Origin of the sequence: Pediococcus acidilactici (assembly GCA_024970065.1) — a bacterium.
In the GTDB taxonomy this organism is placed as follows: Bacteria; Bacillota; Bacilli; order Lactobacillales; family Lactobacillaceae; genus Pediococcus; species Pediococcus acidilactici_A.
In genome coordinates this window covers 922,744-980,414 of record CP103908.1, presented here as the reverse complement: position 1 = coordinate 980,414, position 57,671 = coordinate 922,744, and the positions used below count along the sequence as shown (strand labels likewise).

Genomic DNA, 57,671 nt, shown 5'->3' with positions numbered 1-57,671 from the left:
TTGCAGCAATCCAAGCATCTGTAGACGTACCCATAATCGTCAAGGCGGTGGGTGCTGGAATGTCTAGAGAAGATGCCCTTCGGCTCCAAGCCATCGGGGTCAAATACATTGATATCGGTGGTAAAGGCGGTACTAACTTCGTCCAAATTGAAAATGCTCGCCGTCCCCAAAAAGACTTTGCCTTTTTAACTGATTTTGGGCTTACCACCGTTGAATCGCTTCAAGAAGTGAGCGGCCTAGATTTATCAGTCACCGCAACTGGGGGTATCCGCACCCCTACTGACGTAATTAAAAGTATTGCGTTAGGCGCCGATAACGTGGGCGTGGCTGGCTACTTCCTTCACCAACTGCTGCATCATGATGATCAAGAAATCATCGACCTAATTGAGCGTTGGAAGTACCAACTCCGCTGCCTAATGGTATTGCTCGGAGTTACTAAGTTAGCCGACTTGTCGGAGCGGCAGTTACGATAAATAAAAAAGCTGGATTATGGTAAGAAGCGTCACGCTTCAACCGATAATCCAGCTTTTTATTATATTTTTAGACCATCACATTTTATTTAACCGTAAAATTAATCCGGAGCCCCTTCGGGTAAAAGTTCTTAACCTTACCTTGAACTAGTTTTCCCGGTCCGACAATGGTATCGTCAACCGCTAAAGCAACCCATCCCTTGCCCGCAGCTTCCGTAGCAATTTCTTCGCCATGCACGTATTTCTGCCACTGCTCTGGCGTGATTTCCACTACCTGTTTAATATCGGTTTTTTGTAAGGCCATCAGCAGTCCTAAACTAGGTTCAAAACGTTTCTTCTTGAATTCACCCAGTTCAAGCCCCGGTTTAACAACCCGTAGGCCGGCTAAATCAACGGGAACGGTTTGATAATATAGACGTTGATTGTGCACAATCAAGTGATCCTTTGCAAAAGATTGCGGATTTACGAGGAACTGATTTGCAAACTCTTGCCATAATCGTTGCTGTTCCCGATCTAACGAATTATCACTTACCCGCCCCTTCTTTTTGCGCTTGTTTTTGGGGTGAACCGCCGCAGTTTCCATGTGATTGCTCAACTTAGCAATAAAATGCCCTTCCCCCTTAAAATGATGGGGAAACAACCGAATTGCCTTAGCTAATTCAGGATTTCCGTTGGCCCACTCAGGACGACCGGCGTCCATATTTTCCGTTCGCGCAACGGGTTCCATCTTCAAGCCTGGATAATTTTCCAATAGCCAAGCAATGATTTGTTCGTCTTCTTCCGGAGCAAACGTACACGTTGAATAAACCAACTGCCCATTGGGAGCAAGCAACTGCATGGCACTCTTAAGAATTTCGCGTTGGCGCCGCGCACATTCTTCTGGATATTCCAAAGACCAGTATTCGACCGCTTCAGGGTCCTTTCGAAACATGCCTTCTCCAGAACACGGCGCATCTACTACGATTAAATCAAAATATCCGCTAAATTTTTTTACCAGCCGATCCGGTGATTCGTTTAAAATTACGGCATTTTGAATTCCGAAACGTTCCACGTTTTCAGCTAGAACCTTAGCCCGTCCCCGATTAATTTCATTAGTAACCAAAAGTCCTTCCTGAGCCATGAAACTAGCTAAATAAGTGGTTTTACCGCCAGGGGCCGCACAAAGGTCCAAAACTTTTTGGCCTGGTTGCGGGTGGGCAATTTCGCCAACCAGCATTGCACTAGGTTCTTGGCTGTAAACTAACCCGCTTTGGTGGTCAATCGTTTTACCGTTGACCTTACCATAATATCCCCAGTCAGAATATGAAATTGGCTGGTCGATTGAATGCTCATGTAATTTTACCGAGCCCTTCAACGGATTAACCCGAAACCCTTTTTCAACAGCTTGGTCAAAACTTGCCAAAAAAGGTTGGGCCTCTTTACCCAGTAATTTTTGATATTTTTCTTTGAAACCGTCAGGAAGTCGCATATTCCACTCTCTTCTCAATTTAATTTACAAAATAAACTCGCAGTATATTATAACTAATTTTAGGAAAGTCGACCACCGGACGGCAAGATTTAGTAAGGTGGCTTTCATTTTATAAACACTTGGCTTAAAATAGGCTAATAATACTTTTAAAAAGGAGCGATCAAATGCAACAAAAATTAATCACTCTGGATTTAGACGGAACTACGCTAAACAATCGTAGTCAACTTTCACCCGTAACCATTAAAACCCTAAAAAAAGCTACTCAGGCAGGGCACCTGGTTTCAATCGTCACGGGGCGACCATACCGGATGGCTCGCGACATCTACGATCAGTTGCAACTAACTACACCTATGGCTAATTTTAACGGCGCATTAACACACATTCCCCACCAAAAATGGGATGGCGAATATTCAATGACCATTAACAAGGCCGTAGTTTACGATTTAATGCGCCACAAAGAAGAATACGGCATTAAATTGCTGGCAGTTGAAAACAAACATTCCTTCTTTGCTGACCACGCTGCCCCTTCCACTTTCGATTTCTTTCCGCATGAGATTTCAGACGACCAAGTTTTAACCGAAGAAAGCCTGCGGGGCAACCCGACTTCCATTACCATCCTAGTCGAACCTAACAGCGCTCAGTTTGTTAAAAATCAGTTACTGTATCACTATCGCGATTACATTAACGTGGGCGTCTGGGGCGGTCCACACAGCGTTCTAGAGATTGTTTCCAAAGGAATTCAAAAAGCTAAGGCAGTTGATTATTTAGCAAGGTACTACCACATTGACCGGCAAAATATCATTGCCTTTGGTGATGAGCATAATGATGCTGAGATGCTGGATTACGTAGGTCGGGGAGTGGCGATGCGCAACGCGACCCCTCAAATCAAGTCAATTGCTAACGATATCACTGAATTCGACAACGAACACGACGGCGTTGCCAAGTACTTGACCGACTACCTTGATTTAGCTAATTAAACAAAAAGCTTCTTCGTGAGAAACTCCGGATTCGCCGGTTAGTTTCCTTGAAGAAGCTTTTTTGCTAATTAAACTATTTTTCGTCACTCTTTAAAACTCCCGCTACCGAATAACGGTTCTTTTGCATTTCATTTAAAACGACGTGTACGTGTTCGGCGGGTGCGCCAGTATTCTTAACTACCGCCGCGGTAACGTCCTTTACCAATCCGCGTAGTTGATCTTCACTACGTCCTTCGATTAAATCAATGTGAATTAACGGCATTTTGAATCCCTCCTTTAATTAAATTGCCACAACTATAATCTCATGAATCACTTTAAAAAACAAAGCATTTTTTCTAGTTTAGTCAGCCTATTTTTTTAAAGCAACCGCCTCATCGCCGCCAACTTCTTGTGATACACTAAAGGAAATAACGAAAGAAGGTTTTGACAATTACTCAAAAATATTCAGCTTGTACAAGTTTCTTAGCGGGTAAATTGGCAACTGCCGACGGTTCAACGATGATTGCGCGTAACGAAGACGCTAAATCAGCTTGGCCAAAGCATTTTGTGGTACATCCCCACCACGTTTCCACCGCGGATGAACGCACGTTTAAATCAAACGACAATGGCTTTACTACAAAACTACCGGAAGAACGAGGTAAATATACCGCCACTCCAGAATGGACTGCCGAATTTGGACTCTTTGAAGAAGATGGAATCAACGAATACGGCGTGGCGATGAGTGCTACCGAAAGTGCCTACACTAACGAACGCGTCTTAGGTTTTGATCCGCTTGTCAAAGATGGACTAGGAGAAGAAGCTATGGTAACGGTCACCCTTCCTTACGTGCACAGCGCCCGTGAAGGGGTTCAATACCTAGCTAAACTTATTGAAGAAAACGGCACTAACGAGACCAATGGAATTTTATTCGCCGACGCGGATGAGGTTTGGTACATGGAAACCGCTGGCGGTCACCAGTGGGTTGCGCAACGTATTCCTGACGATTGCTACGCAGTAGTGGCCAACCAGTTGTCGATTCAAGAAATTGATTTTGATGACCCGGATCACTTCATGTTTAAGGCCGACATTCGCGAGTTCGTTGCCCAACACCACCTTAACCCCAACCCAGCAAGTTTCAACTTCCGTGAAATCTTCGGGGTGAACGATTTATCAGATGAGTATTACAACACCCCACGGGTTTGGGAAGGACAACGAATTTTAAATCCGGAAATTAAACAAAGTCCTACTAGCCATGACCTTCCGTTTATACGCCGGGCTAGTCGCTTAATTCAAGTTGAGGACGTCCAACAAATCTTAAGTTCTCATTATGAAGGGACCCCATATAATCCGGTCGGCACGGGTACGGAAACTGAAAAGCATCAATTCCGGCCAATTAGTCTGCCGGCAACCCAAGAATCACACATTTTACAAATTAAGCCAGACCTTCCGATTGAAATTGGTGGAATTCACTGGCTGGCCATGGGCGTAGCTGCGCAAAGCGTCTATGTACCATTCTTTGCTGGGATGAGCAGCACTCCGGAGATGTATCACCACGGCGAAAAAACTTACTCTGCAGATTCCGCGTACTGGGTCTTCAAATTGGCATGCGTGCTTACTGATGCGCATTACCAACAGTTTATTAAAGAACTTAACGACACTCGAAGCAAAGTTAACGTGGCTATGAAAAATAAGCTACATGAGTATGAAGCTCAGGCTACCCAGATTAAGCGTCAGGAATTAGTGCCATTGCTTAACCAAGCTGGTGCGGAGATTAGCGATATTGCAATTAAAGCTTACCAAACGTTGAGCGCGGAGTTAATTACCAAGTCAACTGACTTATCACCGCTTTACTTCGCACACAATCCCGAACTATAAAAAAACAGCGAAAACTAGTCTGCTAGCTTTCGCTGTTTTTGTTTGGCTTTAATTAGGTTTATTTCCCCTTACTTTCCGTATCGGTCTTCAAAACGGTCATGAAGGCTTCTTGAGGCACTTCAACCTTCCCGACGGATTTCATCCGCTTTTTACCCCGTTTTTGTTTCTCTAAAAGCTTAGCACGCCGATCCGGGTCCCCGGTATGAATGCGGGCCGTAACGTCCTTGCGATAAGCACGGATATTAGTTCGAGCAATGATTTTATTTCCAATCGCTGCCTGAACCGGAATTTCAAAGTTTCGTCGTGGAATGATTTCCTTAAGGCTAGCCGTAATTTCATTTCCCCGTTGTTGGGCGAAATCTCGGTGAGCAATGAAACTCAAGGCGTCGACTCGGTCACCATTAAGTAAAATGTCGATTTTAACCAAATTGCTGATCTTGTATTCCCCAAGTTCATAATCTAGTGACGCGTAACCATGGGTGCTTGACTTTAATTTGTCAAAGAAATCAAAGATGATTTCAGACAACGGCAGTTCATACTTAACGTCCACCCGATTTTCGTCAATGTAGTCCATCGTCTTAAAGATTCCCCGCCGGTATTGCGCTAGTTCCATCACGGCCCCCACGTAATCGTTAGGCACCATAATATCCGCGTTAACGTATGGTTCCTTAATATTCTTGATGTTCGATGCATCGGGCATTTCCGAAGGATTTTCAACTGAGATTTCACTGCCGTCGGTTAATTCTACCCGGTAGGTAACTGACGGTGCCGTTGTAATTAGATCGAGGTTAAATTCCCGTTCAAGTCGTTCTTGAACCACATCCATGTGCAACAAACCTAAGAAACCACACCGGAATCCAAAGCCTAATGCTTGAGAAGATTCTGGTTCAAATTCTAAGGCAGCGTCGTTAAGCTGGAGCTTTTCTAACGCTTCCCGGAGATCGTTATACTTGGCATTATCAGTAGGATATAGCCCCGAATAAACCATCGGATTCATTTCCCGATATCCTTCTAATGGTTTTGCAGCCGGGTTATTCAATAACGTAACCGTATCACCAACCCGAGTGTCCTTAATATCCTTAATGCTAGCGGTAATGTAACCAACGTCCCCAGCCATTAAATACTCGCGTTTAAGCGGGTTAGGTGAATTAACCCCGACTTCGTTAACTTCGTAGGTTGCCCCACTGTTCATTAACTTGATTGTATCGCCGGGTTTAACCATTCCTTCAAAAAGGCGAACGCTTAAAACCACCCCGCGGTAATCATCATATTTGGAGTCAAAAATTAGCGCTTGAAGTGGCGCATTCAAATCTCCATTTGGCGCTGGCACTTTTTCAACAATTTGTTCGAGTAATTCTTCAATTCCAATTCCTTGCTTGGCACTCGCCATCACCGCATCACTAGCATCTAATCCAATTACGTTTTCAATTTCGTCTTGCACCCGCTTGGGATCAGCAGCTGGTAAGTCAATTTTGTTAATCACCGGAACAATTTCTAAATCGTCGTCAATTGCCAGATAAACGTTGGCTAGCGTCTGTGCTTCCACGCCCTGGGCGGCGTCAACTACTAGGACTGCGCCTTCACAAGCCGCCAGACTCCGGGAGACTTCGTAAGAAAAGTCTACGTGTCCCGGGGTGTCAATCAAGTGGAAGATGTACTTTTCACCATCTTTAGCGGTGTAATGCAGTTCAACCGCGTTAAGCTTAATGGTAATCCCCCGTTCCCGCTCTAAATCCATGGTATCTAGCAGTTGATTTTGCATATCTCGTTTAGCAACCGTATCGGTCAATTCCAAAATCCGGTCAGCTAAGGTCGATTTACCGTGGTCAATGTGCGCAACAATTGAAAAATTCCGGATGTGCGCTTGCCGGTCTTTTAGATCTTTATATTCGTTCATAGATAGTTTCCTTTTCATAAGTAATCACTAAGCTAAATTATAGCAGACCTCCCGGGAAAATTTAAATGCTCCAGCTAACTAATTCCCGAAGGTTTCGCATTTACAGAAATATGCTAAAATTAAATAAGTAATTTTAAGGCAGTATGTCAATAATCTCAATGAAAGGCTTGTAGATTCTATGGCTGAAAATGAACAAAAGGTAACGCAAACGCAATCAAGCAGTAAGGAAACTACTAGTAGCCCCGCTGCTTCAAGCAACGCGACCCAAAATAATAACCACAACAATAACCAAAATAACCAACAGCACTCACAACCGCACCAATCCCAACCAAGCAGCTCAGCACCTGCGCAAAATCACGAAAGCAGTCGGCAAGCATCGTCAGCGCCATCTTCGTCTGCTAAATCGAGTTCGCGCCCTGCGGAGCGGCATTCCCAGACTAACAATAATAATGGGAGTTGGCGTTGGCAATCCCGTGAATACAATTTTGGCAACCAAAATCAGGGTGCGTCCTCCGCGACCCCAGATGACGAATCTACTGATGAATCTACTAAGAAATCGTCCGAAAAATCGAAATCTGCTAAACACTCTTCGTCTAAAGCACATAAAGCGAAGAAAAGTAAAATCATTACTACGGTTGAATCGGACACTTCTCACAGTTCAGGGATTGAATATAACAACCACCACGGTGGCTTTTGGACGGTGCTAGTCCTATTAATCATCGTGGTGGGCGGTTACCTATTTTGGCGTAAAAAACACCCACGGACCGTCACATCTCAGGGCGGGCATCAAGGAAAACGACGTTTCCGACCTAACTTGAATTTCTTTGTAAAACCAGTCGGTCGTCACGGAAAACGGCGCCGGTAAACTAATCAAAACGACTAGCGTAAGTTAAGTAACTTAGCTAGTCGTTTTATTATGCTTAATAAGGTTGCCGACTTTATTGGGTTTTCTCTAGTAAACATCTCTGATATTATAAAAGTGATAATATACTTTAACGTGTTAAAAGACGCACTTTTCAGATAAATAAAGGTGGAATTTCTCGTGGACTGGCAAACCTTTTTTTCTACAATGATTGGTGGAATTGCGGGCTCTATTTTAACTTTAATTGTGGCTAGAGAACAGTTTAAAAGGGACGACTTATTTAATAAGGAGCAACATCGTAAATCCGCAATTCAAGAATTAGAAAAATTAAACTTCGTATTGGACCAAATTAAATTGACTGAATTACCATTGGCAATGATTAAAGAATCCAAAGCACAAGCAGTTACCACTGCTCAAAACATAATTGACGAATATGAATTAGCTCATTCAGCTTTCTTTAAAGTTTTGATTGTGATTAATGATTCCAACGTAACTGCTGACGACGTGGATGAGCTTTATGCCGCTTCGCAACATCTCCGAGAACAAATCCAAAAATTCAAGCATAGTTTAAGTATGTTCTTAGATGACGACATCAGTAATCCTGAGGCTTTTTACCGGTCAAAATTGAAACTTGATAACTTTTCCCGAGAATTATCGCATGCTGTGGCACACGTACTCCAACACAGTTTTAAGTATGAATCTCACTTTGAAATCAAATAAAATGGGAGCAAGCAGACTAATCTGCTTGCCCCCATTTTATTATCTTACTAGCCTTTCTAAGCTTTCATTGCTAATCAGATTCATCAACTAGCTCTTCTCGAGCAAGGATGGTATCTTGAATTTCTTTCTGGTTAAATCCAGTCATTCGAAATGCTAATTCAAATTCTGCGACTTTTGTACGATATTTTTCTAGTTGCCACTGGCCGCAAGAAAAACTACCAAGGGCGTTTTGTTGATAATCCAAGTTTAAAACTACGTAGTCCCGCTTTTTTAAATCGGTAGTGTGCTTAGCTTCATCAAGATCAGTCTGCTCGTAATATGAGGCACTAAAGTTAATCCCGGCTGAATTACTAAACAACATCCCTTGTCCGCGGTCGTCCGTTAAAGATGCCCACTTAGTATCCAAATGGTTCCCGTTAGCTTGCGGGACTACGTAATTAGTAAATAGTCCGTCCACGTCAGTTGTGTAAACACCAAGCAATCCAGCTTCCCGGGAATCAACATAATTTTCCCGGGGCCCGCGTCCAAAATATCGAACTTGGGCTAAATCTTGGCTCAACTTTAAATCGACTCCTAAACGAGGAAGCATGTCTGGTGCCATGTCAAGCTTGCCGCCGGGCACCCCTTTTAGTCTAAATAGAATGTCTCCACTTGCCAAAATACGATATTCGTACTGGCAATCAAAATGCCAAGCACTATTGGTAGTTCCATGCATCGTTTTCACCCGGACTACTACCGCTTGCTCGCTGGTTTGCCAACTAAAATCACGCACCACTTCATGTTCTAAATGCAAAAACTGGCGTTGCTTCATTTCAGCCACAATTTCCATATCGTTGCTCGTCGGCGCCCGCCAAAAAGTGAATTGTGGTCCCCGTTTTAATAGTGATTGTCCGTCTTTTCGGTAATCGACCAATTGACCACGTACGGTATCAAACGTAACCATAAAATCAGCCCCACTGATTTCCAAAGTAGTGTGCCCTTCAACCACTGTTAAACTTCCCCGAGGGGCTAGTAAAATTCGGTTAGTTTGAATTGGCAAAATAAATTGTGCCGTAGCGAGTTCAAACCCGGCTGGGGCAAAAGATGCTGCTTGCTTAAGTTGGTATGAAATGTTTAGATAATAAGTTGCGCCTGGCTCCGTAGCAGCAGGTAGTTTATCTAGTAATTGAATTTCCCGTTCCTGACGGGCAGGAATATCTGGAAGGGCCATTCGTCCGCTAGTCAAGATTCGGTCATCGGCCATTACCTGGTAGACCAAATCAAAAATTCTCAAATTAGTAAAATCATAACGGTTAATTAACTTTAGCCGCCCTTTTTGGAGGTCAACTGCTTTGGTAGTTATCGGTTCGATCACCTTCTTATACTCATAAAGCCCCGGAGAAGGTGTTCGATCCGGCATTAGCATCCCGTCAATACAGAAATCACCATTAGTCGGGTCGTCACCAAAATCACCACCGTAACGGTAGTATTTTCGGCCATCTTCCGTATGGGATTCAATTCCGTGATCGAACCATTCCCAGATGAAGCCCCCCTGAAGTTTATCATGGGCATAGAACAAATCTTGGTATTCCTTTAAATTTCCTGGACCATTACCCATGGCATGGCCATATTCACAAAGAATATGGGGTTTTTTAGCGTTTTTAATTACGTCTTTCATGAGTAACTTCCGGGTCGGATGTTCTAACCAGGTGTACATCGTAGAATAAACGTCAACTACTTCCGCATCAAAGTCCCCTTCGTAATGAACAAGCCGGGTCGGATCCATTTTTTTAGCCACCTCAGCCATTTTTCGGAAATTGCAGCCAAAAGAAGATTCGTTTCCTAACGACCAAAAAATAATTGACGGGTGGTTACGGTCGCGGGCTATCATGCGGGTCAACCGGCTGACAAATGCCGTCTCCCAGCGAGGGTCGTCGCTAATCCAATCGTATTTTTCGGTCAATTCAAAACCATGGCATTCCAAATCGGTTTCATCGATGACGTACATGCCGTAGCGGTCGCAAAGATCGTAGAAATAATAAGCATCCGGATAATGACTAGTTCGAATGGCATTAATGTTGAATTGCTTCATTAAAATAATGTCTTTTGCAATTTCTTCTTCACTGACTACCCGACCGTTACGCGGATTATAATCGTGCCGGTTAATTCCCTTAAGTTTAATTGCAACTCCGTTAACTAAGAAGGTATCGCCCTTGACCTCAATTGAACGGAACCCAACTTTCTGAGGAATCACTTCAACTACCTTTCCCGCCTGCTTGACCGTAATTAATACGGTGTATAAATGAGGATTCTCTGCACTCCACGGAGCAACGTTTGGAATCTGTGTAGCAAACATTACCTGAGTCCCTTGAGAATGGCTGGTTGTTGTGTAAAGGACTTCTTGGTGATCATCTAGTAGCTCCATTTCTACGGTTTGTCCAGTTGCCTTTCGCAAAGTAGCGGCAATCTGTAAATCACCATCTTGGTAATCGTGAACTAAGTTTGCGGTAATTTGTACATCTTGGAGCCCCTGTTGGGGAACGCCTAGGAGCTCCACATCCCGATAAATACCACTTAGCCACCACATATCTTGATCTTCTAAATAAGTTCCGTCTGACCATTGGTAAACTTGCACAGTCAAATCGTTAGTCTCGTGTAACCGGACTAAGCTAGTAATATCAAACTCGGCTTCGTTGCGGGCGCCTTTACTATAGCCGACCATTTGCCCGTTAACCCAAACTTTGTACGCTGAATCCACCCCACAAAATCGGAGAATGATCATTTGGTCCTCGAATTCAGGACCCACTTCAAAAGTGCGTTTATAAATCCCGGTAGGATTTTCTGTGGGGACGTACGGCGGGTCAATTGGAAAGTTATACCACAAATCCGAATAGTGCATTTTCCCGTATCCTTGCCGTTGCCAATTTCCAGGGACCGTGATTTCATCCATCGCACTGGTGTCAAAATCGTTTGCAAAAAAGTTCTCCGGGCTATATTCCGGTGCGGGCAAGAACATAAACTTCCACACACCGTTTAAATTTTTAAAGGCCTGGGTATAACGATTCTCACCAATTAACGCCTTTTTGCGGGTTGGATAACTATTAAAATGTGTTCGGGGTGCCATTCGGTTGATTCCATCTACTTGATAATTTTCCCATTGTTTCATTTTTGTCACCTTTCTTATAACTAATTAAGTCGTTGTTTGCGTTCGTAACGATACCAACAGATCCACGCAAAGCCCATGAAAACAATTAAGCCCACTACGTTATAAATCAGCATCCCAATTGGGCTAGCAGTCCCCTTTGGTAATGTCCCGTGGATTTCTTGCATGATTAAGTGCGGATCGGGTACGGTAGACATGAAGAATACAAAAATGAAGGTCGCTAATAGAAAAATACCTACCGTAATACCAAAGGAACGGTGCCCCAGTTTGAAGCTTCGCGGCATATCGTCCTTCTTCCAGCGTAGTTGGATATAGGCGATAAGCAAGAATAGTACTGGTAGCAACGACGTCGAAGCGGTCATGTTGATGAGGGTTTCTAAAAAGCTATCCATGCTGCCAATCCCTAACGCCGGTACAATTAACAAGGTGGTAACGATAATTCCCTGAACAATTAAGGCATTGGTGGGGTTTCCTTCTTCATTAGTTCGCACTAACCATTTCCCAAAAACGCCTTCTGGAATTTCAGAAAAGAACACCTTCACCGGGGCAGCCGTCCAGAGGGCTAGCGAACCTAAGCTTCCCAGACATAAAATTACGCCTACTAGACGAACCATTACCCCTCCCGGAATGTTAAAGTAGTTACCGAGAATTTTGAAAATGTCAAAAATTCCGTTTGAAAAGTTACCCTTTAAAACTTCGGTAGGAACTACTAAACCAACTGCAACTGCGCCTAAAATGTACATAATTCCCACAATTACGGTGGCACCAATCATTGTTTTTACGAAAGTCTTATTGCCACCCTTCACATCCTTAATGTAAACTCCGATGCTTTCTCCACCACCCACGGCTTGTAGGATCCAAGCCATCGTCATGAAGAACGTCCAGTTAAACTTAGGAGTTATCGATTTTATCGTAAAATCTTGTGCCGGAGCTTTACCAAACCCAAAAACAACGATGAAAGCTAAAACAACAAACGCCACGCCCATAAAAAGTCGGGCGCTCCCCGCAAAATTGGTTACTTTTGAAATCCATGAAACTCCCTTAATACAAACCCAAGTCATAACCCAAAACAAAATTACTGAAATAATTGCAATTACCTTCGTGCCATGACTACCTTCGAAAACATTTTTACCCACAAAAGAGTACGAAGCATAAATTAAAGTGTTGGGTAATAATGAACAAAAGAAGAATAAGTTAACAAAGAAATATGACCACGCACCTAGAAAAGCCCAGCGTTCTCCAAGAACCGAAGCTAACCAGCTATGAATTCCAGATTCATTTTCTGCGTTGGCTGAAGCAAATTCGGCAATCATTAAAATAAACGGGAAAAAATAGAATACCGAGCCAAATATGTAACCTGGAATGGTTGCTAATCCGATTTGAATGCTATTGTTGACAATACTCGGAAAAGCAAAAACAGCTGAAAAGGTCATTAACATTAAGGCAACTGGCCCTAACCGCTCTCTTGAATTTTTCATGATTATAAAGCCTTCTTTCATCTAAATTAAGCAATTGCTATAATTGAATTATAAAGCGCTTACATATTTGTGGACATAATATTTGTTGCCCAATTATTGTAAATTTGTTGACTTTAATTAATAAGGAGTTAACCCAAATGAATAACCAATTTACAGAAGACGTCAGCATACTTGTTGATAATAATCCTCTTAGCGCAGAATTCCACATTTACGAAGTCGGTTACGAAAAGTGTCAGCCCACAAAACCCTTTGAATACATTCCGATCGACTATTGGGTTCTTCACTACGTTGTGGAAGGGGCGGGTTATTTTTCAGCAGGAAATTCTGATTTGCAACGCCTTTCGGCCGGCGATACGTTTTTATTGCCCGCTAACTGTCCCAATATTTACTATCCTGATAAGGCAGATCCCTGGACATACGTCTGGGTTGGAATTTCCGGAGAGTTAACTGCTAAATATTTAACCCAAATCGGTTTAACTGCCCCTCATTTTGTAATTAACGCTTCAGTTGATAAAACCAAAGAATTACTATTTAACCACGTATACCAAGCATTCCGGGAAAAACAAAATTTTCAATCCTTAAGTGCGGTTTATTCACTATTGGAATACTTAGAACAAGAAAATCACGCAAATAATCCGGTCAACCAGGGAAAACAAATCTTTGATAAAATTTTGCTTTACGTTGATGAAAACTTTTCTACGGGAATTACCATTAGCCAAATTGCCGCCCACAATAACGTCGATCGCTCATACTTATACAAGCTTTTCCAACGTTATCTTGGTAAAAAGCCAAGCCAGTATATTCAACAATTGAAGTTGCAAAAAGCTTGTTCTCTTTTACGAAAAAGTTCACTAAATATTACTCAAATTAGCCAGGAGTGCGGTTTCTCATCTTCAGCATATTTCACCAACGTCTTTGCCAAAGAAATCAATTGTACCCCACTAAAATATCGTAACCGTTTTATTCGTACCCGTACCAATTAGCAACTTCAGCAAAGTAAGTTAAACTTAATCCCCTAGCAAGCATTGACACCCTCTTTGAGAATGTCTTATACTAGACACTTCGAAAACGAGGAGGGAAATTTTGTGAAAATAACGGTATTTTGTGGTTCTCGACCAGGAAACCGCCCCAACTTTAAAGAAGTTGCGTATAAGATTGGCACTGAACTAGCTCAACGTGATGTGGAACTTGTCTATGGAGGATCAACTTCGGGGACCATGGGTGCAATTAGCCAAGGAGTTCTTGATCATGGTGGTAAGGTGACCGGAATTTACCCAGAAGGACTTTTTGAAGATGAACTGCCGCGCAAAAACACCACTTCCTTTATTACCACTAAGACCATGGCAAAACGCAAAAAATTGTTAATCACTAAGGGGGATGCTTACCTAGTTTTACCTGGCGGATTAGGTACTTTAGAAGAAGTTAGTCAACTACTATCCGATATGGCAATTGGACTGGTTCCACTTAAAAAAGTGGGTATTTTAAACATTAACGGTTACTATGACCATTTACTTAGTTTACTAGATAACTTTGTGGATGCGGCATTTATGGATTCGTTATACCAAAAACAACTGGTTGTCGCTGACGACTACCAAGAGTTATTAACTGCAGTCTTAGATAGTCCAGGCAGCAATGAAATTAGCGCCTAAACAAAAAACAACCTGATTATCTGTGAGCTTATCGTGAGCTCCAATAATCAGGTTGTTTTCTATTTTACGTTATTTAAACAAATAAATTCCAAGAGCGAAGCGTCACTTTGCTATCCAGCCACCGTCAACCGGGATAATAACTCCTTGTAAATAGCTGGCTGCTTGACTCGCTAAAAATACGGTCACGCTAGCAACTTCTTCTGGCTTAGCCCAACGCTTTACCGGTACTTCTTGGGCAACTGCCTGGGCAACTTCTCCGCCATCGGCAAAGTCTTTTGCATTCATAGGGGTATCAATACATCCCGGAGCGATGCCATTAACGCGGATTCCCTTAGGAGCGCAATCAATCGCAAGTTGCTTTGTAAATCCAATAATGGCGTGCTTTGAAGCAGTGTAGGCAATCCCACCACCCCCCGCAACCATTCCAGCAATTGAGGCCATGTTAACAATTACTCCCGATTTGTCCATCTTGGGAAGCACCGTTTTAGTAACGTTGAACATACTAGTGACGTTATTGTTGAAGATCCGCTGCCATAAAGTTAGCGACGTATCCTCAATTGGCAGGTAATCATCTAGTACCCCTGCCGTATTCAGTAAAATATCGACCCGCTCTAATGGCGCAATCGTGGTCATTACCGTAGCCGGGTCGGTTAGGTCGAGCTGTTGGAATTTAAATTGTTCGGGGTATTGCTTTTGAAGCCGCACCATTTGTCCAATACTTTGGTCTAAACCAAACACCCGCGCACCTTGCTCCAAAAAGGCCTGTGCCTGCGCTAATCCAATTCCTGAATTGCTTCCGGTAACCACTACCTGATGGTCCGTAAATTCTGTACGTTGCATCATTAATCCACGACCTGCCAATCATCCGCCAACACGTCACAAACCGTTGGCGCAAAACTAGAATATCCTTCGCTAGCAGTCTTAATTAGCATGTACGGCGTTACGGGAATTCCGGCAAACGTTTGATTTTTTACCACAATCACAAATTCTTCGTCGCCATTCCACTGCTGGCGAATCGCTTTGCCGCCTTGTTTCATAATCGGTAAAATTTTTTCAAAAGTCATTTAAATCGCTCCCTTTAATTTCGTAAATTATTCATACAGATTGATCTTTTTGGTAATTAAGTAAACAACCACTGCACCAATTGCCATTGACGCAATTTCCCCTAATGCTAAAACCCAGTACGTAGGAAAGAGTGGTAAATTCATATATAAGTGCATTTCCAAATCCACTAAAAACATCCCTGGCAACTGACAAACCGTGGCAATTAAGAATTTAAGCGGTTTGGCATTAACGTTACGCGCCGTAAAATAAGTTAACGTGGTTCCGATTAATGTCCCGGCCGTACCAAAAATCATATCTACCACTCCCAACGGGCTGAAAATGTTCACAATGAACACACCAAGGGTCACCGCAAATATATAACGCTTGTTAAATGCGGCTAGGTGGTTGAACATTTCTGACAGTCTTAGCTGTACCACTCCGTAGCTAATCGGGGCAAAAATTAACGTGATTGCCACGTAAAGTGCCGCAACTACACTGGTGGCAGCGATGTTGCGATTAATTTTATTCATCAATAAATCACTCCTAGTTTTAATTTGAGGCGGGATTTCGCGAACCGCCTTGGCAGGTCAGCATCAGTCAAACGTAGAACCCGTAAACTGATCAGCAACCACTACGGAATAAATTTTAACTGACTTACTTGATCTGCCATTTTCATCTTACCCGTCTGCTTCACAAAAGTCATCCTTTGTTTTGGCTTAGATTATTTAACCAGTAAAAAAAGCTCTTCGCAGCCACGTTATTACCTACCGCTTAAAGAGCCTTCAGTTATTACTATAAAGTCATTTTCTTAATCCGCTACTTATCCGTTTGACCAAGTTGTTCCTTTCCGTGAATTAGCCCGGTAATCATTTGATTTACTGGAGTAGCAAGTTGGTGTTTACGTCCTAGTTTAACTACGTAACCATTTAAAAAGTCAATTTCTGTAAGCCGATGTTTACTTAAATCTTGGTGCATTGAAGGATAGTGCTTCCCACTAGCTTGCGGGTCAAACTGGGTCTCCAGCATTTGCTTGATGGTGGTTACACTAAAGGGAACCCCTTCAGCATCCGCTACCGTACTGATCTCTTCCAGAATCAAATCGGTTAGTTGCGTGGCGTACTCTAATTTTCCAAATTCTGCTACATTACAATTCAGCAAAGCCGATAACGGATTGATGACGCTGTTAAATCCCGCCTTCCGCCAAATTGACTCGTGAACGTTCAAAGCTAGATTTGCATTCAGACCGGCTTGGTTTAGAAGGTTCAAAACAGCAGTTAACCGGATTTTATCGCAATCGGTCGAAGCAGCCTGGAAATCAATGCGTCCGGTTCCCGTTGCTCTGATTTTGCCTGGGCCTAATAATTCAGAAGACCAGAGGGTCACGCCAATTAAAATTTGTTTGGCAGCAACGAATTGTTTTAAAATATCTTCGTTTCCAAATCCGTTAGATAAACAGAGTAAGGTGGTGTGTTCGTTAATGACGGGTTTGATTTTACGTAACATTTCTTCCATTTGCATTGCTTTGGTGAAGACGATGATTAAGTCAAAGTGACCAGTTACTTGCTCTGGGAAAAAAGTCGGTAAATGATACTGCCGAATTCCGTGTTCCACTTCCATTTGTAAACCCACTTGGTTAATTTTTTTGACGTGTGCATCCCACTGATCGATTAGCGTCACTTGTACTTGTGCTTCACTAAGCATTGCTGCAAAGCGGCAACCCATTGCGCCAGCTCCTGCAATTGCTACTTTCATTGCCAATTCACTCCTTTAGTTTCCATTTTTTGAAGTGCCTTTTTAGCCCAAGCTTTTAAGAGATAAATTGCTAGTACGCCTAAAACTAACAACCCCATCGCGATGATAAAAACGGCGTCAAATGAATGGGTAGATTTAAAGAGAGCCGCCGTTACGTAAGGAGCAATTACCGCTCCAATCGCAAATCCAAAGTAAATAAAGGCGTAATTCAATCCTTGATTCCGTAGTCCAAAGTTTGCGCTGGTAATACTTGGAAAAACGGCTAATACTCCCGCGTAACAAAAGCCAATCCCTAATGCACAAACGTAAAAAAGTCCGGTATTACCTTTACCCCCCAGTAAGAGGGCCATAAAAATTGCCATTAATGCGTAAACTAGTGCTAAAGTATGGTATTCACCTAGCAAATCAGAAACCGTTCCCCAAATTAACCGACCAATGGAATTAGCAATTGAGACACCACTAACCACTATCGCGCCAGCGGTTAATCCGTATGCACCCATTCCGATTTGAGCCGATGAACTACTAATAACCATTCCAGAAAACACACCAAACGCCATGATCCAAAACATTAACCAAAAACGCCGGTCGCCCAACATTTCACGCCAATCTCGGTCCATTTTAGAGGCTTTAAGTTGTTCGCTATCTTTAGCCGGTGCACTTCGGATAAAGAATTGAACCACAAAAATTACTGCTAAATAGACCATTCCTAGCCAAAATAGCGACTGGCTAATATTCATTTTAGTCAGGAAGAATTGGGCTAACGCGGTGCACAGAAGGGTTCCTACCCCTACTCCAGCTAACACGCATCCCGACGCCAGCCCGCGTTTATCAGGGAAGAATTTAATCGCATTATTAAGGTTTCCAGTAAAGGCTAACCCACTGCCAATTCCGGCAATTAATCCGTACGTCAGAAGAAGCATTGGGAGCGTTTTTACAAAACCAGATAGAATGAACCCCACCGAAAATAAGATTCCACCTAGCACAATTGCCAATTTCCCGTGCCCGCGGTCAATTAACGCACCACCCCAAATCATCGGTAACGGAATGATCCCCATGTTAATAGAAAACGCCAGCGACAAAATTGCTGGATCCCAGTGGTACTGAGCCAATAAGGGGGTTTTAAAGAAACTAAACGCATAGACGCCCCCTAATACAAAGTTAATTAGTACGTGTGCTGCCAACATTACCCACCGATTTAAGTCTCTTTTCATTTGTTGCTCTCCTAAAGTTAAATATTTCACAAATCATGACCCAAAAACATGATAAGATTAAAAAGGAAAACAAACAATTCTCAAAAAACTATCGAAGTAATTGTTTTTAGCTATCGAAGGGAGGTATCCTGATGAATTTAAGACAATTAGAGTATTTTTTAGTTTTAAGTGAAGAGCTCAATTACCACCGGGCGGCTGAACGTTTATACATTGCCCAACCTACGTTAAGTATTCAAATGCGTAACCTTCAACGCGAAATCGGACAGCCCTTGTTTTTAAAAGTTGGACGTCACATCATGCTCACCAACGCTGGCTTAATTTTACAATCCCACGCGCGCAAAATTTTACGTCAAGTTCGTTCAACCAAGCGAGCTCTCCGACCCCGGTTAGAACCGCCGGCAATTAAAATTGGCTTATCCGGAACCCACCTTTTAACGCCACTACTGAAATCTTTGCAAACCCTCAGCCCCCACACGATATTTACGTTACGAGAAAACACCTCTACTAGCACCGTGAAACAGCTTTTAAAGGCCGAGATTAATTTTGGGATAGTTTTTTTGCCCGTTCACAATCCCGCCATTGATTACCGCTACTTATTCACTGATGAAATTGTCGCCGTCACTACGGAATCCGGCCCCTATCATACACTTGAAAACATCACCTTAACGCAGCTTGCTAGGCTTCCATTAATTGTTTTAGATCCCCGGTTTGCCGTTCGTCAGACTCTCGACCAGTTATTTTTTGACCAACATTTATCACCCCAATATCTAATTGAAGTAACCTCTTACTCGGCTTGTATGAGCGCGCTCAGCCAATTAAACGGGGTTGCCATCGTGACCCGTTCCTTTTTTGAATCGCAAAAAGCCGGCCATGCCGGCTTAAAAGTAATTTCCATTAAGGAACCTGGTTTAAAACAAGCCCTTGCCTTGGTTTTTTCAGCAGACGTTCCGCTTTCACCTCAAGCAAGAACTCTTATCGACCAAATTCAACAGTACTATTTAGCTACAGAAAAACCTTTCTAATAATGGCGGCGCCGAAAAACTTGGTATCCTAATACGGCGAAAAACAGAGCATAACTAGTAGTTGCCAATCCTAGTTGCAACGTCGAAAGGTGCGACATATCGTGGTAGACGGGATAATTTGCGTATTGTAGAGGTAGTAGCATCATGTTTAGTGGATTCCAACGGAGCCAGTTGAAATATTGCTCTGGTAAGAGTCGGATTCCCGGGGGAATAATTTGGCCCATAAAATAAACGCCTAAACTAATTGCTAAAACAACCGCGTTTTCAGTAACGGAACAAGAGATTAAGAAAAGAATGCTAACTAAAAACATGGTTACTAAAATATCCACCAGGGTCATGCTCAATATGTTAGTTAATAGGCTTTGATGGTACAAGTACGGTTTAAATAAATCTATTCGGAATTTAGGGAGCGCCATATTAAGGATAATTGTCATTATTAACGCAAAAGCATGCATTGCAACGTCACAAAGTCCGACAACAATTAGCTTTGCTAAATACACGTCTTTACGACTAGGCGTTTTTGCTAGCATCGTCAATATTGTCCGCTGCTTAAACTCTGACGAAAAAAAGGTCGCCGCAATTAAGATCATGATTAAGGGTGCGATTTCATCGATTCCAAAACTTGACATTACCAGCCAGGGAGCTGAAATGGGGTCATCAAACGACATAATAAACGGAACCATTAGTAAAGCTATTAAAAATGGTGCAAGCCAAGTCATTTTTTTATGTAATAACTTGTATGCTTCTTGATTAATAACGGATATCAAAATTTTTCCCTCCTACTTGCTACGTGGTTGCCCATAGCTAAAAAACAGGTACGCTAAAGCGGTAAAAATGATGGCGTAGGCCCCCGTCCCCCATGCTAATTGGGTAACGGATAATTTAGTTACGCTTTTTAACGTCGGATTAGTAACTTGTGTGGCGAGGTTCAACATGTTCAAAGGATTCCAATTAATCCATGAGCTATCAATAATTTTGGGAAGCTGTCCGGCTAAGGTAGTTCCCGTAAAAATCAACAGAAAACTAAATCCCATCGCCACGACCTTACTGTGTGTCAAGCAAGTGATCCCCGTTACTAAAGCGATGGTTACTAGCAGCACCGCATAATTTCCGAACTGCGTAACAAGCGTAGCATGCCAAAGGGTTTGCCGATTAATTACTAAATCCCACGTTAAGGTACTTGGTGCTCGGGTGGCTTGTAATATCATTGTGAAGATGGCCCCGGCCAAACTAAGTACCAACACATAACCTAATAAAACCAAGAGTTTGGCCAGAAAAACCTCTACACGACTACGATTTTTGTAAAACAGGGTATCGACGGTCTCGTTTTCGTACTCTCCGCCAAAGTTAACTGCTACCAAAACACTCGTTACTATTGCAGCCCACCTTCCCCAGTCATAACTCTGAGCAACCGAGCTAGCAGTGGTACCTTCCAGCCATGCGGAAAGTGCCATAAGAAGCCAAAGGGTCAAAATTCCTATCCAATACCCCTGGCGATGAATAAATTTATAAACTTCCTGTTGTAAACTATTTTTCATTGACGTGCCTCCTGCCGCCCCCTAAGCGACTTCACCACTTGTTGCTCAAAGGTCAGTTTTTCTGGAGCAACCGTAAGCAAATACTGTTCATTTTCCACCAATAACTTTTCAGCCGTTTGGAGATCGTCAGCTTTAATCTTAATATAGTCATTTTGGAGCTTGCTAGTTAAACCGTGACTTTCTAATAATTCAAAACTAGCAAATAGATTGTCAGTAACCACCCGATAATAATGAGAATTTTCCCGCTGGAAATTTTTTAAAGAGTCAATTAATAGGATTTCGCCCTTGTTAATTAAAACTACGTTGGAAACCACCCGTTCCAACTCGCTCAAAATATGACTGGAAATCAGGAAAGCGGTTCCTTTTTGCGCCATTTTTAAAATCAAGTTACGTACTAAAATAGTTGCCTCCACATCAAGTCCGTTCATGGGCTCGTCCAAAATTACTAAATCAGGGTGATTTAATAAGGCCAAGGCAATTCCTAACTTTTGCTTCATTCCTAACGAATACCCTTTTGCCGTGCATCAAGATACGTTTCCATTTCTAAAGCGTGAGCAAGTTCTTCAATTTCAGCTTCGTCTTGTGCATACAAGGCTAAATTTTGTCTTCCCGTCATGTACGGATACAAGGCGGGATGCTCAATCAAAGCACCAACCTTAAGTAGCGCTTGATGGTGGTTTTGGGTGACCACTTGATGATTCACCAGCACCTGTCCTTTAAACTTAGTCAGTGCCAAAATGGTTTTCATAATGGTCGTTTTGCCCGCACCATTTGGGCCGATTAAACCGACAATCTCCCCGTCTCCAACTTGAAAAGACGCCTTTTTAATAATTTGTTTCCGTCCAATAAAGACGTCGAGCTGTTTAATTTCCAACATTAATAAGTAACCCCCGTTCAGTCATAGTGTTTTAATTACATATAACACTATGACTGAAAACTCGTTAAAATGCAAGTTCTTTTTAAATTAGTTTGCAAATAAAAAACAGGTCGTGTTTGCGACCTGTTTGTTTTTAGTACACTAGTTTGGTTGAAGATTACCCTGCCTATAAATCTCGTCACCATCATAAATAACCCGATTAATTGCAAACGTGTTATCTTGGCCAAATGTAGCCGATTCTCCGAGCCAATAATATTCGGGCGTTAATTGGTTTAACTTTAGCCGATTACCTTGTTTAAATAAATTTAGTTCTTCCTGGTTCATTGCTGATCGCCAGTACCTTACTGCCCCATCAGCAAATTCCACTCGCAAAAATAAGCTTGGCAACAACGCCACCCGAACTACTTTTGGAACACTTGCCATCTGTACCTCCTCCTTTACTAATTCCTTATCCAACTTATAGATAGCGCTTTCATTTATAAAACAAGCTTAACATCAACAACTTTTTTTCTCAACACTGTTTAGTTGCGTAAAGTATAGATTATAAGATTTTGTTAAGCATATTCTTCGCCTAATCATTAGTGAATTTGCTAAGCTTAGGGTGTTCCAAAATAATAGCCTTATGGGAGGAGATTTATTATGAAAGCATTGGATCTTACAGCGTTAATTCTAGTAATTGTCGGCGGTATCAACTGGCTCCTAGTGGGTCTTTTCCAATTTGACCTAGTAGCTGCCTTATTTGGTGGGCAAACAGCAATTATCTCTAAAATTGTCTACATTTTAGTGGGCTTAAGCGCCCTTTACAGCTTAAAATTCTTGGGCGTGCTTAGTCATCGTCCCGAAGACGACGCACGTTACAACAATCGGTAATTTTTTCTAGCCGAGATTTTCAAGGACCGGGAATCTTTCCTGGTCTTTTTATTATGTTGCAAATCTTCTTTAAGCAAATTGTTATGCAGACCATCGTTTCTTTGCTACCCTTAAAGCAACCTAATCCATGAAATCACTTAACTTAAGGGAGGGATGTTTTAATGATTAAAAGAAGACCAAATTGGATTTTATTAATTGCCAGCATCGTCATCGTAGAATTAATTGGAAGCCTATCGGGAATATTGTCAGGAGATATTAAAGCAATTTACCATAACTTGACCTTGCCACCATTAGCACCCCCTGACTTTATTTTTGGCATTGTCTGGCCAATTTTATACCTAATGATTGGAATTGTCGGTTATTTAATTCTTCGTGACCGGACCAACGCACGCCAAAATAACTTGACTTTGTTTGTTAGCCAATTAGTCCTAAATTTTGTTTGGAGCATCGTTTTCTTTGGTGCAAGCAACCGCTGGATCAGCTTTTTAATTATCATCGTACTCGATGCACTAGTGATTTGGTGTGTGAAAAGATTTTGGCAAACTAGTAAATTAGCCGCTAGTCTAATGGTTCCGTACTTGATCTGGATCTTATTTGCTACCTACTTGACTTTAGGAACGGCGATTTTGAATTAAATTTATGCATAAACTAAAAAAGCAATGACAGTAAAGGATATTCCTGAACTTCATTGCTTTTCTATTCTTACAATTACAAATTTTTCCTGCAAAACTAGCTTAGTCTTAGGAGTTAGAAAAAGTTCTAAAAGCTAGGTTTGCTTTACTATTGAAGATCATTACTATGAGTTAATAAATACTTTATTAGCCGCCCGTATTTGTCCAACTTCCATTTCCAATCTTTTTATATTTAAATTTAATTCAGCAAAATAGTAATGATCTAAACTTTGTTTTTGCTCCTTAGTTTTTTTCTCAATTTCTGTAGAATTAGTCAAAGAATTTAATCTAGCATAATATTCTTGAAATTCTCCCCGGACCTCATGCAACTGGACCGTTGCTAATTTAATATGTTCCCTCATTTGCACAATTTGTAATTCAATTTTTGAAGTTAATGTCTTAATACTTTCAATCAGGCAAACCGTCTCATAATCGTTTTTCACGCGATTTGCTATTATAAATTCGTTTGCAGAACGTTTAAGTTTATCCTGCATTATATATAAAGTATTAAAGTCCTTTTCTTTTAAGTCGCTCAGTTTTTCTTCATTTGACATATATAAAAGTATATATCCCGCTACTTTCCCCCAATCCTCTAAGTTTTCTGCAAAGTCGTCGTTAGATTTTGCCGGAAAAATTAGCAAGATCAAAATAGCGACACTCCCTCCAATTATTACATCAACTATCCGAGTTACCCCAGCTATGCTTCCTCCTAATAAAAATACTAGCCAAAAAGTTACGCTAATCATTAAGAAAAATTGACTAAATTTTTTGATGGTCAAAAACAAAATAATCAATATAGTTGAAACTACGGCGTAAAGCAATTTATTATTAATTTGTGATGGAAATAATATGGAAAATAGTAAAACTCCTAAACATGCGCCGAATAATGATCCGAAGGCGCGCGCACTTGATTTCCCTAATGTATCATGGACGCCTGGCATCACCATTAAGCATCCAGATAAGGGAATCCAAAAACTATGTTTTTCTAGTGGCATAATCATAAATTGATCCATAGCTAACGATAAAACGTAACATATTAAACCTGTTAAAGCTAGACGGCTCGCAAATCGAAGTGTTGTGTTTGAGGTGGTTGAAACCATTTTTTTAAGTGTTTTTATTTCGTTTGCAAGAGAAAAGCTTCTTTTTGAAAATGTCCTAGCACGTTCTTGCTTTGTGTTTAAAATACTAATAACTTGCTGTATTTCACTATCAGCTTTCTCCAATTTAGTAGGCTGAGGAACGTTCATACCTTGCAGTAATTGCACTATATAACTTAATGCCTCGGTATTTTTTTTGTTTTTATTCCAGGTTATCCTAGTAAGAATTTTATCTGCGGATTTAACCACCTGAAACACCCAGGGATCACGCACTTGGTAAATTCTTGGCATTATTTCTACTGCCTCTAAAACTTTGGTTCTTTCTTCAAAGTAATTCGCTTTTTTGTTGTTTGAAATTAAAACTAACTGACTATATAGACTTGCAGTCATGGGCAAAGATATATTAAGTCTCTTATTATAAAGACAAAACATTAGTGCTACAATCGCCATTCCTGTGATAAAAGATAACAAGCCTAAAAACATATTAGCTGTAGAAACGCCAATTTTTAGTCCTGCAGTTGCCATAACGGCTAGCACACAAAACAAGTATCTCAAGAATGTGTTGATACTAAAACTATATGTAATTCCTGTTAAAAATAGACCTCCGGTAATTACTATTGCCAGTAAGAGTGGAAAACCTGAAAACAAAATTCCTACTACTCCTCCTAAGCCAATAAAAGCTATTCCTTTAATTGCATTTATTAAGGGCTCGTCATGACGTGGCATCAAACAAACAATTGTTCCAAAAAAGCAGCCAACATTCATTAAAATAAAAGTTGCATTCCAAATATCACTAAGTAAATAACCAATACTATTGGTTATTAATACTGCCACTGATAGTAATAACCAGTCACTTAAACTAACAAAGTTCCAGACAGGCTTTGAATAAAGCCATGTTGATTTTAGCCATATTAATAGATATCTAGCTATTTTCTTGTTCATATTTAAACCTTCTTCAAATTGTATGTAGCCTCAATTATATCATTTTAGTTATTATATTCATAACCACGCATTCACAAAAAAAGATTTTATAAAATCCCAGATAGTCTATGTTGTCGCACTTTAACACGATAACACGCCTAAATCAAACCGTTAAAAATTATTCTTGGTATTAAAAATATATCACAGCAATTAAATTTCGAATTAGTTTAAAAGCAACCCAAAAAGGCGAAAGCACGGAATCTTAGTTCCGCTACTTTCGCCTTTTTTAAATGTACATTAGTTTAATTAATTCATAAATTTATCAAAGAAACCGCCCTTGCCGTTGCCTGACGGATGTTCACCACTCGCCTTAGCAAAGAGCTTCAAAGCTTCTTTTTGGCCCGCATTCAGCTTCTTAGGCACCTTAACCTTCACGTGGACGTGTTGGTCACCGTTACCATTACCTCGTAAACGAGGAGCTCCCTTGCCCTTCAAGCGGAAGTTAGTTCCTGTCTGCGTACCAGCTGGGATTTTTAACTTAACCTTGCCGTGAACGGTAGGTACTTCAATTTCATCCCCAAGTGCAGCTTGTACGAAAGAAATTGACTGATCATAGTAAATTTCTGAACCTTCGCGCTCATAAATCTTACTTGGCTGTACTTGGAAAATGATGTAAAGGTCACCATAAGGTCCGCCATTATAACCAGCTTCACCTTGGCCTTGAAGCCGCATTTGTTGACCATCTTCAACACCGGCTGGAACAGAAACCTTTACTTCATGTTCTTGCTTAGTGTGTCCAGTACCACCACAAGTTGGGCATTTCTCTTTAATTTCTTTACCAGTTCCGTTACATACGTCACAAACCTGTTGCCGAACCATCCGACCAAGCGGAGTATTTTGGGTAATTTGAATACTACCCGTTCCATGACATTTATGGCAAGTTTCTGGCGAAGTTCCCGGCTTAGCACCCGATCCGCCACAGGTCTTACATTCGGCTTCTCGTGAATACTTGATCGTCGACTTTTTACCAAAAATCGCTTCTTCAAACTTAAGCGTCATTTGGTACTGCAAATCCTCTCCTTGTCGTGGTTGGTTAGCGGCCTGTCGTTGACCACCACCAAAGAAAGAACTGAAAATGTCGTCAAAGCCGCCACCAAAACCACCAAAGCCGCCTTGATCACCGAAACCACCGCCACCAAAACCGGCGTTGCCGTCTGCTGAACCAAACTGGTCATATTGCGCACGCTTTTGTTGATCACCTAAAACGTCGTAAGCTTCGTTAATGTCCTTAAATTTTTGTTCCGCTCCCGGCTCTTTGTTGATGTCCGGATGGTATTTTTTCGACAAGCGGCGATAAGCCTTCTTGATTTCATCTTCAGATGCATCGCGACTGACTCCCAGAATGTCATAGTAATCTTTACTTCCAGCCATATTCATCCTCCATGATTTTTACCAGTTTTAACCGTTAATCACCGCAAAAGGGTCAAAGTCAACGACTTCGACCCTTCATTGCTAATCACTTATTTATTTGTTGTCTTTGTCAGGATCGACTTCTTCGAAATCCCCATTGACAGTGTTGTCGTCGTTATTACCGGTATTCTGGTCGTTACCTTGAGCACCATCAGCTTGACCTTGTGCTTGTTGAGCTTGTTGGTAAAGCTTTACAGATAAGTCTTGGACAATCTTGCTCAAATCATCCTTCTTAGCTTTCATTTCTTCTAAGTTGTTATCTTTTTGTGCTTTTTCAAGGGCTTCCTTAGCGTCTTTAGCCTTCTTGATTTCGTCTTCAGAAACCTTACCTTCAAGTTCCTTCAAAGTCTTGTCGGTTGTGAAGATCAATTGGTCAACTTCGTTACGAAGGTCAACTTCTTCCTTACGCTTGCGGTCGGCTTCTTCGTTTTCCTTAGCTTCCTTCATCATCCGTTCGATTTCTTCATCACTGAGACCCGATGAACTCTTGATGGTAATCTTTTGTTCCTTACCAGTACCCTTATCCTTGGCAGAAACGTTAACGATACCATTCTTATCAATATCGAACTTAACTTCGATTTGTGGAACTCCCCGTGGAGCAGCTGGAATGTCCGTTAGTTGGAAACGACCCAGCGTCTTATTATCTGCCGCCATTGGACGTTCACCTTGAAGTACGTGAATGTCTACAGCTGGTTGGTTATCTGCTGCGGTAGAGAAGATTTGAGACTTGCTGGTTGGAATCGTAGTGTTCCGGTCAATTAACTTAGTGAACACACCACCCATGGTTTCAATACCAAGTGAAAGTGGAGTTACGTCAAGTAAAACAACGTCTTTAACATCACCAGTTAAAACCCCACCTTGAACGGCAGCACCAAGAGCAACAGCTTCGTCAGGGTTGATGGAGTGGTTAGGTTCCTTGCCCGTCCAGTTCTTTACGGCTTCTTGAACAGCTGGAATCCGAGTTGAACCACCGTTTAAGATAACTTGGTCAATGTCAGAAGCTGATAGACCAGCATCTTTAAGGGCATTATCAACTGGTACCTTAGTCTTAGCAACTAAGTCTGCGGTTAATTGATCAAATTGTGCCCGTGTCAAAGTCTTTTCCAAGTGCAATGGGCCAGCTTCGCCAGCGGAGATAAATGGTAAGCTGATTTGTGCTTCGCTAACTCCAGACAAGTCTTTCTTAGCTTTTTCAGCAGCGTCCTTCAAACGTTGAAGAGCCATCTTGTCTTTAGAAAGGTCAATGCCGTTTTCTTCCTTGAAGCCTTCAACTAACCAATCAATAATCTTTTGGTCAAAGTCATCCCCACCAAGGTGAGTGTCCCCGTTTGTTGAAAGTACTTGGAAAACACCGTCGCCGAGTTCAAGGATCGAAACATCAAAAGTCCCACCACCAAGGTCGTATACCAAGATCTTTTCATCCTTGTCACTCTTGTCTAAGCCGTAAGCCAATGCTGAAGCAGTTGGTTCGTTGATGATTCGTTTAACTTCCAAACCAGCAATCTTACCAGCATCTTTTGTTGCTTGCCGTTGAGAATCATCGAAGTAAGCTGGAACCGTGATAACGGCTTGATCAACTTCTTCACCAAGATAGTCTTCTGCAAACTTCTTGATGTAGCTCAAAATCATTGCAGAAACTTCTTGTGGGGTGTATGACTTGCCGTCTACCGTTACCTTGTAGCCAGCTTCGCCAATGTGACGCTTAATGGAAGAAATCGTGTTTGGATTAGTGATTGCTTGCCGTTTTGCCACTTCACCTACTTGAGTTTCACCATTTTTGAAGGCAACTACTGATGGAGTTGTCCGTGCCCCTTCCGGGTTAGTGATAATTTTAGGCTTGTCACCGTCCATGACAGCAACTGCAGAGTTTGTAGTACCTAAGTCAATACCAATAATTTTATTACTTGCCATTGTCTAAAATCCCTCTTTCTCTATCTTTTATTGAGCAACAACAACCATTGCTGGCCGTAATACCCGGTCCTTTAAAATATAACCCTTTTGGAATACCTTAACGACGGTATCCGCTGGATGATCGTCATCTGCTGGAACCGTTTGAACCGCTTGGTGCAGGTTGGGATCAAATTTTTGACCATCTGCCTCGATTTCAGCGATATCATTTTCTTTAAGGGCTTTTAAGAGATCCTTTTGAACCATCTCAACCCCCTTCAACAGTTGTTCTGAATGTTCAGCTTCCACTGTCAAAGCGCGTTCCAGATTATCTAACGCAGGTAAAATTGCCTTCGCTAGTTTTTGACCATCATATTTTAACAGACTAGCTTGTTCCTTTTCATTGCGCCGCCGCATGTTCACAATTTCTGCTTGCGCGCGGATATATTTGTCGGAAAGTTCGTCGCGTTCCGCCGTAACTTTTTTAAATTCTGCTGGATCTACAACTGCTTGTTCTTGATCCTTAGCAGAATCTTTTGAATTATCTTCGGATTCTTGCGTCGCTTTTTTTGTTTGCTCATCAGCGGCATTATTTTTTTCTTCATCCGGCGCTGCGGTTGAAGTTGATTTTGCCTTTGTCTTTTCGTCTTCTTTTGCCAATTCAATCCTCCTAACTGTCATCAAGATGCTTATAGTATTGTAGCATTCGATGTGATAATTGGTATCTAAACGTATTAATTAAGCCCAACGTCTTCGAATACTGCATACTGGTTGGACCAAGAATGGCAATTAGTCCTTTACCACGACTGCCTACATCGTAGGTGGCCGTAATTAAACTAAAATCTTTTAGCAACGCGTTACTTAATTCGTCGCCAATTTTTACATCCAAATCACTCCGCTTATTTCCTAACAGTCCGTCAATTTGATCATTTTCATTAAACAACGTTAACAACCCGCGAAGCGAATTTACATCCACATTCTTCGAAAAATTCAGGACGTTTAGTTTTCCACCCACAAAGTAGCGGTCGCGCGTTGAACGGGTAACGATGTCTTGGAAAACATCCAAAACTCCCGCATCACTTTGCAAATACTTTTCCACCACTTGGGGAATGTCCGTCCGCAAATGGTAATACACTTGGCTCAACGTTTTTCCCACCAACCGGTCGTTCATGATCCGAACTACCCGTTCCAAGGTTTCTCCGTTCATCTCGTGTGGAATGTTGAACTGTTGGCTAGTAACGTCACCATTACTAGAAACTAAAATCAACATCACTTGGTTGCCACCTAGCGGAACCATCCGAAAACCATCTAACGTAGCTCCCTTTTGTTCCGGCTTAAGTGTTAAAGCTGTATAATGCGTCAAATTAGATAACATTTCTGCCGAAGTACGGACAATGTCATCGACCTCTTGGAAATGAGTTGCTAGTCCCCTTTGTATCTGTTGTGCTTCCGTCTGATCGACTTCTTCTGGTCGAAGCAAGTGATCAACATAATAACGATATCCCATTAACGACGGGACCCGGCCTGAAGAAGAGTGGGTCTTTTCAATCAATCCCAGGTCCTCTAGCTTAGCCATATCGTTGCGAATCGTGGCCGAACTAACTTTAATTGGCAAATTGTTCATCACCGTCTTGGAACCAATCGGTTTACCATTTTCCGTATATTCTTGAACAATTTCCTCTAAAATCAATAATTCACGATCAGTCAACATGAAAATCACCTCTTTTAGCACTTAGAAAGTCGGAGTGCTAAGAACAACTATTAAGATACCAGAGGTTTGTAGAATTGTCAACTTTAGTCAAATTTGGTCAAACAACTTTACCGCTTCTTAAAGAATGCACGAGTATCCGCCTCATCTTGGTGTAACTGAGCAACCAAATCTGCTACTGAGGCGAACTTAACCTCGCCGCGTAAACGGTGGTGCCATTTAACCCGGACCGTCTCACCATAAATTTCTTGATTAAAATCTAAAATGTTAATTTCCGTAGTCACTGGGCGACCCTCACCAAAGACGACGTTCCGACCGACCGAGGCCATCCCCTGATACCACGTGTTTGCAATCTTAATTTCGACAACGTAAATCCCGATTCCCGGAGTAATTTGGTTAGGATCACTCACGAGATTAGCAGTTGGAAACCCAAGGGTCCTGCCGCGCGCTTCACCATGGACGACTAACCCCTCAGTTTCAAAAGGATAGCCTAAATATTGGTTAGCTTCATCAATTTTTCCGTCAGCAACGGCGTTTCGAATGGCGGTCGAACCAATTTTTTGCCCCTGCGCAATGATCTTAGGAACTTTCACTACTTCAAAACGTTGTTGTGCAATTTGTGGCAACGTGTCCATATTAGCCGTGGCAACCGGGCCAAATGTGTAGTCAAAGCCAGCCACCACTACTTCTGCATTTAACCCGACCATGTATTGTTCAACGAACTCTTGGGGGGATAAACTACCAAATGCAGAAGTAAAGTTAACTACGTAAAGGATGTCTACCCCCGCTTCAGCCATCAACTCCGCCTTTCGCGAAACGGAAGTCAAGTAACTTAACGCACTAAAGCGATGCTGCGGCTTAGGGAAAACTACCGAAGCATGGTGATCAAAAGTCATCGCTGCCAACGCTAACCCTTTAGCATTCGCCATTGCTCGGGCTTTTTGGATCACCGCTTGATGTCCGCGATGCATACCGTCAAAAAAACCTAAGGCGAGCACCACTTTTTCATTTGGAATCATTTTTTTATCATAAGGATGATGTATCTTAATTATTTGCATTTATCTCACCAACAACATTTTTTCTGGGCGATATACTTGACGACGTTCGTCGTATTGATATAGGGCCTGTATTTTACCATGATACTTAACGGCGACGATTTTTTCTGAAATTGGCCGTTTTAAAAAGCCACCATTTTGTACTAATTGCCATTCTGCATCAGTAAGCTCCATGGTTTTAAAATTTGCTAACGCGTGGTCAACGGGACGTAAAATTTCACTTTCCACCCGTTCTTCATCACGCGCCTGTTCAAGTTCAGTTAAGGTAACGCACTCTTGCAAATCAAATCCGCCACTGCTTGTCCGAGTCAAGTCCGACATCACGGCTGGCAAACCAAATTGCCGACCAAAATCAACTGCCAAGGTCCTTACATAAGTTCCCTTGCCACATTTAACTTCAAAATAAATGGTTTGTTGTCCCTTTTCTTCATCAAATTTCCAAGGGCGGGTTTGTTTAAATTGATAAACGGTAATTTTACGCCGGGGCCGTTCTACCGTTTCTCCAGCACGCGCATATTCGTATAACTTACGCCCGTTGACCTTCACGGCAGAATACATGGGTGGAATTTGTATTAATTCCCCAGTCATCTGTTTTAAAGCGGCGTCAATCTGGGCATCCGTTAACGGCGTCGTTAACGGATGTCGTGCCACCACTTCTCCGTCCAGATCCTCGGTAGTCGTCGCCAATCCTAAAGTAATTGAACCTTGGTACGTTTTACCGAAACGCATTAAATAATCAACTACCTTAGTAGCCCGGCCAACACATACCGGTAGTACGCCATCAACGCTAGGGTCCAAAGTACCGCTGTGGCCAACTTTTTTCGTCCTTAAAATTCCGCGTACCTTAGCAACCACGTCGTGACTAGTCATTCCGCGTTCTTTATTAATTGGAATAATTCCATCCATCAAATTAAACCTCACATTTCTCGTGCAAATTTGCTCTTCTTAAGTATTTTACAGTAGATATCGTGGAATACAAAATTTCCGTCCCAACCAGTATCTCCCACTAACTTAAAAAGAGCAACCACTCGACTTAGGATGGTGGTCCGCAGTGATTCACTTACTGGGAACGTTCCGGTCTATGGTTGCTCTTTTAAATTAGTCACGATTAAGTCTGTTAATTAGTTGGTCAATTTTTTCACCGTACTGTACTGAATGATCTCTTTCAAAAATCAATTCCGGTGTCTTATAAATTGATAACCGACTACCTAATTCTTTCCGGATTAAACCCGACGCCTTTTCAAGACCCTTACGAGTCTTTTCGTCGTCAGAAGCTTTATCCGATAAGATGCTGTAATAAATTTTCGCTTGTTGTAAGTCACCAGTGACGTCTACACCCGTGATCGTAACTCCCTGCACGCGAGGGTCACGAACTCGGCGACGTAAAATGTCACTGACTTCTTTTTCAATTTCTTGTGACAAGCGATCTGCACGATATTGTCGAGCCATCTTCAAATCCCCCTTATTATTCGACTGGGACTTCCTTCATCCGGTATGCTTCAATCACATCACCGACTTTAATGTCGTTGTACTTTTCAATTGTTAAACCAAGGTCAAATCCGCGTTTAACTTCTTTAACGTCGTCTTTGAAGCGCCGGAGACTACCTAGTTTACCGTCGTAGATAACTACGCCGTCACGAATTAAGCGGACCCCAGCATCCCGGGTGATAAATCCTTCGGTTACGTATCCACCAGCAATGGTACCGATCCGAGAAACCTTGTAAGTTTCCCGAACTTCAACTTGACCGATTACCTCTTCTTCATAAACCGGTTCAAGCATTCCCTTCATTGCGGATTCAACTTCTTCAATTGCCTTGTAAATAACTTGGTGTAAACGAATTTCTACATCTTCAGAGTCAGCCATTTGCTTAGCTTGTGCCGTTGGCCGGACGTTGAACCCGATGATAATCGCGTTACTTGCCGCAGCTAAAGTGACGTCACTTTCGTTAATCGCTCCCACGGCCTTATGAATAATGTTAACCCGTACGCCTTCAACATCAATTTTTTGTAAACTATCTGCTAAGGCTTCTACTGAACCTTGAACGTCAGCTTTGATAATAATGTCAACCTTCTTCATTTCACCTTCCTTAAGTGAATCAAAGAGGTTATCTAAAGTGACGTGGTTGTTACGTTTGCGTTCTTCCATTTGCGCACGTTTTGCCCGTTCTTCACCGGCTGCCCGTGCTGATTTTTCGTCATCGAAGACTACGAAACGGTCTCCAGCTTCGGGCACATCATTTAGCCCAGTAATTTCCACTGGGGTTGATGGCGTAGCTTCCTTAACCCGCCGACCATGTTCGTTAGTCATTGTCCGAACCCGACCAAACGTGTTTCCAATTACAACTGGATCACCAACGTGCATAGTTCCTTGTTGTACTAAAACAGTCGCAATTGAACCTTTACCAGGGTCTAATTGAGCTTCAATTACGGAACCTGCCGCATTTTGTTCAGGGTTAGCTTTTAGTTCTAAGACTTCAGCTTGTAACAAGATCATGTCGAGTAATTCGTCCAAGTTCTTACCAAACTTAGCTGAAATTTCAACAAAGATCGTGTCGCCACCCCACGATTCAGGAATCAAACCATATTCGGTTAGTTGTTCCATTACGTGGTTAGGATTTGCGCCGGGCTTATCGATCTTATTAACCGCAACGATGATTGGCACTTCGGCAGCCTTAGCATGGTTAATTGCTTCGATAGTTTGTGGCATTACCCCATCATCTGCAGCAACAACTAGGATAGTAATATCAGTCACGTCAGCACCCCGTGCACGCATTTCAGTGAAGGCCGCGTGTCCTGGGGTATCTAAGAAGGTGATTAACTTGTCGTCATGCTTAAGTTGGTAAGCACCAATTCCTTGGGTAATCCCACCAGCTTCGCCTTCTGTAATATGACTATGACGAAGTTTATCAAGCAAAGTAGTTTTACCATGGTCAACGTGTCCCATGATGGTAACTACTGGAGGACGACTTTCCAGATGATCCGTGTTCTTTTGTTCGTCTTCAAACATTTTATCAATATCTGAGATATCGACTTCAACTTTTTGTTGTGCTTCGATTCCGTAATCCGCCGCTAATAGTTCAACCGTGTCGTTATCAAGCGATTGATTTTGGTTAACCATTACCCCCATCATAAATAGCTTCTTGATGATTTCAGCTGGTTCACGGTGAATCTTTTTAGCAATTTCCGCAACGTTGATCCCTTCGCTATATTCAAGCACCTTTGGCAACGGCTTTTCTTTACGAGCCGTAACTACCTTCTTTTGGCTTTCTTTCAAACGACCATCGCGTTTTGCCTTACGGTTTTTCTTCTTGTTTTTGCGGTTTTCCTTGTTGAACGGGCGGTTGTTTCCCCGGTTATTGTTAAACCGGTTGCCGTTCTTAGAATTGTGGTTCTTATTGCTATTTGTCCGTTCCTTATTTGCTTCAGGAACCGCCACCGTTTCGTTAACTACTGGTCGCTTGTTCGTTTGTGGCGTAGCATTGTTAGAATGGGTTTGGTTTGAACGCTTATGTTCTTGTGAACGTTCCGCGTTGTTTCTTACGTGCTTTTTGTGCGCAGGTTGTGGCTTTTCATGCGCAATTTCCCGATTTGCTTGGGCAGCCATCCGTGCTGCTTCCGCAACTGATGCCCGAATCGCCTTTTGCTTTTCTTGGCGTTCGCTTTGTTCGCGCTTTGGCCGATTTTGCCCGTTATTTTGGTTTCGATTACGGTTTTGGCCATGATTTTGGTTGTGATTGCGGTTATCCCGGGACCGGTTATTACTTTGCCGCTTTTCTTCTTTTGTATGATCTGTATTTTTGTTATCGTTAGTGTTTGATTTCAATCTTTGAATACCCTTCGCACCATTTTTATTTGGTTGACCGCTCTTTTTCACCACGGTCTTACCAGTTTTACTAGAGCGGAACTTCGGAGTCCGCTTTTCTGCTGGCTTCTCGGAGCCCGCATTTTTCTTAAAAGATTCCCGAAGGTGCTTTTCCGAGTCAGCATCCAACGTTGACATGTGGTTCTTAATGTCAAGGCCGTCTGCTTGAGCCTTTTCAATAATTTCTTTACTCGAAACGTTGATTTCTTTGGCTAATTCATAAATTCTTTTTTTGCCCATCGTTTCACGCTCCTATTCATTTAATCTCTTGAGGAACCCTTCTGCGAAACCCTTATTGGTGGTTGCCACTACCGAGCGCGATTGTCCAATTGCTGCTGAGATTTCTGCTTTAGAACCAGCAACGACTACCGGGATTTCATAAAAATGGCATTTATCAATAATTCTCTTTCTACTGGATTCTCCAATGTCTTCTGCCAAAAGTACTAGCCTGGCTTTTTTGCTTCTAATTAAATTCAAGACTAATTCCTGACCCGTCGTTAAATTTCCCGACCGGCGCATTAATCCTAAATATTGTTGAACCGCGGGTTTCATTACTTATCCCCGAACAATTCTTTACGGGCCTGTTGGTGATCAACGTACGCAATCAAATCGTCGTAAAATTGATCATCAATTTTAACCTGAAAAGTACGGTCAAAAATCCGCTTTTGCTTGGCTTTCTTAGCAATTTCGACGTCTAGTCCAATATAAGCTCCACGCCCAGCAGCTTTTCCAGTCGGGTCGATGGCCACTTCATTTTCTTTATTCTTGACTACGCGAACTAGCTCGCGTTTTGGAAACATTTGATTAGTTACAATGTCTTTACGCATTGGAATTTTTCTAGTTTTCATTGAAATGCACCTCCAATGGGCTTATTCTTCGTCGCTACCGTCGTTTGATTCACTTTCCAAGACACTTTCATCGGTCGTGTTTTCATCAACAGCATTTTCAACATCAGTTGCATTTTCAACTTCTGCTGCTTCCTCGTCGTCATCTTCTTCAACAAATTCAGCAGCATCGGTTTCGGACTTAATGTCAATCTTATAGTTAGTTAACTTCGCAGCTAAACGCGCATTTTGCCCCCGCTTACCGATTGCTAATGACAATTGATAATCAGGAACAATGACAATACAAGAATTCTCTTCTTCTTCGTTAAATAAAACGTCGATTACTTCTGCAGGGTTGAGGGCGTTAGAAATAAATTCAGCGTCGTCATCCTCCCATTCGATTACATCCATATTCTCACCATGCAATTCGTTAACAATGGTTTGAATTCGTTGACCGCGAGGACCTACACAGGTTCCAACCGCATCAATATCTGGGTTATTTGAACGCACCGCTACTTTAGCCCGATCGCCAGCTTCCCGGGCAACGGACATAATTTCGACCGTGCCATCGTAAATTTCTGGGATTTCTTGTTCAAACAAACGTTTTAATAGTCCTTCGTGACTACGAGAAACAAAAATTTGCGGTCCCCGTCCACTATACTCCACTTTAGTTACGTATACCTTAATGTGGTCGTGTGGTTCGTATTGTTCACCAGGAATTTGATCCTGCTTAGACATTACGGCTTCCACACCACCTAAGTCAACGTAAACGTACCGGTTATCTCGACGAGCAACTTCACCAGTTACCATTTCGTCAAGGTATTGGCTGTACTTTTCGTAAATAACTTCGCGCTCTGCTTCCCGAACCCGTTGCATAATTACTTGCTTAGCGGTTTGGGCTGCAATTCGACCAAAGTTTTTCGGCGTTACTTCAAAACGAATTTCGTCGTCTAGTTCGTAAGCACGGTTAATTTGTAAAGCATCCGCTAAACTAACTTGTAATTGATCGTCTTCCACTTCTTCGACTACTTTTTTGACTGCGTAGACGTGGATGTCACCCTTCCGTTCGTTGAATTCTACTTCAACATTTTGTGCTTGACCATAATTACGCTTATACGCAGAAACTAGGGCAGCTTCTAGCGCTTCAATAACTACGCTTTGCTTAATTCCCTTTTCCTTTTCTAAGTTAGCAAGAGCGGTAACCATTTCTTTACTCATTTTTAACTCTCCTCTAAATCTTGATTGCTAATCTAGCAAACGCCACTTGATTGTAAGCGACTTTCAATTCTTTATGTCTAGTTTTATCAAGGTAGTCTAAAACTAATTCATCATTTTCAAAGCTCTTGAGGTATCCTTCGAACACCTTTTGCTTGTTGATTGACGCATATAATGAAATATGGATATATTCTCCCACTGCAGCAGCCAAATCTTCCTTAGTTTTTAACGGACGTTCCGCTCCTGGTGAAGAGACCTCCAAGAAATAAGCTTGTGGAATCGGATCGGGATCTTGCTGATCCAAGAGTTCGCTTAATTCGTCGCTGACCATGGCGCATTCTTCAATGTTAATTCCGCCAACTTTATCAATATAAAACCTTAGAAACCAGCCCTGACCCTCTTTCACGAATTCAACTTCCACTAGTTGGAAATCATGACTTTCAATAACGGGCCTAGCTAATTCCGTTATTTTTTCAACAACATTGCTACTCAAATTTGAACCTCCCGATTTACATTTTGCCAATAAAAAGAGTGAGCATCGCTGCTCACTCACTTAACGAGTATCAAATTACTAACTCTAATATAGCATTCTTTTGGAAAGATTGCAAAACAATCTAGAAAAGGCTCAATTGATTTTCATCTGGCAGACCATTTAAAACGTTATTTTCGGTCATAAAATCAATTAGCGTTTGAGAAACGTGCCCTCGTTTTGCCAAATCTTCCTTCGAAAGGAACGGCTTGTCGGCCCGGGCAGCAACGATTTGCTTAGCAACGTTTAACCCTAAGCCTGGAAGCGCGTTAAATGGCGCAATTAATGAATCACCATCAATAATCCACTCTTCAGCATCCGATTTTTCAAGGTCAATCATCTTGAAGTTGAAGCCCCGTTCAACCATTTCGTTTGCGAGTTCCAAAACCGTCAACAGGTTCTTTTCTTTTGCCGAAGCTTCGTTACCCTTATCGTTGATTTCTTGCATCCGATTCTTTAGTGATTCTTTACCCCGGGACATCGCTACAATGTCAAAATCATCTGCCCGAACGGTAAAGTAAGCTGCGTAGTAAACCAACGGGTAATAAACCTTAAAGTAAGCAATCCGCAACGCCATCAAGACGTAAGCTGAAGCATGGGCCCGTGGGAACATGTACTTGATTTTTCCACACGACTCAATGTACCAATCCGGAACGTTGGCCGCACGCATCTTTTCTTCATAGCCTTCTGGAATACCTTTTCCTTTCCGAACACTTTCCATAATCTTAAAGGAAGACTGGGAATCTAGACCATAATGAATCAAGTCCATCATGATGTTATCCCGGCACCCAATAACGTCTTTCAACGTAATGGTGCCTGCTTTGATTAATTCTTCCGCATTCCCTAACCATACGTCGGTTCCGTGGGAAAGTCCGGAAATCTGCAATAGTTCAGAATAAGTCGTCGGGTGAGTTTCTTCTAACATTCCTCGAACGAACCTCGTCCCAAATTCGGGAATCCCTAGCGTTCCCGTTTTAGATTGAATTTGCTCTTCCGTAACTCCTAGTACTTCAGGTCCGGAGAAGATTTTCATTACACCCGGGTCATCAGTAGGGATGGTTTGCGGGTCAATACCAGATAAATCTTGTAGTTTCCGAATCATGGTCGGATCATCATGCCCCAGAATATCCATTTTCAAAATATTATCGTGGATCGAATGGAAATCAAAATGGGTCGTTTCCCAAGCCGCAGTCTGATCATCCGCTGGGTATTGAATTGGACTGAAATCATAAATATCCATGTAGTCGGGAACGATCAAAATACCTGCCGGATGTTGTCCGGTGGTTCGTTTAACTCCGGTAGCACCTTTGGCAAGCCGTTCGATTTCAGCTCCCCGTAAGTGCTGGTTGGTATCCCGTTCGTAGGCCTTTACGTAACCGTAAGCCGTTTTGTCAGCAACCGTACCAATTGTTCCGGCCCGGAAAACGTTATTTTTACCAAATAAAACCTGCATATAATTATGTGCGATTGGCTGATAGTCTCCCGAGAAGTTCAAATCAATATCTGGAACCTTGTCTCCTTTAAAACCTAAGAAAGTTTCAAACGGAATATCCTGCCCGTCCCCAATCATTAAAGTTCCGCACTCTGGACATTTTTTATCCGGTAAATCGTAACCTGAACCATATTCCCCTTTTGTATAGAAATGAGAATACTGACAGTTCGGACAGCGATAATGTGGTGGTAACGGGTTAACTTCCGTAATCCCGGACATGGTAGCTACAAAACTAGAACCAACCGACCCCCGGGAACCTACTAAGTACCCGTCCTTGTTACTCTTATGCACGAGCCGCTGGGCAATTAAATAAATTACTGAGAATCCATTACCAATGATACTGGTTAATTCTTTATCTAACCGTTCACTAACAATCTCCGGCAATTCTTTACCATAGAGCGCGTGGGCCCGATCCATTGCTAGTTGCTTGATTCGATCTTCGGCTCCCGGCATTTTAGGCGTGTAAAGCTTGTCCTTAACAGGACTAATGTCATCGATGCTGTCCGCAATTTGGTTAGGATTTTCAACCACGATTTGGTGGGCAGTTTCTTCACCAAGGAAGCGAAAGGCTTCTAGCATTTCATCCGTGGTGCGGAAGTGTACATCAGGTAATTCGGTGCGGTTTAACGGGTTGGCGCCACCTTGTGAATTAATCAAAATCTTCCGGTAGATTGCGTCTTGCGGGTTGAGATAGTGGACATCGCCAGTGGCCACCACCGGGATGTCTAAATCTTTTCCTAGTTTAACAATGTTACCAATGATTTCTTCCAATTTGCTAGTATCACTGACAACTTCCTGGTCAATTAACGGCTGATACACTGGCTTAGGCATTACTTCTAAATAGTCATAAAACTTAGCTCGATCTCGCGCTTCCACGTAACCCTTTTGTGCCATCGCGGTGAAGACTTCGCCGCTGGAACATGCAGAACCCACAATAATACCTTCCCGTAGTCGTTCCAATTCTGAACGTGGAATCCGGGGGACCCGGTAAAAGTATTTAACGTTAGACAACGATACTAGTTTAAAGAGGTTCTTCAAGCCCGCCTGAGTTTTTGCAATCAAAACCGCGTGATTGGGCCGGGCATGTTTGTAAGCATCGTTTTCCGTCATGTGGTCGTTTAATTGATCGTGATATTCAATGCCATACCGGTCTTCAGCGTCTTTCAGGAATAAATAGCATAAATGGCCAGTCGTTTCCGCATCATAAATCGCCCGGTGATGGTGTTCTAGTGCTACGTTAAATTTTTTAGCCAACGTATTTAACCGGTAACCCTTTAAAGTGGGGTATAGAAAACGTGCTAAAGTCAACGTATCAATAATGGGGTTTTTTATTTCTTCCATCCCATGTCGGAGGTAACCAGTATTCATAAAACCAATATCGAAAGTAACGTTGTGACCAACAATAATCGCGTCTTCGTAAAATTCGCGGAACTTAGTAAAGACTTCCTTTTCCGAAAGCGACCCCCGAACCATTTCGTTAGTAATGCTGGTCAAGTTGATGGTCGTTTCGGATAGTGGGAACCCAGGATCAATAAATTCTTCGAATTCATCGATTACGTTTCCGTTCTCCATCTTGACTGCGGAAAGTTCAATTACCTTGTCATAAATCGCAGATAAACCGGTTGTTTCCACGTCAAAAATAACGTATTTGCCACCCTTCAGCGCGCGGTGCGCACTATTGTAAGCAATGGGCACCCCGTCGTCCACCAAGTTAGCCTCCACTCCGAAAAGCGGCTTAACCCCACTTTTTTTACCGGCAGCATACGCTTCAGGGAAAGCTTGTAATCCGGCATGGTCCGTAACGGCAATTGCGGGATGTCCCCACTTAGCAGCTTGATTAACAAAGTCACTGATACTATTAGTAGCATCCATTGTGCTCATATTAGTATGCAAATGCAGTTCAACCCGTTTTTCATCAGCGGTATCTTCCCGCTCCGCATGGCTGATCTGGGTAATGTCATAAGCGTTCATGGTAAGGTCCTTCATGAAGCTGTCTTCCTGCACGCTACCACGGACCCGGACCCATAGTCCTTGTTTAACCGCTGCAAATAGTTGCTCATCGCTTTCATTGCGCGAAAACTTCTTAATGGTAATTGAAGAAGTGTAGTCGGTTACCTTGAAAATTAAAAGTTGCCGTTCTGAACGCAAGGTTTTTACTTCTACGTCAAAAATATACCCCTCAATGGTTACCGAACGTTCTTCTTGGTTGACGTCACGTAACTGGGTCACTTGTTCTTGGTCACTAATTGGTTTCCCAATTTGAACCTTCCCGTTAAATTGCGGAACGGCTTTCTTTTCACTAGCCTTTTTCTTTTCCGCCTTTTTAATGGCTTCGGTGGCTTTTTGAACAATCTCCTTGTCACGTTTAATTTTTTCTTCGTGATACTGAGCCAAGCGTTCTGCCGCGCCATCGTTATCAATTGCTACCTGAATTCTAAATTGTGGGAAGCCGACTTGCTGGTACCGCTGTCCGATTGCCCGAAGTGCGTCCTCGTTAAGTAGGTTTTGACTAATTTCATTATCCACCTTGATCGTCAACAACTGATCTTGAAAAACAGGTACGGCTTTATCACACAGTACCTGGAATAACGATGACTGGATGCCACTATGCTTAATAATCCAATCCCAATACCCGCTTATTTGTGCTTCCGCGATGGTATTCGTGCGCGTGGTGATTTGGTAATCCACGTCCGCGATTGGTTTGAAAGTATGCTTTAAGCGTTGATCGAACTCTGCAAACTGGTCGTAAGGTAAAATACCGTCCCACTCAAAATTGAAAAACCACCGTTTTGAACTTGCGTGAACCGTTAAATTCTTAATTAGCCCCTCACCAATTTCTGCGGGGGCCGACCAATCTATTTGTTTTAGCAAAATTTTAAATTGCTCGTTTTCTGATAAACTCACTTTTTGGTCCTCCTGGTACCACAATCCCAAATTTTTAGATTACTTAAACCCTTTGCTAGGATAATTCAACCTAACATTCATCTATAAACTGATTGGGGTTATGAACAATTAAAAGCCGGGGTGCCCCCAGCTTTTAGTTTACCCATCTTATTGGGCTTGATTTAATAAGATTTCAACCGTATTCTTTAATTCCGCTAATTTAACTTCGACCGTTTCACCAGTTTGCCGTAACTTAACTTCTACGATTCCTTCGCTAGCCTTTTTACCAACCGTAACTCGTAATGGAATCCCAATTAAATCAGAATCCGCAAACTTAACGCCTGCCCGTTCTTTACGATCATCAATCAACACGTCATAACCCGCTTTGACTAGTTCCGTATTAATTTGTTCAGCAATTTGCATTTGTTCGTCATTTTTAGCATTAACTGGAATAACGTGCACGTCAAACGGTGCGATATTCTTTGGCCAAACTAGCCCATTTTCATCAGCTAGTTGTTCTGAAACTGCGGATAGCAACCGACTTACACCAATCCCATAGCAACCCATAATCACGGGAATAGCCCGACCGTTTTGATCAAGTACAGTTGCATCAAGTGCTTTAGAATACTTAGTGCCAATTTTGAAGATGTGACCAATTTCAATTCCTTTAGTAAATTTCAATTTGCCCTTACCATCTGGGGCTAATTCGCCTTCTTCAACCGTTCGAATATCGGCAAATTGATCCACTTCAAAATCGCGGCCGACGTTAACGTTTGTGTAATGGTAGTCATCTTCATTGGCACCGACCACACTATTCACCATTTGTTCAACGTATTTATCCGCCACAATTTGTAACCCTTCCGGACGTTTATCGAAAACAGGTCCTAAGTTTCCAAAATGTGCACCAGCTAATTGGTTAACTTCTTCTTCGGTTGCTTCACGTAATTCATCAGCATGTAAGAGATTAGTTAACTTGACTTCGTTAAGTTGGTCGTTTCCCCGAAGCAACGCCAATACCGGTTGATCATCGGCCATTAATACCATGGTCTTAATCAAGCGACCCGCATCTACGCCAAGTTCTTCGGCAACTTCGTCAATTGAATGGGCATCACCAGTAGCCACTTTTTCAATTTCAGCTGGGTTTTCATGCATTTGTAAATCTTTGTAAACGCTACTTGCCATTTCTAGATTTGCAGCATAATCACTTTCTTCTGAGTAAGCAATGGTATCTTCCCCAATTGATGCAATTGCGGAAAATTCTTTGGAATCGTGGCCACCCATTGCGCCGGCGTCACCCACGATTTCACGATATTTAAGACCACAACGGTCAAAAATATTTTGGTAAGCTTTCTCAAAAGCACGGAAACTTTCGTCGAGCGTTTCTTCATCCGCATGGAAAGAGTACGCATCACTCATTAGGAATTCACGACCACGCAACAATCCGTAACGGGGACGATCTTCATCCCGGTATTTCATTTGAATTTGGTACAAAGTTAACGGAAGCTTTTTATAAGACTTTACTTCATCCCGAATTAACATTGTCATCGTTTCTTCGTGTGTCGGTCCTAAAATAAAGTCCCGATCATGACGATTTTTGAACTTATATAATTCTTGTCCATAAGTTTCGTAACGACCGGACTTCTTCCACAACTCTGCAGGTAACACCGCTGGGGTGAGCATTTCTACCGCATCAATCGCAGACATTTCTTCGCGAATAATTCGCTTAATTTTTTCCATTACCTTATAGGCCATTGGCAAATAAGCGTACATTCCGGCTGAAATTTGCCGAATGTAACCTGCACGAAGCATCATCTTGTGACTAAGCACTTCCGCATCATTTGGAACTTCTTTTACCGTGGGTATTAAAATCTTGGATTGTTTCATATTTTCAATTCGACTCCCTTTAAATCATTTAGAAAAAGTATCTTTGAATGTCGTTCCAGGTAACTAGTAGCATCAGCAGCATTAGGAAGCCAAAGCCAACTAGCGTAATCATATTCTCTGTCTCCATTTTCATTGGCTTGCGCCGAACTACTTCAATTAAGTTTAGCAAAATTTTGCCCCCATCTAACGCAGGAATTGGCAACAAATTGACAATCCCTAAGTTTAAGGATAAAAATCCGAGAATGTACAAAACTGCATTTAACCCTTCTTGAGTAGCTTTTGAAGTGGTAGCGTATATCGCCACTGGACCACCTAAATCATTCAGGCTAAAACCGTGAAGCATCTGGGCTAAGGCACCAAATAAGGCCTTAGTCATTTGCCAAGTTCCCGTGAATCCGTACATTATCCGGGCCCCTAGGTTAGTAGTCATCGAAGATTGGATACCAATCATTCCGACCTTCTTTTGTCCATTATTAACGGCTTTAGGCGTGATTTGAACTGTACGGGTCTTTCCATTTTTTTGTAGCTTAAGCTTAATTTTTTGGTTAGGATGACTGGAAACGGCTTTTGAAATTGCTGACCAATTCTGCGTTTTTTGATTATTTACGGCAATGATTCGGTCGTTGTCTTTGACCCCTGCCTTTTGAGCTATTCCATTATCAATCACTTGAACTTGGTTTGAATTAGCTGGAACCGCGCCTTGTAAAACCCCCATTAGCGCAAACACCACGATTGCTAAAATAAAGTTATTAAACGGGCCCGCAAAGTTAGTTAATAACCTCCGCCAAACTGAAGCTGACTGGAATTGAACATCACGCGGTGCAATTCGTAATTCAGTCCCATCCTTTTCAACGATGGTTGCGTCGTGATCTACTGACCAACGTTTTACTGCGCTCTCATCGCCATTTTCGTAACCCTCAATGAAAAGCTCATCTTGTAAATCAAACTTTGTAACGACCAACGGTACACCGACCGTAGAACGAAACTTCTCCGAAGTATTGATCGTGGTTACTACTCCCGCAGAATTGGTCGTTAACACTACTGGTTGCCCTGCTTTTAATTCTTCATCTTCTTCATCTAAGCCCGCCATCCGTACGTAACCGCCGATTGGGAGAATTCGCAAGGTAAAGGTAGTCCCGTGACGTTTTAGGTCGACAATCTTGGGGCCCATCCCTACCGAAAATTCACGCACTAAAATACCGGACTTTTTCGCAGCCAAAAAATGACCGTACTCATGAACGATAACTAAAATGCAAAAAACAATCAAAAAAGTAATTACCGTAGTAATCATCAATAACTCCTAACTGGTCGTTAAAGTAAACCAAACAGATATGCCATTGGTAAGACTAATAGCAAACTATCAAAACGATCTAAAATGCCACCATGTCCGGGCAAAATTTTTCCTGAATCTTTTACTCCGTAGAACCGTTTGAGGGCTGATTCAATTAAATCACCCATTTGTCCGGCAATCGAAAGGACTAAGCTAAATAGAATAGTCGCAGCAATGCCGTGGTTAATCGCCCCTAACATCGAGAAGATTATTCCGACAATCACCGCCACAACGGTTCCACCTATCGACCCCTCCCAAGTTTTATTAGGACTGATTTGGGGAGCAAGCTTTCTTTTTCCTAGTTTTCGGCCCACTAAATATGCGCCACTATCCGTACACCAAACGGTCAATAACAGGTATAGGATCATTCCTAACCCGACCGTCCGGGCTTGGACAAACAAGTTAAAACCTACACCTATATAAAGCATTGTTAAAGCCAAAATTCCAGCATCATCAAAGTTAAACCGGTTCTTGCTAAACACGGTACGAACCATCAAGGCGATTGCAAACGCCATAAAGACTGCTGGAGTATTTATCTGACTGGGTAAATCTTGTAACCACCCTTTTGGTGCCACTAAAAATAAAGTACCCAAAATACTTAAAATTGCTTCCGGAGAAACCAATAAAATCTTTTTCATAATTAAGACTTCACTCATGGCAACTCCAGCCAATACTAGGGCAGCAATTTCAATAAACGGTCCTCCAAGTAGGATAATTGGAATAAAAATTATTAAAGCCACAATGGCCGTAATTACTCTTTGCTTCAAAACTAATTCCTCACTTTTTAATTGCACCAAAACGACGGTCGCGTTTTTGATACTCTTTAATCATTTCCATAAAGGTTTGTTCGTTGAAATCTGGCCATAACGTATCCGTAAAAACTAGTTCACTGTACGCAATTTGCCATAGCAGAAAGTTTGAAATGCGTTCTTCACCACTAGTCCGAATCAACAAATCTGGATCGGCCAGTTCGCCTAAGAAGCTGGTTTGTAAGTTTTGCGCAATTAACTTTTCATCAATTGCTTCGGGCACAATTTCTCCGTTAGCAACCTGTTGTGCAATTGATCGCGTCATTTGAGTAAGTTCGTCTCGACTACCGTAGTTCAAGGCAAAATTCAGAATCATCTTGGTGCCATGAGCCGTATCACTAATTGCTCGCGTTACCGCATCTTGCGTTGCCTGTGGTAATCCTTCAACATTACCAGTTACTTTCACCCGCACTCCTTGTTCCACTAATTCGGGAACAAAGGTATCAAAAAAGGTGATTGGAAGTTTCATTAAAAACGACACTTCATCCTGCGGCCGTTTCCAATTTTCCGTGGAAAATGCGTACAAGGTCAGCACCTTCACACCCAAGTTGCTTGCTGCTTTAGTGATTGTCTTCACCACTTCCATTCCCCGTTTATGACCCGCAACCCGGGGCATGAACCGCCGTTGCGCCCAGCGTCCATTACCATCCATAATAATGGCAACGTGGTTAGGAATGTTTTCATTTAACGTTATCTTACTTTGCTGATTTGCTTTCATTTAAAAGAAGCCTCCAAGTTAATGGTTATTATTTTACCAAAAAAAGGGCATAAAATCATTTTCCCGTGAAAATAAAAGAGTTAAAACAACCCTGCGGCCCAGTTTTAACTCTAAAAATCACTTCAAATTAACTTTATCCTTCAAGCACTTCTTTTTCTTTATTAGCCACGATTTCTTCAACTTTTTTGATGGCTTTATCCGTAATATCTTGAGCTTGTTTTTCTAAGTCGTGGAATTCGTCATCGTTGTAATCACCGTTCTTGTGAGCTTTTTTCAAAGCTTCCATTGCTTCGCGACGAACGTTTCGAATTGCCACCTTACCTTTTTCACCTTCAGCTTTAACGTCCTTAGCCAACTCTTTACGAGTTTCTTCCGTCAGTTGCGGAATTACTAGGCGAATTGCACTACCGTCGTTAGCGGGATTGATTCCCAAATCAGCAACTAGTAACGCTTGCTCAATATCATTTAAAACACTTTTATCGTACGGCGTGATTAACAACACCCGTGGTTCTGGAATACTAATGGAGGCCATTTGATTTAAAGGCGTTGGTGCTCCATAGTAATCTACCGTAACTCGGTCTAGTAGGGACGCGTTTGCACGGCCAGCCCGAATCGAACCTAAGTCGCGTTCTAAAGCTTGGTGTGCTTTATGCATTTTTTCTTCAGCTGTTTTAAGTATTTCGTTATTTGCCAATTTATTCTCCCCTTACTGTTGTTCCAATATTTTCACCAGCAACTACCTTTTTAATGTTTCCTGGTTGGTTTAAATTAAAGACTACCAAAGGAATGTCATTTTCCATTGATAATGAGCTTGCAGTGGTATCCATCACGTGTAAGCCCTTATCAATGATATCCATGTGAGTTAAACTTTCAAATTTAACGGCGTTTGGATCCACGTTAGGATCTGCGGAGTAAATTCCATCAACCCCGTTCTTGGCCATTAAAATAGCTTCTGCTCCAATTTCAGCTGCCCGTAGTGCGGAAGTCGTATCCGTTGAGAAATATGGGCTACCAGTGCCGGCCGCAAAAATCACGATCCGATTTTTTTCTAGATGACGAACTGCTTTGCGTCGAATATATGGTTCCGCAATTTGACGCATTTCAATTGACGTTTGCACGCGAGTGGGTACTCCTAAGGATTCCAAACTATCTTGCAATGCTAGAGCGTTCATAACCGTTCCTAGCATCCCAATGTAGTCAGCTTGAACTCGTTCCATTCCAAGTTCTTCACCAGTTTCGCCTCGCCACATGTTACCACCGCCGACGACGATTGCAATTTGTACTCCTAGGTCATGTACGTCCCGAAGTTCTTCGGCCACTTTTTGGATTACAGGCGGGTTTATTCCCGTTCCCTTTTCACCAGCTAGCGCCTCACCGCTCAGCTTCATGATTACTCGCTTGTATTTAACCTCAGACATTTTACGGCCTCCTATGTTTTTTTACCTTCAATAAATTTTATCACAAATGTGGTTCAGGGTCATTAAGTTCCTTTATAACTGCGATGCCAAATCTTTCCATCACCCACAAAAAAAATCACGGCGCCTATCGCAACCGTGATTTTTGCAAGATAATGATTTTTATTGGCCCATTTCCTTACGAACTTCTTCAGCAAAATCAACCGTTTGCTTTTCAATTCCTTCGCCAACTTCGTAACGGATGAATGACTTAACTTTTCCACCCTTAGAAGCAACGTACTTAGCAACTGTTTGGTCTGGATCCTTAACAAATTCTTGGTCATCCAAGCTAACTTCTGCTAAGAACTTGTTCAAGCGACCTTCCACCATCTTTTCGATGATGTTAGCTGGCTTGCCTTCACCTTCAGCTTCTTTAGTAAGTACTTCGCGTTCGTGATCAAGAACGTCACTTGGAACTTCGTCGCGGTTAACGTACTTAGGATTGATTGCTGCAACGTGCATAGCAACATCTTTAGCAGTTTCTTCGTCAGCACCTTCTAATAATACGAGAGCAGCAATTTTACCACCCATGTGTAAGTAAGCACCGAAGTGTTCGTTTTCACCCTTTTCAAGAGTTGCAAAACGACGAAGAGAAATCTTTTCACCGATAACTTGAGTTGCTTCAATAATGTCATCGTTTAAAGTGCCCTTTGGTGATTTCAATTTAAGTGCATCTTCAACACTAGCTGGCTTTTCAAGAGCAACTTGTGATGCAATTTCCTTAACAAGGTCGATAAAGCGGTCGTTTGAAGCAACGAAGTCAGTTTCAGAGTTAACTTCAACGATTGCCGCAGTGTTATCGTGCATTTCAACATCTGCAAGACCTTCAGCAGCTACACGGTCGCTTTTCTTAGCAGCTTTAGCAATTCCCTTTTCACGAAGGAAATCAACAGCCTTGTCCATGTCACCATCGCTGGCTACTAATGCTTTTTTAGCATCCATCATTCCGACACCAATTTTGTCGCGCAATTCTTTTACTTGTTTAGCTGAAATACTTGCCATTTTTATGGCCTCCTTAGCATTTAATAATTAAATCTTAATTTTATGAAACCGTAAAAAAAGGCTGTGCTAAATCTCAGGCCATAAAGGTCTTAAATTGCAACAGCCTAAGTGAGAATTATTCTTCGTTGCTTCCTTCTTCAACCGTCTTCTTCAAGTCTTCAAGGGAATCTTTGCTTACGCCTTCAGCAACTTCTTCTTGTTGAGCAGCTTCATCATCTTCACCTTGACGACCTTCAACAACGGCGTCAGCCATCTTAGAAGTAATCAAACGAACGGCACGGATAGCATCATCATTTGATGGAATAATTACGTCAACTTGATCTGGATCAGTATTGGTGTCGACCATAGCTACAACCGGAATATTCAATTTTTGAGCTTCCTTGATTGCAATTTGTTCCTTGCGAGGGTCAACAACAAACAATACATCTGGAATGTGTGGCATGTCTTCGATACCACCCAAGAATTTTTCAAGCTTTTCTTTTTGCTTGTTAAGAAGGGCTACTTCTTTCTTAGGTAGACGGTCAAAAGTACCATCTTCTTCCATCTTCTTAAGATCCTTCAAACGCTTGATCCGTTTTTGGATTGTGTTCCAGTTAGTAAGTGTTCCACCTAACCAACGATGGTTAACGTAGAATTGACCAGCACGTTTTGCTTCTTCTTCGATAGCAGTTTGTGCTTGCTTCTTAGTACCAACAAAAAGAACAACCCCATCATTTGCAGCAACGTCTTTAACAAAGTTGTAAGCATTGTCAATCAACTTAACGGTCTTTTGCAAATCAATGATGTAAATACCATTCCGTTCAGTAAAAATGAATGGCTTCATCTTAGGGTTCCAGCGACGGGTTTGGTGTCCGAAATGTACACCTGCTTCAAGCAATTGTTTCATCGAAATAACAGACATGTTATTTTCCTCCTAGTTTTTTCCTCCTTGGCTATCTACGGTCTCAGGACTTTGAGGGTGTGCCCCCAAAGCACGCCTTTGACTTCCAACCAAGTGTGTTTTTGACCTCATAGGCCGAATACAATTTTACCTTACCTTAAAATTCATTTCAAGCAGAAAAACTAGTCAAACTTGACTTCGTTTTTCGAAGAGTTCTTTTCAATTAAATCTCGGTTATTGTCTAAGGCAATTTGAACCATGTTTTTAACTGCCGGACGAGTATAGAAGGCAGCGTGTGGCGTGATCATTACGTTGCGGCGACTCATCAAATCGTTAAAGACTGGGTCATCAATTGGTTGATCACCATGATCGACATCAAAAATGCCGACTTCGTTTTCGTAAGTATCTAGCGCAGCTCCAGCAACTTTACCACTATCCAACGCCTTTAAAAGTGCAGGTGTATCAACTAAAGTCCCCCGCGCAAAGTTTAGGATAAAGGTTCCATCTTGCATTTGACCAAAGGCCTTTTCATCCAACATGTGGTAATTATCCTTCAGGGCTGGAACGTGGAGCGTAATCACGTTCGCTTGTTGATAGAGTTCTTCTAAAGTGTCTACATACATGCCTTCCTTTTCTAGTGCAGGATTACGAAAAACATCGTACGCAATCACTTTTGCGCCAAACCCTTTAAAAATATCAATTGCAGCGCGCCCAATCCGTCCGGTACCAATTACCCCAACGGTCATTTGGTTAAGTTCTAACCCAATATCTGGTTCCCAACGGAAGTCGCCGTGAGCCATTTTATATTCAAATTCAGGAATCTTACGGAGTAATGCTAACAGTTGTGTAACTGACAATTCAGCAATTGCTCTTGGAGAATATGCCGGAACGTTAGAAATTTTAATGTCATTTTTTTGAAGCGCATCTGCGGGAACGTTATCAACTCCGACGTTACGCAGTGAAAATGCGTGAATACCAAATTCGTGCATCTTATCGAACAAATCAGCGGTGTAAGGTTTTTGTTGGTAAGCAACTACGCCATCGTAATCCTTTGCTAGATCAATGTTGCTAGAATCTAATAAATCAGGAACCGCCTTAACTTCAATATGGTTCTTTGCTACCCATTCATCTAAATAGGGTTTTTCATCATCACGAATTCCATAAGCAATAATCTTCATTGTAATATTACCCCTTTCTTTTTTAATCAATATAAATGTACCACTAATGTGAGAAAGTGGTTACTATAACCCCATTATTTTTTAAATATTTAAGTTTCTCTTTGCGACTTTGTTTTTTAAAAAAGTATTCCGCACTCATTGCATCGTGCTGGTTGTCAAAACTTTCATAATAAAGCAGCTGAACCGGACGCCGTTTGGAGACTCGGGTATATTTAGCACCCTGCCCCGAATTGTGCCGTGCCACGCGCTGTTTTAAATTAACTGTATAGCCAGTGTATAAAGTTTGGTCCGCACACCAGAGCACGTAAAAATAAAAGCCGTTTTCACTTGGTGCTTCCATATAACATTTCCTTTACTGTCGGTGAATATTCCAGCCCATCATAAGTAATAATCGGTGGCAAAATTCTAACTCCGTTTGGTTTGCCATCTTTAATCGCTTCAATTAAGACCATGTTCGCTTCATCACCTTCATGAGAATGAATAAATTGAATTCGTTTGGGCGCGAGGCGATTTTGGGTCAGATTATTAATAATCTCGGGTAGGCGGTCGGGACGGTGAACCATGAAAAATTTTCCATTCATTTTCAACATTTTTTGACTGGTTTCCAAAATTTCATTAAGGGACGTAGTAATTTCATGCCGGGCAATCGCTAAAAACTGGTTAGGATTTTTCTTACTGTCCGGATGGTTTGGAAAGTATGGAGGGTTACAAACGATGCTGTCAATACTGTCCGTTTTAATCGTCCCCAAAGAATCTGCTAGTGGTAAATTCAAAACTCGATACCGTTTTTTCAAGTCGTTAAGCAAGATACTCCGTTCGGCCATGTCAGCTAAACGTGACTGAATTTCTACCATTGTCACATGTCCGGCGGTCTTTTTCGACAAGAAGAGACCTACCGCGCCATTTCCGGCACATAGATCCACAATTTGCGCTGTGCGACTTTGCTTTACCTCCGCGAAATTCGCCAATAATACGGCATCTAGTGAAAATGAAAAAACCTGTGGACTTTGAATAATTTGAATATTATCGCGATAAAGCTGATCAATTCGCTCATCAGCATTTAAATTAACTTCCATTTAAAACTCCTTTTCAATCCCATTACTTCATAATATAATCAAATTAATATCAAATTGAAAGCAAAGGTTATTCTATGTTTTATACATTTATTAAACATTTAGTCTCCGGACTTTTAACAATCATTAATGGACGCCCACAGTTCCACCATAAAGACCGGTTGCCAAGCGGCTCGTACGTGTTGGTCGCGCCACATCGAACCTGGCTAGATCCAGTTTTGTACGCGTTAGCAGCTTATCCAAAACGTTTTTCTTTTATGGCCAAAAAAGAATTGTTCCAAAACCGCTTCTTGAAATGGCTAATTACTAAGTTAAATGCTTTCCCCGTTGATCGGCAAAATCCGGGACCTTCCGCAATCAAAGTTCCCGTAAAGATTTTGAAAAAGGGCGAACTTTCGACAATTATCTTCCCTTCAGGAACACGGCATTCTCAGGAATTAAAAAATGGTGCGTTTGTGATTGCCAAGCTCGCTAACGTTCCCATTGTTCCCGCTGTTTATCAAGGTCCCCTTTCCTTTAAAGCACTGTTTAGCCGCCGGAAAATTCAAATTAATTTTGGGGAACCCATCGTAATTGATCGTAAAACTCGGATGAACGATGAAAATCTCGCTCAACTAGAAAAAGATTTAAACGCTGCTTTTGCTGCTTTAGATCGTGAGCTAGATCCCACATTTCAATACGTTGATATGGCGGATCGTTCCCAAACAAAAAAAGCGTCCAAATAACGGACGCTTTTTTATTTTTTCGATTGATTCTTCATTGCAGTCATCATTTGATGAAGCTTTTTTTGCGACGGCTTTTGCCCCATCTGAAGCATCATTGTTCTAAGCATGTCTTCGTTAATTGGCGGGTTGTTCTTTAGGTAATTTTCCATGTAGCGACGTGCAAAGAAAAAGCCCCCAATTGCTCCAACAAGAACGGCGATAATCACAATCATAATCCAAATTCCAGTTGACATTGTCAATCCTCCTTGTGAACAGTCTGCCTATTCATTTTACACAAAAAAGAACAAAAACAAAAGCCCCGTTTAATCGTCACGTAAGCCTTTTTTTCGTTGTACTTTTTTCACTTTTTCAGGAGTTACTTCCTTACCGTCCTTATCAAAAATCTTCATCATTTCGATTTGACTCCGAAAACTCTCCCGGAAACGTTTCAAGTATTTTTGCCGGAGTTCCTTTCGCTCGATAGTTTCGAGCTCAGTCAGTCCTTCTTCCTTTGCCTTTTTTGCTAATTCATTAATCCGTTTGATTAGCTTTTGCATTTCTTGGTCTGCCATTATTGATTACTCCTTTTATTATTTCATTGAACAAAATACGAACATCTGTTTGAGAAGTTCACTTGTCTATGTTAAAATTATAACAAATATTCGTGGGGTGAAAAAATGATAAAGAATCTGAGTACGAAGCAACTTAACGTTCTTGAGTATATCTATCAAACGGTCCAAGCGCAAGGTTATCCGCCTACCGTTCGAGAAATCGGAAAGGCAATCGGCCTATCTTCAACATCGACGGTCCATGGGCATATTGATCGTCTGCAAAAAAATGGTTATCTAGAAAAGGATCCCACTAAGCCCCGGGCGCTAGAAATTACTGCTCAGGGATTAGAAGCGCTCGGCATCCAAGCAGACGGTGAGCAAATCCCCGTCTTAGGAGTGGTTACTGCTGGGGAACCTATCTTAGCAGTTGAAGAAGCAACCGACTTTTTCCCCGTCCCACCAGAATTTAAAAACGAAAGCAGCGACCTCTTCATGTTGACTATTCGCGGTGAAAGTATGATTAACGCGGGTATTCTATCGGGTGATCAAGTAATTGTTCGCAAACAGTCAACTGCTGATAACGGTGAAATTGTAATTGCCATGACTGACGAAAATGAAGCGACCTGTAAACGATTCTTTAAAGAAAGTGACCACATCCGCTTGCAACCCGAAAATGACACCATGAGCCCAATCATTTTAGATAATGTCACCATTTTGGGCAAAGTAGTGGGACTATTTAGAAGCGATATATACTAAAATTAATAGTTATCTATTGATTTCTGCGCCTATACCCGTCATACTAATGGTCAAGGCAATGAATCATTTCGGAGGACATTATGTTATATGTTTTAGTTTTAGCATCAATCGCGTTAATACTTAGTCTTTTTAAACTACATTCTTCAATTCGCAGCCGTGAGTCCATTTTTGGGGCAATCCTTCTTTTTGTGATTCCTTTAGCGCTCGTTATTTTTTCGGGCGACAAAGTCATGCACGAAAAGCCATCTACTTCAGCTAGTACTGCAAGCTCACATTTAGCTAGTAAGAAAAGTAAAGAAGCTTCAATTAAAGATGACAAATTTGAAAAAATGAACAGTGATAGTCAGGCGGCATCCCAACAAGCTGCTAAAGAAAGAAACATTACTGCTAGTCTTAAGAAAAATTTGAAATCGCTTGGCGACCTCACGTTTAACTCTGCTCAAAAAACTTTTGTAGTTAAACCAACCGATGCGGATACTAAGAAGGCCTTTAGTGCCTGGGTAAAGGATCCGCGTACCATTGATAAGGATAGCTATGCTAGTTTAAAAAAGCAGTTTACGGGACTTTCTAATTCTTTGAAAAAGGAATTAGGCTCGGGATATACAATAAAACTTTTACAACCTAACAGCGAGCAGCCTATGTTAACTGTTAAAGATGGTAAAGTGATTGAAGACGCACTTTCATAAAATGACTTGGTAATTTTAACCATAATAATAAAGGAGATCTCAGCAATGAGGTCTCCTTTATTATTTGTCAAAATGCCTAAAGTTATTTGTTCCGTTCTTCGTATTGCCGTTGCTGATCCAGTTGGCCCTTCAATACGAAACGCGCAGGATCATTCTGATAGTCTGTTGTAAAATCAGCCGGTTGGGCTTCCATAAAACTGCTGTAAATTTCTTCATACTTAGCCACGCTAACTGGCTGACGATTATTTAATTGCTCTTGAATATTGGTATTAATCATTTTTTCGTAGTTCGCAACTACTTCACCAGTATAAAATTCTCCCTCTGCTCCGGAACCGTAACTAAAGAGTCCAATTTGGTCGCCCCCACGTAAGGAACGAGCTTGCAATAGCGAAATTAAACTAAGATACAGTGACCCCGTATACAAATTACCGACTTCACGATTTAATTGTCGGCTATCCTCAAAACGTGCTAAAAGTCCTTCCGTAGCTTCACTAGCCGGCACCTGTTCTAAAGCACTCCGAAGCGCCTTCAATCCCATCTTGGTGTATGGTAAATGGAAAATCAAAGCTGCAAAGTCAGCAAGTTCTTGTCCCGTTTTGTCTAAGTAGCCTTGGAAAGTACTTTGAAAGAAGTCGATAAACTCTTGCGATGAATAATGCCCGTCGACCAATGCTTCACTACGGTAAAGCGGTCGCCAAAAATCCATAATATCTTTCGTTAAGTGACTGCTTTCTGGATTGATTTTTAAGATTCTTGGCTCTGCACTCATAATCATGGCCACTGCTCCACCGCCTTGGGTCGGCTCACCAGCCGTCTTAATTCCATAACGGGCAATATCGGCACCGACGAGTAAAACTCTGCTTTGTTGATGCAGAGCAATATGTCCCATTGCCAACTGGATTCCTGCAGTGAGTCCAAAGCAAGCTTGCTTAAGCTCCACCCCACTAGCCTGCGCGTTAATCCCCAATAACGACTGTAAGTAAACTGCCGCAGATTTCGAATTATCCACTCCCGACTCAGTTCCAAACAAAATCAAATCAATTGATTGTCGCTCTTCTTCATCAAGAATTTGCCAAGCCGCATTGGCTGCTAAGGTAACCGCATCCTGCGAATTCCGAATGACTGCCTGTTTTGATTGCCCAATGCCGATCAAATACTTATTCGGATCTTCATTACGAGCCTTTGCCAAATCTTCCATTGGCAGATAAAGGTCGCTAGTAAAAAAACTGATCTTATCAATTCCGATATTCAAAATTAGTGCCTCCCAATTTTTACGTTGAACTAATTCAAATAATTCTAGCAAAAGCGCCGGGCTTTATCAAAAGCATTAATAAATTTTAATTGAATGTTTATTAGTTGTTTTTCCAAAAGTTATATAAATGGCGTACTATACATACATTTTTAAGAAAACCATGGTGTAATTGTAAAATTTTTGATATATTTTACACTGTGAGGTTGCAAAAACGATACAATATTTAAAAAAAATCAAACTACATCAATAAGCATTTTAGACAGCGCCACAAGATGCGTTCTGCAAACTAAAACATGTAAAAGACTAAAACACGCTTAGCATGAAATTACTACTAAAAGTTTTATGGTCATAAGCACTTGGAAAAATACAATGATGAGTGTTTTAAACGATGTCCAGTCTTCTAATAGGTCCAATCAAGGTAAAAATTTAATATTTCATACTACGTTAACTCACAAAATGATAAAGGAAAAATCATTAAACACCAAAAAATTGTCACTTGGTATTAAAGGATTTCGATTACAATAGCTGAAACTTTCCAATATAAGTAGCAAAGACGTTAAACCTAATGTTGATGATTATTGGGAGCAAAAAATTCCTAAATACTCCTCCTCTGGTGATACATTGCGGTTCGACTCCGCTCGTAAAAAATAAGTCCAAAAACTGACGACGTTAAAAGCTGAAACTTTTTGGAGGAGTTCAAATTGCAAAAAGAAAGCACAGGATTTTGGGGCTGTGTTGGTATAGTAATATTATTTTTTCTGTTAATTAAATTCTGGTACATAATTATTATTGGACTAGGTATTTGGGCAATCTATCATTATAGAAAACCTATTATGGATTTTTACCATAGAAGACCTCTCATTGCCCTAGTTATCGGATTTTTTAGCGTTATCCTTTTAATAACTGGAATAGCAATTGCTGAGACACCATCTTCTGATACTAATAGTTC

55 protein-coding genes and 1 pseudogene (2 of these 56 only partly in view) are annotated in these 57,671 nt (G+C 41.7%); 14 read left to right on the top strand and 42 right to left on the bottom strand.

Annotation, left to right across the window (positions count from 1 at the left end; translation table 11 throughout):
* Positions 1 to 473, top strand: partial view of a type 2 isopentenyl-diphosphate Delta-isomerase gene (fni, locus tag NYR25_04605; protein UWF34682.1) — the 3' end only. 511 nt of this gene lie to the left of the window's left edge; the window shows 473 of its 984 coding nt (coding positions 512-984); its start codon lies beyond the left edge, outside the window; its stop codon occupies positions 471 to 473.
* A gap of 82 nt (positions 474 to 555) precedes the next feature.
* Here fni and NYR25_04600 read toward each other — a convergent pair whose 3' ends face one another.
* Positions 556 to 1,938: an RsmF rRNA methyltransferase first C-terminal domain-containing protein gene (locus NYR25_04600; protein ID UWF34681.1), complete on the bottom strand. Its 1,383-nt coding sequence runs from the start codon at positions 1,936 to 1,938 to the stop codon at positions 556 to 558.
* Between the two features lie 164 nt (positions 1,939 to 2,102).
* Between NYR25_04600 and NYR25_04595 the strand changes: the two genes are divergently transcribed.
* A complete protein-coding gene (locus NYR25_04595) occupies positions 2,103 to 2,915 on the top strand; it encodes a Cof-type HAD-IIB family hydrolase (GenBank protein UWF34680.1) in 813 nt (270 codons plus the stop codon).
* A 73-nt stretch (positions 2,916 to 2,988) separates the two neighbouring features.
* Here NYR25_04595 and NYR25_04590 read toward each other — a convergent pair whose 3' ends face one another.
* Entirely contained in the window at positions 2,989 to 3,177 is a 189-nt protein-coding gene (locus NYR25_04590; protein UWF34679.1) for a 4-oxalocrotonate tautomerase, read from the bottom strand.
* A 161-nt stretch (positions 3,178 to 3,338) separates the two neighbouring features.
* Between NYR25_04590 and NYR25_04585 the strand changes: the two genes are divergently transcribed.
* Positions 3,339 to 4,769, top strand: coding sequence for a C69 family dipeptidase (locus tag NYR25_04585; GenBank protein UWF34678.1), 1,431 nt, complete (start codon positions 3,339 to 3,341; stop codon positions 4,767 to 4,769).
* A 58-nt stretch (positions 4,770 to 4,827) separates the two neighbouring features.
* Here the strand turns inward: NYR25_04585 and lepA are convergent, their stop codons facing one another.
* The gene (lepA, locus tag NYR25_04580; GenBank protein UWF34677.1) at positions 4,828 to 6,666 is read right to left on the bottom strand and encodes a translation elongation factor 4; all 1,839 of its coding nucleotides are present in this window, start codon (positions 6,664 to 6,666) and stop codon (positions 4,828 to 4,830) included.
* Between the two features lie 178 nt (positions 6,667 to 6,844).
* Between lepA and NYR25_04575 the strand changes: the two genes are divergently transcribed.
* Positions 6,845 to 7,531, top strand: coding sequence for a hypothetical protein (locus NYR25_04575; GenBank protein UWF34676.1), 687 nt, complete (start codon positions 6,845 to 6,847; stop codon positions 7,529 to 7,531).
* A gap of 177 nt (positions 7,532 to 7,708) precedes the next feature.
* Positions 7,709 to 8,248, top strand: coding sequence for a hypothetical protein (locus tag NYR25_04570; protein UWF34675.1), 540 nt, complete (start codon positions 7,709 to 7,711; stop codon positions 8,246 to 8,248).
* A gap of 70 nt (positions 8,249 to 8,318) precedes the next feature.
* On the opposite strand, the gene ebgA is transcribed toward NYR25_04570, so the two are convergent.
* Entirely contained in the window at positions 8,319 to 11,393 is a 3,075-nt protein-coding gene (ebgA, locus tag NYR25_04565; protein UWF34674.1) for a beta-galactosidase subunit alpha, read from the bottom strand.
* A 20-nt stretch (positions 11,394 to 11,413) separates the two neighbouring features.
* The gene (locus tag NYR25_04560; GenBank protein ID UWF34673.1) at positions 11,414 to 12,889 is read right to left on the bottom strand and encodes an amino acid permease; all 1,476 of its coding nucleotides are present in this window, start codon (positions 12,887 to 12,889) and stop codon (positions 11,414 to 11,416) included.
* Between the two features lie 116 nt (positions 12,890 to 13,005).
* Here NYR25_04560 and NYR25_04555 point away from each other — a divergent pair, with 116 nt between their 5' ends.
* Positions 13,006 to 13,851 carry an AraC family transcriptional regulator gene (locus NYR25_04555; GenBank protein UWF34672.1) on the top strand — a complete coding sequence of 282 codons (846 nt, stop codon included), beginning with the start codon at positions 13,006 to 13,008 and terminating at the stop codon, positions 13,849 to 13,851.
* Positions 13,852 to 13,953: 102 nt separating this feature from the next.
* Positions 13,954 to 14,517, top strand: a complete 564-nt coding sequence (locus NYR25_04550; protein UWF34671.1) for a TIGR00730 family Rossman fold protein — start codon at positions 13,954 to 13,956, stop codon at positions 14,515 to 14,517.
* A gap of 102 nt (positions 14,518 to 14,619) precedes the next feature.
* Here NYR25_04550 and NYR25_04545 read toward each other — a convergent pair whose 3' ends face one another.
* From NYR25_04545 to NYR25_04525, 5 genes are all read right to left on the bottom strand, one after another.
* A complete protein-coding gene (locus tag NYR25_04545) occupies positions 14,620 to 15,360 on the bottom strand; it encodes a 3-oxoacyl-ACP reductase (GenBank protein ID UWF34670.1) in 741 nt (246 codons plus the stop codon).
* Positions 15,360 to 15,581: a DUF2829 domain-containing protein gene (locus NYR25_04540; protein ID UWF34669.1), complete on the bottom strand. Its 222-nt coding sequence runs from the start codon at positions 15,579 to 15,581 to the stop codon at positions 15,360 to 15,362. The genes NYR25_04545 and NYR25_04540 overlap by 1 nt, the downstream gene beginning before the upstream one ends.
* A 27-nt stretch (positions 15,582 to 15,608) precedes the next feature.
* A complete protein-coding gene (locus NYR25_04535) occupies positions 15,609 to 16,091 on the bottom strand; it encodes a QueT transporter family protein (protein ID UWF34668.1) in 483 nt (160 codons plus the stop codon).
* Between the two features lie 286 nt (positions 16,092 to 16,377).
* The gene (locus tag NYR25_04530; protein ID UWF34667.1) at positions 16,378 to 17,313 is read right to left on the bottom strand and encodes a 2-dehydropantoate 2-reductase; all 936 of its coding nucleotides are present in this window, start codon (positions 17,311 to 17,313) and stop codon (positions 16,378 to 16,380) included.
* Positions 17,310 to 18,524 carry an OFA family MFS transporter gene (locus NYR25_04525; GenBank protein UWF34666.1) on the bottom strand — a complete coding sequence of 405 codons (1,215 nt, stop codon included), beginning with the start codon at positions 18,522 to 18,524 and terminating at the stop codon, positions 17,310 to 17,312. Before NYR25_04525 ends, NYR25_04530 begins: the two co-directional genes overlap by 4 nt.
* A gap of 131 nt (positions 18,525 to 18,655) precedes the next feature.
* Here NYR25_04525 and NYR25_04520 point away from each other — a divergent pair, with 131 nt between their 5' ends.
* Complete coding sequence (locus tag NYR25_04520; GenBank protein UWF34665.1) at positions 18,656 to 19,546, top strand: LysR family transcriptional regulator; 891 nt, start codon at positions 18,656 to 18,658, stop codon at positions 19,544 to 19,546.
* Here NYR25_04520 and NYR25_04515 read toward each other — a convergent pair.
* From NYR25_04515 to NYR25_04500, 4 genes and pseudogenes are all read right to left on the bottom strand, one after another.
* Positions 19,543 to 20,313 (bottom strand): ABC transporter permease, encoded by a 771-nt coding sequence (locus NYR25_04515; protein UWF34664.1) that lies wholly within the window; start codon positions 20,311 to 20,313, stop codon positions 19,543 to 19,545. The two genes, NYR25_04520 and NYR25_04515, sit on opposite strands and share 4 nt — an antisense overlap.
* Before the next feature lie 12 nt (positions 20,314 to 20,325).
* Complete coding sequence (locus NYR25_04510; protein UWF34663.1) at positions 20,326 to 21,084, bottom strand: ABC transporter permease; 759 nt, start codon at positions 21,082 to 21,084, stop codon at positions 20,326 to 20,328.
* A pseudogene (locus NYR25_04505) lies at positions 21,081 to 21,961 on the bottom strand (ATP-binding cassette domain-containing protein). The gene NYR25_04510 and the pseudogene NYR25_04505 overlap by 4 nt, the downstream one beginning before the upstream one ends.
* 141 nt (positions 21,962 to 22,102) lie before the next feature.
* Complete coding sequence (locus NYR25_04500) at positions 22,103 to 22,384, bottom strand: hypothetical protein (protein ID UWF34662.1); 282 nt, start codon at positions 22,382 to 22,384, stop codon at positions 22,103 to 22,105.
* A gap of 216 nt (positions 22,385 to 22,600) precedes the next feature.
* On the opposite strand from NYR25_04500, the gene NYR25_04495 reads away from it, so the two are divergent.
* Together NYR25_04495 and NYR25_04490 are read left to right on the top strand one after the other, a co-directional pair.
* Complete coding sequence (locus tag NYR25_04495; protein UWF34661.1) at positions 22,601 to 22,831, top strand: DUF378 domain-containing protein; 231 nt, start codon at positions 22,601 to 22,603, stop codon at positions 22,829 to 22,831.
* 161 nt (positions 22,832 to 22,992) lie between these two features.
* Positions 22,993 to 23,466, top strand: coding sequence for a tryptophan-rich sensory protein (locus NYR25_04490; protein UWF34660.1), 474 nt, complete (start codon positions 22,993 to 22,995; stop codon positions 23,464 to 23,466).
* 161 nt (positions 23,467 to 23,627) lie between these two features.
* Here the strand turns inward: NYR25_04490 and NYR25_04485 are convergent, their stop codons facing one another.
* From NYR25_04485 to NYR25_04365, 25 genes are all read right to left on the bottom strand, one after another.
* A complete protein-coding gene (locus NYR25_04485; GenBank protein ID UWF34659.1) occupies positions 23,628 to 25,541 on the bottom strand; it encodes an FUSC family protein in 1,914 nt (637 codons plus the stop codon).
* A gap of 285 nt (positions 25,542 to 25,826) precedes the next feature.
* Complete coding sequence (gene dnaJ, locus NYR25_04480) at positions 25,827 to 26,951, bottom strand: molecular chaperone DnaJ (protein ID UWF34658.1); 1,125 nt, start codon at positions 26,949 to 26,951, stop codon at positions 25,827 to 25,829.
* 93 nt (positions 26,952 to 27,044) lie between these two features.
* Entirely contained in the window at positions 27,045 to 28,901 is a 1,857-nt protein-coding gene (gene dnaK, locus NYR25_04475) for a molecular chaperone DnaK (GenBank protein UWF34657.1), read from the bottom strand.
* A 27-nt stretch (positions 28,902 to 28,928) separates the two neighbouring features.
* Positions 28,929 to 29,558, bottom strand: coding sequence for a nucleotide exchange factor GrpE (grpE, locus tag NYR25_04470; GenBank protein UWF34656.1), 630 nt, complete (start codon positions 29,556 to 29,558; stop codon positions 28,929 to 28,931).
* Complete coding sequence (gene hrcA, locus NYR25_04465; GenBank protein ID UWF34655.1) at positions 29,548 to 30,588, bottom strand: heat-inducible transcriptional repressor HrcA; 1,041 nt, start codon at positions 30,586 to 30,588, stop codon at positions 29,548 to 29,550. The genes grpE and hrcA overlap by 11 nt, the downstream gene beginning before the upstream one ends.
* 107 nt (positions 30,589 to 30,695) lie before the next feature.
* Entirely contained in the window at positions 30,696 to 31,643 is a 948-nt protein-coding gene (gene ribF / locus NYR25_04460; GenBank protein UWF34654.1) for a riboflavin biosynthesis protein RibF, read from the bottom strand.
* Complete coding sequence (gene truB / locus NYR25_04455; GenBank protein UWF34653.1) at positions 31,644 to 32,546, bottom strand: tRNA pseudouridine(55) synthase TruB; 903 nt, start codon at positions 32,544 to 32,546, stop codon at positions 31,644 to 31,646.
* A gap of 192 nt (positions 32,547 to 32,738) precedes the next feature.
* Positions 32,739 to 33,089, bottom strand: coding sequence for a 30S ribosome-binding factor RbfA (rbfA, locus tag NYR25_04450; GenBank protein UWF34652.1), 351 nt, complete (start codon positions 33,087 to 33,089; stop codon positions 32,739 to 32,741).
* 16 nt (positions 33,090 to 33,105) lie between these two features.
* Positions 33,106 to 35,742: a translation initiation factor IF-2 gene (gene infB / locus NYR25_04445; protein UWF34651.1), complete on the bottom strand. Its 2,637-nt coding sequence runs from the start codon at positions 35,740 to 35,742 to the stop codon at positions 33,106 to 33,108.
* 12 nt (positions 35,743 to 35,754) lie between these two features.
* On the bottom strand, positions 35,755 to 36,054 hold the full coding sequence (locus tag NYR25_04440) for a ribosomal L7Ae/L30e/S12e/Gadd45 family protein (GenBank protein ID UWF34650.1): 300 nt from the start codon (positions 36,052 to 36,054) through the stop codon (positions 35,755 to 35,757).
* Positions 36,054 to 36,350, bottom strand: a complete 297-nt coding sequence (locus NYR25_04435) for a YlxR family protein (protein ID UWF34649.1) — start codon at positions 36,348 to 36,350, stop codon at positions 36,054 to 36,056. Before NYR25_04435 ends, NYR25_04440 begins: the two co-directional genes overlap by 1 nt.
* 21 nt (positions 36,351 to 36,371) lie before the next feature.
* Entirely contained in the window at positions 36,372 to 37,544 is a 1,173-nt protein-coding gene (gene nusA, locus NYR25_04430; GenBank protein UWF34648.1) for a transcription termination factor NusA, read from the bottom strand.
* A gap of 13 nt (positions 37,545 to 37,557) precedes the next feature.
* Positions 37,558 to 38,034 carry a ribosome maturation factor RimP gene (gene rimP, locus NYR25_04425; GenBank protein ID UWF34647.1) on the bottom strand — a complete coding sequence of 159 codons (477 nt, stop codon included), beginning with the start codon at positions 38,032 to 38,034 and terminating at the stop codon, positions 37,558 to 37,560.
* A gap of 121 nt (positions 38,035 to 38,155) precedes the next feature.
* The gene (locus tag NYR25_04420; GenBank protein ID UWF34646.1) at positions 38,156 to 42,466 is read right to left on the bottom strand and encodes a PolC-type DNA polymerase III; all 4,311 of its coding nucleotides are present in this window, start codon (positions 42,464 to 42,466) and stop codon (positions 38,156 to 38,158) included.
* Positions 42,467 to 42,613: 147 nt separating this feature from the next.
* Positions 42,614 to 44,329 carry a proline--tRNA ligase gene (locus NYR25_04415; GenBank protein ID UWF34645.1) on the bottom strand — a complete coding sequence of 572 codons (1,716 nt, stop codon included), beginning with the start codon at positions 44,327 to 44,329 and terminating at the stop codon, positions 42,614 to 42,616.
* A 28-nt stretch (positions 44,330 to 44,357) separates the two neighbouring features.
* Positions 44,358 to 45,620 (bottom strand): RIP metalloprotease RseP, encoded by a 1,263-nt coding sequence (gene rseP, locus NYR25_04410; GenBank protein ID UWF34644.1) that lies wholly within the window; start codon positions 45,618 to 45,620, stop codon positions 44,358 to 44,360.
* A 20-nt stretch (positions 45,621 to 45,640) separates the two neighbouring features.
* Complete coding sequence (locus NYR25_04405; GenBank protein ID UWF34643.1) at positions 45,641 to 46,426, bottom strand: phosphatidate cytidylyltransferase; 786 nt, start codon at positions 46,424 to 46,426, stop codon at positions 45,641 to 45,643.
* A 10-nt stretch (positions 46,427 to 46,436) separates the two neighbouring features.
* Entirely contained in the window at positions 46,437 to 47,186 is a 750-nt protein-coding gene (locus NYR25_04400) for an isoprenyl transferase (protein UWF34642.1), read from the bottom strand.
* A 133-nt stretch (positions 47,187 to 47,319) separates the two neighbouring features.
* Positions 47,320 to 47,880, bottom strand: a complete 561-nt coding sequence (frr, locus tag NYR25_04395) for a ribosome recycling factor (protein ID UWF34641.1) — start codon at positions 47,878 to 47,880, stop codon at positions 47,320 to 47,322.
* A 1-nt stretch (position 47,881) separates the two neighbouring features.
* Entirely contained in the window at positions 47,882 to 48,604 is a 723-nt protein-coding gene (pyrH, locus tag NYR25_04390) for a UMP kinase (GenBank protein ID UWF34640.1), read from the bottom strand.
* Positions 48,605 to 48,763: 159 nt separating this feature from the next.
* Entirely contained in the window at positions 48,764 to 49,642 is an 879-nt protein-coding gene (gene tsf / locus NYR25_04385) for a translation elongation factor Ts (GenBank protein UWF34639.1), read from the bottom strand.
* Positions 49,643 to 49,757: 115 nt separating this feature from the next.
* Complete coding sequence (gene rpsB, locus NYR25_04380; protein ID UWF34638.1) at positions 49,758 to 50,543, bottom strand: 30S ribosomal protein S2; 786 nt, start codon at positions 50,541 to 50,543, stop codon at positions 49,758 to 49,760.
* Between the two features lie 161 nt (positions 50,544 to 50,704).
* Entirely contained in the window at positions 50,705 to 51,700 is a 996-nt protein-coding gene (locus tag NYR25_04375; GenBank protein ID UWF34637.1) for a D-2-hydroxyacid dehydrogenase, read from the bottom strand.
* A gap of 43 nt (positions 51,701 to 51,743) precedes the next feature.
* A complete protein-coding gene (locus NYR25_04370) occupies positions 51,744 to 52,040 on the bottom strand; it encodes a GIY-YIG nuclease family protein (protein ID UWF34636.1) in 297 nt (98 codons plus the stop codon).
* Positions 52,024 to 52,776 carry a tRNA1(Val) (adenine(37)-N6)-methyltransferase gene (locus tag NYR25_04365; GenBank protein ID UWF34635.1) on the bottom strand — a complete coding sequence of 251 codons (753 nt, stop codon included), beginning with the start codon at positions 52,774 to 52,776 and terminating at the stop codon, positions 52,024 to 52,026. The genes NYR25_04370 and NYR25_04365 overlap by 17 nt, the downstream gene beginning before the upstream one ends.
* A 74-nt stretch (positions 52,777 to 52,850) precedes the next feature.
* Here NYR25_04365 and NYR25_04360 point away from each other — a divergent pair, with 74 nt between their 5' ends.
* On the top strand, positions 52,851 to 53,498 hold the full coding sequence (locus NYR25_04360) for a 1-acyl-sn-glycerol-3-phosphate acyltransferase (protein ID UWF34634.1): 648 nt from the start codon (positions 52,851 to 52,853) through the stop codon (positions 53,496 to 53,498).
* Between the two features lie 11 nt (positions 53,499 to 53,509).
* On the opposite strand, the gene NYR25_04355 is transcribed toward NYR25_04360, so the two are convergent.
* Together NYR25_04355 and NYR25_04350 are read right to left on the bottom strand one after the other, a co-directional pair.
* Entirely contained in the window at positions 53,510 to 53,731 is a 222-nt protein-coding gene (locus tag NYR25_04355) for a YneF family protein (protein ID UWF34633.1), read from the bottom strand.
* 69 nt (positions 53,732 to 53,800) lie between these two features.
* Positions 53,801 to 54,049 carry a DUF896 domain-containing protein gene (locus NYR25_04350; protein UWF34632.1) on the bottom strand — a complete coding sequence of 83 codons (249 nt, stop codon included), beginning with the start codon at positions 54,047 to 54,049 and terminating at the stop codon, positions 53,801 to 53,803.
* A 105-nt stretch (positions 54,050 to 54,154) separates the two neighbouring features.
* Between NYR25_04350 and lexA the strand changes: the two genes are divergently transcribed.
* Both lexA and NYR25_04340 read left to right on the top strand, forming a co-directional pair.
* Entirely contained in the window at positions 54,155 to 54,784 is a 630-nt protein-coding gene (lexA, locus tag NYR25_04345) for a transcriptional repressor LexA (GenBank protein ID UWF34631.1), read from the top strand.
* Positions 54,785 to 54,864: 80 nt separating this feature from the next.
* Positions 54,865 to 55,470 (top strand): hypothetical protein, encoded by a 606-nt coding sequence (locus tag NYR25_04340; protein UWF34630.1) that lies wholly within the window; start codon positions 54,865 to 54,867, stop codon positions 55,468 to 55,470.
* An 82-nt stretch (positions 55,471 to 55,552) separates the two neighbouring features.
* Here the strand turns inward: NYR25_04340 and NYR25_04335 are convergent, their stop codons facing one another.
* A complete protein-coding gene (locus tag NYR25_04335; GenBank protein ID UWF34629.1) occupies positions 55,553 to 56,722 on the bottom strand; it encodes a hydroxymethylglutaryl-CoA synthase in 1,170 nt (389 codons plus the stop codon).
* 701 nt (positions 56,723 to 57,423) lie between these two features.
* Here NYR25_04335 and NYR25_04330 point away from each other — a divergent pair.
* Positions 57,424 to 57,671: the start of a CvpA family protein gene (locus tag NYR25_04330; protein UWF34628.1), read on the top strand. Its footprint extends 442 nt past the window's final position; the window shows 248 of its 690 coding nt (coding positions 1-248); it begins with the start codon at positions 57,424 to 57,426; its stop codon lies off the right edge, out of view.

Coding starts and splice junctions, on each gene's coding strand:
- NYR25_04600 (UWF34681.1), bottom strand. CDS start 1,938: ATGCGACTTCCTGACGGTTTCAAAGAAAAATATCAAAAATTACTGGGT.
- NYR25_04595 (UWF34680.1), top strand. CDS start 2,103: ATGCAACAAAAATTAATCACTCTGGATTTAGACGGAACTACGCTAAAC.
- NYR25_04590 (UWF34679.1), bottom strand. CDS start 3,177: ATGCCGTTAATTCACATTGATTTAATCGAAGGACGTAGTGAAGATCAA.
- lepA (UWF34677.1), bottom strand. CDS start 6,666: ATGAACGAATATAAAGATCTAAAAGACCGGCAAGCGCACATCCGGAAT.
- NYR25_04575 (UWF34676.1), top strand. CDS start 6,845: ATGGCTGAAAATGAACAAAAGGTAACGCAAACGCAATCAAGCAGTAAG.
- ebgA (UWF34674.1), bottom strand. CDS start 11,393: ATGAAACAATGGGAAAATTATCAAGTAGATGGAATCAACCGAATGGCA.
- NYR25_04560 (UWF34673.1), bottom strand. CDS start 12,889: ATGAAAGAAGGCTTTATAATCATGAAAAATTCAAGAGAGCGGTTAGGG.
- NYR25_04555 (UWF34672.1), top strand. CDS start 13,006: ATGAATAACCAATTTACAGAAGACGTCAGCATACTTGTTGATAATAAT.
- NYR25_04545 (UWF34670.1), bottom strand. CDS start 15,360: ATGATGCAACGTACAGAATTTACGGACCATCAGGTAGTGGTTACCGGA.
- NYR25_04540 (UWF34669.1), bottom strand. CDS start 15,581: ATGACTTTTGAAAAAATTTTACCGATTATGAAACAAGGCGGCAAAGCG.
- NYR25_04535 (UWF34668.1), bottom strand. CDS start 16,091: ATGAATAAAATTAATCGCAACATCGCTGCCACCAGTGTAGTTGCGGCA.
- NYR25_04530 (UWF34667.1), bottom strand. CDS start 17,313: ATGAAAGTAGCAATTGCAGGAGCTGGCGCAATGGGTTGCCGCTTTGCA.
- NYR25_04525 (UWF34666.1), bottom strand. CDS start 18,524: ATGAAAAGAGACTTAAATCGGTGGGTAATGTTGGCAGCACACGTACTA.
- NYR25_04520 (UWF34665.1), top strand. CDS start 18,656: ATGAATTTAAGACAATTAGAGTATTTTTTAGTTTTAAGTGAAGAGCTC.
- NYR25_04510 (UWF34663.1), bottom strand. CDS start 21,084: ATGAAAAATAGTTTACAACAGGAAGTTTATAAATTTATTCATCGCCAG.
- NYR25_04500 (UWF34662.1), bottom strand. CDS start 22,384: ATGGCAAGTGTTCCAAAAGTAGTTCGGGTGGCGTTGTTGCCAAGCTTA.
- NYR25_04495 (UWF34661.1), top strand. CDS start 22,601: ATGAAAGCATTGGATCTTACAGCGTTAATTCTAGTAATTGTCGGCGGT.
- NYR25_04490 (UWF34660.1), top strand. CDS start 22,993: ATGATTAAAAGAAGACCAAATTGGATTTTATTAATTGCCAGCATCGTC.
- NYR25_04485 (UWF34659.1), bottom strand. CDS start 25,541: ATGAACAAGAAAATAGCTAGATATCTATTAATATGGCTAAAATCAACA.
- dnaJ (UWF34658.1), bottom strand. CDS start 26,951: ATGGCTGGAAGTAAAGATTACTATGACATTCTGGGAGTCAGTCGCGAT.
- dnaK (UWF34657.1), bottom strand. CDS start 28,901: ATGGCAAGTAATAAAATTATTGGTATTGACTTAGGTACTACAAACTCT.
- grpE (UWF34656.1), bottom strand. CDS start 29,558: ATGACAGTTAGGAGGATTGAATTGGCAAAAGAAGACGAAAAGACAAAG.
- hrcA (UWF34655.1), bottom strand. CDS start 30,588: ATGTTGACTGATCGTGAATTATTGATTTTAGAGGAAATTGTTCAAGAA.
- ribF (UWF34654.1), bottom strand. CDS start 31,643: ATGCAAATAATTAAGATACATCATCCTTATGATAAAAAAATGATTCCA.
- truB (UWF34653.1), bottom strand. CDS start 32,546: ATGGATGGAATTATTCCAATTAATAAAGAACGCGGAATGACTAGTCAC.
- rbfA (UWF34652.1), bottom strand. CDS start 33,089: ATGGCTCGACAATATCGTGCAGATCGCTTGTCACAAGAAATTGAAAAA.
- infB (UWF34651.1), bottom strand. CDS start 35,742: ATGGGCAAAAAAAGAATTTATGAATTAGCCAAAGAAATCAACGTTTCG.
- NYR25_04440 (UWF34650.1), bottom strand. CDS start 36,054: ATGAAACCCGCGGTTCAACAATATTTAGGATTAATGCGCCGGTCGGGA.
- NYR25_04435 (UWF34649.1), bottom strand. CDS start 36,350: ATGAAAACTAGAAAAATTCCAATGCGTAAAGACATTGTAACTAATCAA.
- nusA (UWF34648.1), bottom strand. CDS start 37,544: ATGAGTAAAGAAATGGTTACCGCTCTTGCTAACTTAGAAAAGGAAAAG.
- NYR25_04415 (UWF34645.1), bottom strand. CDS start 44,329: ATGAAACAATCCAAGATTTTAATACCCACGGTAAAAGAAGTTCCAAAT.
- rseP (UWF34644.1), bottom strand. CDS start 45,620: ATGATTACTACGGTAATTACTTTTTTGATTGTTTTTTGCATTTTAGTT.
- NYR25_04400 (UWF34642.1), bottom strand. CDS start 47,186: ATGAAAGCAAATCAGCAAAGTAAGATAACGTTAAATGAAAACATTCCT.
- pyrH (UWF34640.1), bottom strand. CDS start 48,604: ATGTCTGAGGTTAAATACAAGCGAGTAATCATGAAGCTGAGCGGTGAG.
- tsf (UWF34639.1), bottom strand. CDS start 49,642: ATGGCAAGTATTTCAGCTAAACAAGTAAAAGAATTGCGCGACAAAATT.
- rpsB (UWF34638.1), bottom strand. CDS start 50,543: ATGTCTGTTATTTCGATGAAACAATTGCTTGAAGCAGGTGTACATTTC.
- NYR25_04375 (UWF34637.1), bottom strand. CDS start 51,700: ATGAAGATTATTGCTTATGGAATTCGTGATGATGAAAAACCCTATTTA.
- NYR25_04370 (UWF34636.1), bottom strand. CDS start 52,040: ATGGAAGCACCAAGTGAAAACGGCTTTTATTTTTACGTGCTCTGGTGT.
- NYR25_04365 (UWF34635.1), bottom strand. CDS start 52,776: ATGGAAGTTAATTTAAATGCTGATGAGCGAATTGATCAGCTTTATCGC.
- NYR25_04360 (UWF34634.1), top strand. CDS start 52,851: ATGTTTTATACATTTATTAAACATTTAGTCTCCGGACTTTTAACAATC.
- NYR25_04355 (UWF34633.1), bottom strand. CDS start 53,731: ATGTCAACTGGAATTTGGATTATGATTGTGATTATCGCCGTTCTTGTT.
- NYR25_04350 (UWF34632.1), bottom strand. CDS start 54,049: ATGGCAGACCAAGAAATGCAAAAGCTAATCAAACGGATTAATGAATTA.
- lexA (UWF34631.1), top strand. CDS start 54,155: ATGATAAAGAATCTGAGTACGAAGCAACTTAACGTTCTTGAGTATATC.
- NYR25_04340 (UWF34630.1), top strand. CDS start 54,865: ATGTTATATGTTTTAGTTTTAGCATCAATCGCGTTAATACTTAGTCTT.